Origin of the sequence: Nonomuraea maheshkhaliensis (genome assembly GCF_039529435.1) — a bacterium.
GTDB classification, from domain to species: domain Bacteria; phylum Actinomycetota; class Actinomycetes; order Streptosporangiales; family Streptosporangiaceae; genus Nonomuraea; species Nonomuraea maheshkhaliensis.
In genome coordinates this window covers 43181-97936 of record NZ_BAAAMU010000014.1, presented here as the reverse complement: position 1 = coordinate 97936, position 54756 = coordinate 43181, and the positions used below count along the sequence as shown (strand labels likewise).

The 54756-nt window shown below is 71.3% G+C and carries 56 protein-coding genes and 2 pseudogenes; 34 read left to right on the top strand and 24 right to left on the bottom strand.

Going from position 1 to position 54756, the window contains the following annotated elements; genetic code table 11:
- The first annotated feature begins 159 nt into the window (after positions 1-159).
- Both ABFX54_RS12455 and ABFX54_RS12450 read left to right on the top strand, forming a co-directional pair.
- A complete protein-coding gene (locus tag ABFX54_RS12455; RefSeq protein ID WP_346104309.1) occupies positions 160-750 on the top strand; it encodes a cysteine hydrolase family protein in 591 nt (196 codons plus the stop codon).
- A complete protein-coding gene (locus ABFX54_RS12450) occupies positions 750-1487 on the top strand; it encodes an SDR family NAD(P)-dependent oxidoreductase (RefSeq protein ID WP_346104372.1) in 738 nt (245 codons plus the stop codon). The genes ABFX54_RS12455 and ABFX54_RS12450 overlap by 1 nt, the downstream gene beginning before the upstream one ends.
- Before the next feature lie 12 nt (positions 1488-1499).
- Here the strand turns inward: ABFX54_RS12450 and ABFX54_RS12445 are convergent, their stop codons facing one another.
- Entirely contained in the window at positions 1500-2657 is a 1158-nt protein-coding gene (locus ABFX54_RS12445) for a serine hydrolase domain-containing protein (protein ID WP_346104307.1), read from the bottom strand.
- 29 nt (positions 2658-2686) lie between these two features.
- Here ABFX54_RS12445 and ABFX54_RS12440 point away from each other — a divergent pair, with 29 nt between their 5' ends.
- Together ABFX54_RS12440 and ABFX54_RS12435 are read left to right on the top strand one after the other, a co-directional pair.
- Positions 2687-3595, top strand: a complete 909-nt coding sequence (locus ABFX54_RS12440; RefSeq protein ID WP_346104305.1) for a cyclase family protein — start codon at positions 2687-2689, stop codon at positions 3593-3595.
- A gap of 50 nt (positions 3596-3645) precedes the next feature.
- Complete coding sequence (locus tag ABFX54_RS12435; protein WP_346104303.1) at positions 3646-4239, top strand: TetR/AcrR family transcriptional regulator; 594 nt, start codon at positions 3646-3648, stop codon at positions 4237-4239.
- A gap of 30 nt (positions 4240-4269) precedes the next feature.
- Here the strand turns inward: ABFX54_RS12435 and ABFX54_RS12430 are convergent, their stop codons facing one another.
- The 8 genes and pseudogenes from ABFX54_RS12430 to ABFX54_RS12395 all read right to left on the bottom strand — a co-directional run bounded on the left by ABFX54_RS12430 (position 4270) and on the right by ABFX54_RS12395 (position 14684).
- Positions 4270-5772, bottom strand: a complete 1503-nt coding sequence (locus tag ABFX54_RS12430; protein ID WP_346104301.1) for an AMP-binding protein — start codon at positions 5770-5772, stop codon at positions 4270-4272.
- Positions 5769-6830 carry an LLM class flavin-dependent oxidoreductase gene (locus tag ABFX54_RS12425; RefSeq protein ID WP_346104299.1) on the bottom strand — a complete coding sequence of 354 codons (1062 nt, stop codon included), beginning with the start codon at positions 6828-6830 and terminating at the stop codon, positions 5769-5771. The genes ABFX54_RS12430 and ABFX54_RS12425 overlap by 4 nt, the downstream gene beginning before the upstream one ends.
- 172 nt (positions 6831-7002) lie before the next feature.
- On the bottom strand, positions 7003-7536 hold the full coding sequence (gene cpt / locus ABFX54_RS12420; RefSeq protein ID WP_346104297.1) for a chloramphenicol phosphotransferase CPT: 534 nt from the start codon (positions 7534-7536) through the stop codon (positions 7003-7005).
- 59 nt (positions 7537-7595) lie between these two features.
- Positions 7596-8618, bottom strand: coding sequence for a trypsin-like serine peptidase (locus tag ABFX54_RS12415; protein ID WP_346104296.1), 1023 nt, complete (start codon positions 8616-8618; stop codon positions 7596-7598).
- A gap of 156 nt (positions 8619-8774) precedes the next feature.
- The gene (locus ABFX54_RS12410; RefSeq protein ID WP_346104295.1) at positions 8775-9908 is read right to left on the bottom strand and encodes a M20 family metallopeptidase; all 1134 of its coding nucleotides are present in this window, start codon (positions 9906-9908) and stop codon (positions 8775-8777) included.
- Between the two features lie 25 nt (positions 9909-9933).
- Positions 9934-11501: pseudogene (locus tag ABFX54_RS12405) on the bottom strand (AbgT family transporter).
- 55 nt (positions 11502-11556) lie between these two features.
- Entirely contained in the window at positions 11557-13038 is a 1482-nt protein-coding gene (locus ABFX54_RS12400; RefSeq protein ID WP_346104293.1) for an ATP-binding protein, read from the bottom strand.
- Entirely contained in the window at positions 13035-14684 is a 1650-nt protein-coding gene (locus ABFX54_RS12395; protein WP_346104291.1) for an NAD(P)/FAD-dependent oxidoreductase, read from the bottom strand. Before ABFX54_RS12395 ends, ABFX54_RS12400 begins: the two co-directional genes overlap by 4 nt.
- A gap of 87 nt (positions 14685-14771) precedes the next feature.
- Here ABFX54_RS12395 and ABFX54_RS12390 point away from each other — a divergent pair, with 87 nt between their 5' ends.
- Positions 14772-15341, top strand: coding sequence for a TetR/AcrR family transcriptional regulator (locus ABFX54_RS12390; RefSeq protein WP_346104290.1), 570 nt, complete (start codon positions 14772-14774; stop codon positions 15339-15341).
- A gap of 6 nt (positions 15342-15347) precedes the next feature.
- Here ABFX54_RS12390 and ABFX54_RS12385 read toward each other — a convergent pair whose 3' ends face one another.
- Positions 15348-16109, bottom strand: coding sequence for an SDR family NAD(P)-dependent oxidoreductase (locus ABFX54_RS12385; RefSeq protein ID WP_346104288.1), 762 nt, complete (start codon positions 16107-16109; stop codon positions 15348-15350).
- A gap of 107 nt (positions 16110-16216) precedes the next feature.
- On the opposite strand from ABFX54_RS12385, the gene ABFX54_RS12380 reads away from it, so the two are divergent.
- The gene (locus tag ABFX54_RS12380) at positions 16217-16891 is read left to right on the top strand and encodes a ThuA domain-containing protein (protein WP_346104287.1); all 675 of its coding nucleotides are present in this window, start codon (positions 16217-16219) and stop codon (positions 16889-16891) included.
- On the opposite strand, the gene ABFX54_RS12375 is transcribed toward ABFX54_RS12380, so the two are convergent.
- Entirely contained in the window at positions 16881-17303 is a 423-nt protein-coding gene (locus ABFX54_RS12375) for a TIGR03668 family PPOX class F420-dependent oxidoreductase (protein WP_346104285.1), read from the bottom strand. The two genes, ABFX54_RS12380 and ABFX54_RS12375, sit on opposite strands and share 11 nt — an antisense overlap.
- An 85-nt stretch (positions 17304-17388) precedes the next feature.
- On the opposite strand from ABFX54_RS12375, the gene ABFX54_RS12370 reads away from it, so the two are divergent.
- Positions 17389-18276 (top strand): hypothetical protein, encoded by an 888-nt coding sequence (locus ABFX54_RS12370; protein WP_346104283.1) that lies wholly within the window; start codon positions 17389-17391, stop codon positions 18274-18276.
- 15 nt (positions 18277-18291) lie between these two features.
- On the opposite strand, the gene ABFX54_RS12365 is transcribed toward ABFX54_RS12370, so the two are convergent.
- Both ABFX54_RS12365 and ABFX54_RS12360 read right to left on the bottom strand, forming a co-directional pair.
- A complete protein-coding gene (locus tag ABFX54_RS12365) occupies positions 18292-18912 on the bottom strand; it encodes a MerR family transcriptional regulator (protein ID WP_346104281.1) in 621 nt (206 codons plus the stop codon).
- A 15-nt stretch (positions 18913-18927) separates the two neighbouring features.
- Positions 18928-19776: a LysR family transcriptional regulator gene (locus ABFX54_RS12360; RefSeq protein WP_346104279.1), complete on the bottom strand. Its 849-nt coding sequence runs from the start codon at positions 19774-19776 to the stop codon at positions 18928-18930.
- Positions 19777-20096: 320 nt separating this feature from the next.
- Between ABFX54_RS12360 and ABFX54_RS12355 the strand changes: the two genes are divergently transcribed.
- The 3 genes from ABFX54_RS12355 to ABFX54_RS12345 are packed head-to-tail and all read left to right on the top strand — an operon-like array spanning position 20097 to position 22723.
- A complete protein-coding gene (locus tag ABFX54_RS12355; RefSeq protein WP_346104277.1) occupies positions 20097-21167 on the top strand; it encodes a thiolase C-terminal domain-containing protein in 1071 nt (356 codons plus the stop codon).
- 42 nt (positions 21168-21209) lie between these two features.
- Positions 21210-21785, top strand: a complete 576-nt coding sequence (locus ABFX54_RS12350) for an RNA polymerase sigma factor (RefSeq protein WP_428834523.1) — start codon at positions 21210-21212, stop codon at positions 21783-21785.
- On the top strand, positions 21782-22723 hold the full coding sequence (locus tag ABFX54_RS12345; RefSeq protein ID WP_346104273.1) for a hypothetical protein: 942 nt from the start codon (positions 21782-21784) through the stop codon (positions 22721-22723). Before ABFX54_RS12350 ends, ABFX54_RS12345 begins: the two co-directional genes overlap by 4 nt.
- 16 nt (positions 22724-22739) lie before the next feature.
- Here ABFX54_RS12345 and ABFX54_RS12340 read toward each other — a convergent pair whose 3' ends face one another.
- Positions 22740-23834 carry an N-acetylglucosamine kinase gene (locus ABFX54_RS12340; protein WP_346104271.1) on the bottom strand — a complete coding sequence of 365 codons (1095 nt, stop codon included), beginning with the start codon at positions 23832-23834 and terminating at the stop codon, positions 22740-22742.
- Positions 23835-23894: 60 nt separating this feature from the next.
- Here ABFX54_RS12340 and ABFX54_RS12335 point away from each other — a divergent pair, with 60 nt between their 5' ends.
- From ABFX54_RS12335 to ABFX54_RS12310, 6 genes are all read left to right on the top strand, one after another.
- Positions 23895-24764, top strand: a complete 870-nt coding sequence (locus ABFX54_RS12335; protein WP_346104270.1) for a MurR/RpiR family transcriptional regulator — start codon at positions 23895-23897, stop codon at positions 24762-24764.
- Positions 24761-25507 carry a sugar isomerase domain-containing protein gene (locus tag ABFX54_RS12330; protein WP_346104268.1) on the top strand — a complete coding sequence of 249 codons (747 nt, stop codon included), beginning with the start codon at positions 24761-24763 and terminating at the stop codon, positions 25505-25507. The genes ABFX54_RS12335 and ABFX54_RS12330 overlap by 4 nt, the downstream gene beginning before the upstream one ends.
- Before the next feature lie 189 nt (positions 25508-25696).
- On the top strand, positions 25697-27058 hold the full coding sequence (locus tag ABFX54_RS12325) for a cellulose binding domain-containing protein (RefSeq protein WP_346104266.1): 1362 nt from the start codon (positions 25697-25699) through the stop codon (positions 27056-27058).
- Positions 27059-27140: 82 nt separating this feature from the next.
- Positions 27141-28394, top strand: coding sequence for an extracellular solute-binding protein (locus ABFX54_RS12320; protein WP_346104264.1), 1254 nt, complete (start codon positions 27141-27143; stop codon positions 28392-28394).
- Entirely contained in the window at positions 28395-29279 is an 885-nt protein-coding gene (locus tag ABFX54_RS12315) for a carbohydrate ABC transporter permease (protein WP_346104262.1), read from the top strand.
- The gene (locus tag ABFX54_RS12310; RefSeq protein WP_346104260.1) at positions 29276-30094 is read left to right on the top strand and encodes a carbohydrate ABC transporter permease; all 819 of its coding nucleotides are present in this window, start codon (positions 29276-29278) and stop codon (positions 30092-30094) included. Before ABFX54_RS12315 ends, ABFX54_RS12310 begins: the two co-directional genes overlap by 4 nt.
- Positions 30095-30107: 13 nt before the next feature.
- Here the strand turns inward: ABFX54_RS12310 and ABFX54_RS12305 are convergent, their stop codons facing one another.
- Together ABFX54_RS12305 and ABFX54_RS12300 are read right to left on the bottom strand one after the other, a co-directional pair.
- Positions 30108-30620 carry a GntR family transcriptional regulator gene (locus tag ABFX54_RS12305; RefSeq protein WP_346104258.1) on the bottom strand — a complete coding sequence of 171 codons (513 nt, stop codon included), beginning with the start codon at positions 30618-30620 and terminating at the stop codon, positions 30108-30110.
- A 41-nt stretch (positions 30621-30661) separates the two neighbouring features.
- On the bottom strand, positions 30662-31138 hold the full coding sequence (locus tag ABFX54_RS12300; RefSeq protein WP_346104256.1) for a GntR family transcriptional regulator: 477 nt from the start codon (positions 31136-31138) through the stop codon (positions 30662-30664).
- Positions 31139-31308: 170 nt separating this feature from the next.
- On the opposite strand from ABFX54_RS12300, the gene ABFX54_RS12295 reads away from it, so the two are divergent.
- The 3 genes and pseudogenes from ABFX54_RS12295 to ABFX54_RS12285 all read left to right on the top strand — a co-directional run bounded on the left by ABFX54_RS12295 (position 31309) and on the right by ABFX54_RS12285 (position 32394).
- A complete protein-coding gene (locus tag ABFX54_RS12295; protein WP_428834522.1) occupies positions 31309-31563 on the top strand; it encodes an ArsR/SmtB family transcription factor in 255 nt (84 codons plus the stop codon).
- A 149-nt stretch (positions 31564-31712) separates the two neighbouring features.
- A pseudogene (locus tag ABFX54_RS12290) lies at positions 31713-31976 on the top strand (arsenic resistance protein); the annotation flags it as partial.
- On the top strand, positions 31969-32394 hold the full coding sequence (locus ABFX54_RS12285; protein WP_346104254.1) for an arsenate reductase ArsC: 426 nt from the start codon (positions 31969-31971) through the stop codon (positions 32392-32394). The pseudogene ABFX54_RS12290 and the gene ABFX54_RS12285, both read left to right, overlap by 8 nt.
- Positions 32395-32429: 35 nt before the next feature.
- Here ABFX54_RS12285 and ABFX54_RS12280 read toward each other — a convergent pair whose 3' ends face one another.
- Complete coding sequence (locus ABFX54_RS12280) at positions 32430-33422, bottom strand: N-acetylglucosamine kinase (RefSeq protein ID WP_346104253.1); 993 nt, start codon at positions 33420-33422, stop codon at positions 32430-32432.
- 79 nt (positions 33423-33501) lie between these two features.
- Between ABFX54_RS12280 and ABFX54_RS12275 the strand changes: the two genes are divergently transcribed.
- From ABFX54_RS12275 to ABFX54_RS12240, 8 genes are all read left to right on the top strand, one after another.
- Positions 33502-34374, top strand: a complete 873-nt coding sequence (locus ABFX54_RS12275; protein ID WP_346104251.1) for a MurR/RpiR family transcriptional regulator — start codon at positions 33502-33504, stop codon at positions 34372-34374.
- On the top strand, positions 34371-35105 hold the full coding sequence (locus tag ABFX54_RS12270; RefSeq protein WP_346104249.1) for a sugar isomerase domain-containing protein: 735 nt from the start codon (positions 34371-34373) through the stop codon (positions 35103-35105). Before ABFX54_RS12275 ends, ABFX54_RS12270 begins: the two co-directional genes overlap by 4 nt.
- 17 nt (positions 35106-35122) lie before the next feature.
- Entirely contained in the window at positions 35123-36535 is a 1413-nt protein-coding gene (ngcE, locus tag ABFX54_RS12265; protein WP_346104247.1) for an N-acetylglucosamine/diacetylchitobiose ABC transporter substrate-binding protein, read from the top strand.
- Complete coding sequence (locus ABFX54_RS12260) at positions 36535-37446, top strand: carbohydrate ABC transporter permease (protein WP_346104245.1); 912 nt, start codon at positions 36535-36537, stop codon at positions 37444-37446. The genes ngcE and ABFX54_RS12260 overlap by 1 nt, the downstream gene beginning before the upstream one ends.
- Entirely contained in the window at positions 37446-38363 is a 918-nt protein-coding gene (locus tag ABFX54_RS12255; RefSeq protein WP_346104243.1) for a carbohydrate ABC transporter permease, read from the top strand. Before ABFX54_RS12260 ends, ABFX54_RS12255 begins: the two co-directional genes overlap by 1 nt.
- A 37-nt stretch (positions 38364-38400) precedes the next feature.
- Positions 38401-39255 carry a phosphotransferase family protein gene (locus ABFX54_RS12250; protein ID WP_346104241.1) on the top strand — a complete coding sequence of 285 codons (855 nt, stop codon included), beginning with the start codon at positions 38401-38403 and terminating at the stop codon, positions 39253-39255.
- A gap of 61 nt (positions 39256-39316) precedes the next feature.
- A complete protein-coding gene (locus ABFX54_RS12245) occupies positions 39317-39871 on the top strand; it encodes a GNAT family N-acetyltransferase (RefSeq protein ID WP_346104239.1) in 555 nt (184 codons plus the stop codon).
- Between the two features lie 307 nt (positions 39872-40178).
- Positions 40179-41048 (top strand): alpha/beta fold hydrolase, encoded by an 870-nt coding sequence (locus ABFX54_RS12240; protein ID WP_346104237.1) that lies wholly within the window; start codon positions 40179-40181, stop codon positions 41046-41048.
- A gap of 162 nt (positions 41049-41210) precedes the next feature.
- Here the strand turns inward: ABFX54_RS12240 and metE are convergent, their stop codons facing one another.
- Positions 41211-43397 carry a 5-methyltetrahydropteroyltriglutamate--homocysteine S-methyltransferase gene (metE, locus tag ABFX54_RS12235; RefSeq protein WP_346104235.1) on the bottom strand — a complete coding sequence of 729 codons (2187 nt, stop codon included), beginning with the start codon at positions 43395-43397 and terminating at the stop codon, positions 41211-41213.
- A gap of 84 nt (positions 43398-43481) precedes the next feature.
- Here metE and ABFX54_RS12230 point away from each other — a divergent pair, with 84 nt between their 5' ends.
- The 3 genes from ABFX54_RS12230 to ABFX54_RS12220 are packed head-to-tail and all read left to right on the top strand — an operon-like array spanning position 43482 to position 45700.
- The gene (locus ABFX54_RS12230) at positions 43482-44318 is read left to right on the top strand and encodes a LysR family transcriptional regulator (RefSeq protein WP_346104369.1); all 837 of its coding nucleotides are present in this window, start codon (positions 43482-43484) and stop codon (positions 44316-44318) included.
- Between the two features lie 48 nt (positions 44319-44366).
- Complete coding sequence (locus tag ABFX54_RS12225) at positions 44367-44855, top strand: hypothetical protein (RefSeq protein ID WP_346104233.1); 489 nt, start codon at positions 44367-44369, stop codon at positions 44853-44855.
- Complete coding sequence (locus ABFX54_RS12220; protein ID WP_346104231.1) at positions 44837-45700, top strand: alpha/beta fold hydrolase; 864 nt, start codon at positions 44837-44839, stop codon at positions 45698-45700. Before ABFX54_RS12225 ends, ABFX54_RS12220 begins: the two co-directional genes overlap by 19 nt.
- A gap of 121 nt (positions 45701-45821) precedes the next feature.
- Here ABFX54_RS12220 and ABFX54_RS12215 read toward each other — a convergent pair whose 3' ends face one another.
- Positions 45822-46502: a DNA alkylation repair protein gene (locus ABFX54_RS12215; RefSeq protein WP_346104229.1), complete on the bottom strand. Its 681-nt coding sequence runs from the start codon at positions 46500-46502 to the stop codon at positions 45822-45824.
- Positions 46499-47167 carry a TetR/AcrR family transcriptional regulator gene (locus ABFX54_RS12210; RefSeq protein WP_346104227.1) on the bottom strand — a complete coding sequence of 223 codons (669 nt, stop codon included), beginning with the start codon at positions 47165-47167 and terminating at the stop codon, positions 46499-46501. The genes ABFX54_RS12215 and ABFX54_RS12210 overlap by 4 nt, the downstream gene beginning before the upstream one ends.
- 97 nt (positions 47168-47264) lie before the next feature.
- On the opposite strand from ABFX54_RS12210, the gene ABFX54_RS12205 reads away from it, so the two are divergent.
- From ABFX54_RS12205 to ABFX54_RS12195, 3 genes are all read left to right on the top strand, one after another.
- The gene (locus tag ABFX54_RS12205; protein ID WP_346104225.1) at positions 47265-48440 is read left to right on the top strand and encodes an acetyl-CoA C-acetyltransferase; all 1176 of its coding nucleotides are present in this window, start codon (positions 47265-47267) and stop codon (positions 48438-48440) included.
- Positions 48441-48583: 143 nt separating this feature from the next.
- Positions 48584-50062 carry a glycoside hydrolase family 3 protein gene (locus ABFX54_RS12200; RefSeq protein ID WP_346104223.1) on the top strand — a complete coding sequence of 493 codons (1479 nt, stop codon included), beginning with the start codon at positions 48584-48586 and terminating at the stop codon, positions 50060-50062.
- Between the two features lie 4 nt (positions 50063-50066).
- Positions 50067-50738, top strand: a complete 672-nt coding sequence (locus tag ABFX54_RS12195) for a pentapeptide repeat-containing protein (RefSeq protein WP_346104221.1) — start codon at positions 50067-50069, stop codon at positions 50736-50738.
- A gap of 32 nt (positions 50739-50770) precedes the next feature.
- Here ABFX54_RS12195 and ABFX54_RS12190 read toward each other — a convergent pair whose 3' ends face one another.
- From ABFX54_RS12190 to ABFX54_RS12175, 4 genes are read right to left on the bottom strand one after another with little or no spacing between them, the layout of a single operon-like run.
- Positions 50771-51832: an NAD(P)H-dependent flavin oxidoreductase gene (locus ABFX54_RS12190; RefSeq protein ID WP_346104219.1), complete on the bottom strand. Its 1062-nt coding sequence runs from the start codon at positions 51830-51832 to the stop codon at positions 50771-50773.
- Positions 51829-52551: a CoA-transferase subunit beta gene (locus ABFX54_RS12185; protein ID WP_346104217.1), complete on the bottom strand. Its 723-nt coding sequence runs from the start codon at positions 52549-52551 to the stop codon at positions 51829-51831. The genes ABFX54_RS12190 and ABFX54_RS12185 overlap by 4 nt, the downstream gene beginning before the upstream one ends.
- A complete protein-coding gene (locus ABFX54_RS12180; protein WP_346104367.1) occupies positions 52538-53311 on the bottom strand; it encodes a CoA transferase subunit A in 774 nt (257 codons plus the stop codon). Before ABFX54_RS12180 ends, ABFX54_RS12185 begins: the two co-directional genes overlap by 14 nt.
- A 56-nt stretch (positions 53312-53367) precedes the next feature.
- A complete protein-coding gene (locus ABFX54_RS12175; protein WP_346104215.1) occupies positions 53368-54096 on the bottom strand; it encodes an enoyl-CoA hydratase family protein in 729 nt (242 codons plus the stop codon).
- Between the two features lie 40 nt (positions 54097-54136).
- Here ABFX54_RS12175 and ABFX54_RS12170 point away from each other — a divergent pair.
- On the top strand, positions 54137-54756 hold a 620-nt coding region (locus tag ABFX54_RS12170), incomplete at its 3' end, for an SDR family NAD(P)-dependent oxidoreductase (RefSeq protein WP_346104213.1).

The following is a 54756-nucleotide window of genomic DNA, read 5'->3' as shown; positions in this document are numbered from 1 at the left end:
TACCCCCATAGGCAGCCGTCATCGATTCGACGGTCTCACCCGGGGTGTGGGTTGTCACGACCGGAGATATTTCGCCCCGTGTGGATGAGAGATGACGCTGAGTGCCGGTGTTATGCTACCCAAGCAAGCGCTCGGCTAACAATCAGGTGGAGGTCGCCGGTGGGGCGCGTGGCGGTGCTGGTGATGGAGATGCAACGAGGCGTCGTCGGCGATCTGACGAAATTTCCTGATCTGGTGGAGGCGTGCGCGCGCCGCGACGTGATCGCCAACGCGGCCCTCGTCCTCCGGGCGGCCAGGCGGGCCGAGATCCCGGTGATCCACTGCACGGCCGCCTTCCGGCCCGACCGGGCCGGCTCCCACAGCGACAACTGCCCGTTCATCGTCGCCCTCCTGAAGGACCCCGAGCACATGCTGGAGGGCACGGGCGCCGTCGAGGTCCTGCCCGAGCTGCGGGAAGGCGGCGACCTGGAGAGCCGCCGTCACCACGGCTTCTCCCCGTTCACCGGCACCTCGCTCGACATGACGCTGCGCTCGCTCGGCGTCTCGTCCGTGGTCGCGCTCGGCGTCTCGCTCAACCTGGGCATCCCCGGGCTGGCACTGGAGGCGGTCAACCTGGGCTACCGGGTCACGGTGGTCACCGACGCGGTCGCGGGCATCCCCGACGACTACGCGCGGGCCGTGCTGAAGCACACGGTCAGCCTGCTCGCCACCCGCGCCACCGCCGCCGGCCTGGTCGAGGCGTGGCGATGATGGACGGGATGCGCCTGGACGGGCGCACGGCGGTGGTGACCGGGGCGGCGGGCGCGATCGGCGCGGCCATCGCCGCCGACCTGGCCGCGCTCGGGGCGAAGGTCGTCGTGGCGGACGTCGACCTGCCCGGCGCGGCGAAGGTCGCGGCCACCCTCCCTGACGCCGAGGCGTTGCCCGTGGACCTGGCGTCGCCGGTGGTCGTGGCGGAGTTCGCGGGCGCGGTGGGGCGGGCGGACATCCTGGTGCACAACGCCGGGGTGTCGATCGTGCAGCCGTTCGTCGAGAGCGATCCCGCGGGCTGGGACCTCATGTGGCAGGTCAACCTGCGCGGTCCGATGCTGCTGACCAAACTGCTGCTGCCCGGCATGCTGGAGCGGGGATGGGGGCGGCTGGTGTTCATCTCCTCCGACGGGGCCAGGGCCGGCTCGGGCGGAGAGGGCGCGTACGCGGCGACCAAGGCCGGGCTCTTCGGCCTGGCCAAGACGCTGGCCCGCGAGGCCGCCAGGGCGCACGTCACCGCCAACGTGGTCTGCCCGGGCCCGACCGACACCCCCATGCTGCGCCGGGTGTCGGAGGCCGAGCCCGGGCTGGTCGACAAGATCGCCCGGGGCATCCCGCTGCGCCGCCTCGGCGCTCCCGCCGACGTGGCGGGCCTGGTCGCCTACCTCTGTACGGAACGCGCCGCGTACATCACCGGGCAGACCCTGTCGGTGAGCGGCGGCGTGACCATGCACTGAACGGCCATGCGCTCACAACGAGTCGTAGACCGCCTGCACCAGGCGCAGGCCGCGCAGGTTGCCGGAGATCGCGTCGGCCATCCTGTTCATCACGTACCCGATGGCCAGGCCGCGCCCCGGATCGCCCAGGCCGATCGAGCCGCCCATCCCCGAATGCCCGAACGCGGTCGGCGAGGGCATCAGGAACGTGAGCGACGGCCGCATGAAGCCGAGCCCGAACGAGGTGTCGAGCAGCAGCACCCGGTCGGGCCCGTTCACCCGTGGCCGCATGGCCTCGGCCAGCGTCTCCTGGCGCAGCAGGTCGCCGGAGAGCAGCGCGCGGTAGAACCCGGCCAGCCCTCTGGCGGTGGTCACGACTCCGGCGGCGGGCCAGCCGGCGCGCAGGATCACCGGGTTGTTCGCGCCGCCCTTGAGCAGGTGCATGCCGGGGTTGCCGAGGGCCCGGTTCATCAGGCTGTGCGGGTCGAGCGCCGCCCGCGCCATCCGCTCCAGCACGTCGTCAGCCCGCCCGCCGGCCGGGGTCTCCGTGACCTCGGGGCGGGCGCGTTCGCCGGCCTTGAGCCGCGCCGTGCGGGCGATCACCGCGGCCGGCGCGCCCACCCACAGCTCCAGCTCCAGCGGGCCGGCGATCTCGGCGGCCACCAGCTCGCCCACCGACTTGCCGGTCACCCGCCTGATCACCTCGCCCACCAGGAACCCGTAGGTCAGCCCGTGATACCCGTGCGCCGTCCCCGGCTCCCACAGGGGCTCCTGGCCGGCCAGCCGGGCCGCGATGGCCGGCTGGTCCTCGAACTCCTCCACCGGCACCTGCTCCGCGATGGCCGGCAGCCCGGCCTGGTGGCTGAGCAGGTGCTCGACGGTGACCGTCTCCTTGCCGCAGGCCGCGAACTCCGGCCAGTGCACCGCGACCGGCGCCTCGACGTCCACCAGCCCCCGCTCCACCAGCCGCAACAGGACGGCGGCGGTGATCGCCTTGGTGCAGGAGTAGGCGAAGGCGGGGGTGTCGCGCTCCCAGGCCCGGCCGGTGTGCCGGTCGGCCACGCCGTCCCACAGGTCCACGACAGGTTCGCCGTCCAGGTAGACGGCGAAGGCCGCACCCAGCTCCTCGCCGTCGGCGAAGTTCCGCTCGAAGACCTCGCGTACGCGGGAGAACCGAGGATCGCAGTGCATCAGACCTCCGCCAGGAAGGAAGTGCTCACTTGGCTGCCGAGCCTAACAACTGGGGACGATTCGGCCCAGACGATCAGCGGGGCACCCTCAACCTCCTCACCCCCGCCGTCGTCCTCGACGCCCTGCGCAGCGCCACCACCGGCGAGGTGCTGAGCCTGGCCATGCCGATCAGGGGCGCCACCTCCTCGCCGGCCCCGCAGACCGTCCCGCACCTGCCGGGCCGCCCCCTGCCGCAGCACTTCATGTCCGTGGACGGCGGCGACTACGCGGCCGGGGCCCGGCCGATCGGGGCGGGCCTGCGGGTGGCCGACGACGCCCTGGTCGTCACCGGGCACGGCACGACGACCCACATGGACGCGCTGTGCCACATGTGGTCGGGCGACGAGCTCTACAACGGCCACCCGGCGGCCAGGGTCCGCTCCTACGGCGCCACCCGGTGCGGCATCGAGCACGTGGGCGGGGTGGTGGCCAGGGGAGTGCTGTACGACCTGCCCGGCAGGCTCGGCCTCGACCATCTGCCGGCGGACTACCGCGTCGAGGCGGGCCTGCTGGAGGAGATCGCCACGCCGGAGCCGGGGGACGTGGTGGTCGTCCGTACCGGATGGCCGGTGGTGTGGCAGCGCTCGCGCGAGGAGTACTGGTCGGGCCAGCCGGGCCTGTCGGCCGAGGCGGGCCGCTGGCTGGCGGCGCACGACGTGGCGGCGGTCGCCTCCGACAACGCCGCGATCGGCGGGCTGAACGCGCGCGGCATGGCCGACGAGCCGATCGAGGACGACCTGCACCTGATCCTGCTGCACCGGCACGGCATCCACCTGATCGAGATGCTCTGGCTGGAGGAGCTGGCGGCGGCGGGGCGCGGCACGTTCGTGTTCGTGGCGGCGCCGCTGCGGATCGAGGGCGGCACGGGCAGCCCGCTCACCCCGCTGGCCATCCTCTGAGCGCCCGCGGAAGTGGACGTGCGGGGCCTCGCCGCCGGAGAATGTGGATCATGAGCGACCGACCGGGCCTGCGCGAACGCAAGAAGGCCAAGACCAGGGCGTTGATCCAGAAGGAGGCGCTGCGGCTCTTCCGCGAGCAGGGATACTCCGCCACGACGGTCGAGCAGATCGCGGACGCGGCGGAGGTGGCGCCCAGCACCGTCTTCCGCTATTTCGCGACAAAAGAGGACCTGGTGATGGTCGACCAGTTCCCGCCGCTCATGGAAGCGCTCGACGCGGTGCCGCCGGACGCCGGTCCCGTCGCGGCCGTACGGATGGCGATGGCGGCGGTGATCGAGGCGCAGACGCCTGAGGAGCGCGCCGACAGCCTGGAGCGGGAGCGGCTGATGTTCTCCGTGCCCGAGCTGTGGGCGTCGAGCATGGAGAACGTCACCGGCGTGATCACCACGCTGCGCGAGCGGCTGGCGGCCCGCGAAGGGCGCGAACCGGACGATCCCGAGCTGCGCAACGTGACCGGAGCGATCATCGGGGTGATGCTCGCCCTCTGGTTCGAGTGGGTGAAGGACCCGGAGACGGACGCGCCCGCCCAGCTCGACCAGGCGCTGCGGCACCTGGAGGCGGGGCTGCCGCTGCCCCGGGGCTGATCCTCGGGGCAGCCGCTGCTCCAGGGCTGATCAGGCGCTGCCCGGGTAGCCGCCGCCGTCGTGGGCCGCGTCCAGGGCGTCGTAGTCGGGGGTGAAACCGCGCTTGGGGATGCTGTCCACGAACACCACGTGCTTGGGCTTCTTGTACGACGCCAGCAGCGTCCGTACGTGCTCGGTCAGATCGTCGGCGGTAACCTCGCCGGCCTCGGGGCGCAGGGCGACGACGGCCTTGACCGCCTGCTGCCAGTCGGGGTCGGGGACGCCGATGACGGCGGCGTCCGCGACGGCCGGGTGCGTCTTGAGCGCCCGTTCCACCTCGGCCGGGTAGACGTTCTCGGCGCCCGACTTGATCATGCGTAGCTTGGGGCCGATGAAGGTGAGGGTGCCGTCGGGTTCGCGGCGGCCGAGGTCGCCGGTGTGATGCCAGCCGTACGCCGTTTTTTCCGCATTTAAGTCGGGGCGGGCGAAATATCCGGAAAAGAGGGTCTTGCCGCGGGCGCAGATCTCCCCGACCTCCCCCGCCGGAGCCTCCGTGCCGTCCGGAGCCAGCAATCGCACCTGCACCAGCGGCGACGGCCGCCCCGCGAACCCGGCCCCGCCCTCCGCCAGCCCGAGGAACGTGAGCATCCCGCCCACCTCGGTCTGCCCGTACCCGCCCATCTTGGAGCGGCACCACGGCGAGTCGTCCACGGTGATCATGTCGTCCCACTCGGCGGAGTGGGAGACGAAGCGCAGCGAGGACAGGTCGTACTTGCCGCCCGCGTTCGCCTTGGCCACCGCGTCGATCATCGGCCCGAACAGGAACGCCTGCGTCACCCGCTCGGCGTCGATCAGCCGGCAGACCTCCTCGGCGTCGAAGGCGGGGGTGAAGATGTTCGTGCCGCCGATCTGGAACGTGGCCAGGCAGAACATCATGGTGCCGACGTGGAAGAGCGGGCCGTCGCTGAGGAAGGTGAAGCCGGGCTCCATCTGCCGGACGACGAGCAGGGACGTGGCGTGCGCGACGAGCGCGGCGCTGCTCAGCAGGGCGGCGCTGGGCCGCCCGGCGAAGGCCGCGGTGTAGAGAGCGAGGACGGGTTCGGCGTCGTCCACCTGGGCGAACTCGCGCACCGGCGCCTCCGCCACGGCCCGCTCGTACTCCGCGCCCGCCTGGAGCCACGTCCCCGCGCCGGCGGCGCGCAGGGACGTGGTGGCCTCCGACGGCTCGTAGACGACCACGGACGGGGTCAGGTCGTCGAGCACGAAACGCAGCTCGTCCGGCGACTGCCGCCAGTTGGCCGGGCAGAACACGGCGCCCAGCCGCGAGCAGGCCAGCAGCAGCTCCAGCACGGCGTGCGAGTTCTGCCCCAGCCACAACACCCGCTCGCCGGTGGCGACGCCGGATCCGGCCAGCGCCGCCGCCAGCCGGCTTACTCTCAGGTCCAGCTCGGCGTAGGTGTGGCGGAGCTCGCCGTCCACGGTGGCGGTCACACCGGGGCGGCTGCGGGCGTGGTCGGCGAGTACGTCGGACAGCGACAGGCTGTGGATCATCATCGGTCTCCAAAGGCCGGCATGACTTCGGTCGCGAAGAAGCGCATGACCCGCTTCATGTCCTCCAGCGGCATCGGCCTGGTGCTGCCGAAGTCGCACAGCAGGTTGCCGAACCCGGCGTCCCTGAGCAGCGAGATCTGCTCGATCACCCGTGCCGGGTCGCCGATCACCTCCAACTGCTCCCACCGGAACTCGGTCGAGACCGAGCCGCCCTTGAGGTAGCGGTCCTGGTAGTACTCGAAGCCCTGCGCCGCGCGGCCGGTCTTCGGGTCGATGGGGGCGCTGCGCTCGTTGAAGATGCGTGAGCGGTCGAACGACGCCTCGAACCGCTCCTGGTCGGCGCGGGCCTGCTCGAGGGTGGGGGCGACGTACACGCTGCGGGCCACCACGAGGTCGGCCCGCTCCGGGTGCCCCGCCCGCGCGGCCGTCTCCCGCCAGGTCTCGGCCGCCTTGACGACCTTCCTGAACGGCGCCGCCGGGTCGGCCAGGATGGGCAGGCCGCGCTCGGCGTACATGGTGACGGTCTCGGGCGAGACGGCCGCGACGTGCAGCGGCGGATGCGGGCCCTGCACCGGCCTGGGCACCAGCGACACCTCGGTCCCGGTCTTGTAGAACTTGCCCTCGTGCTGGTACGAGTCCTGCGTCCAGAGCCCGACGATCACCTCCAGCGCCTCGTTGAACCGGTCGCGCGCCTCGGCCAGGTCGATGCCGAACCCTTCGAACTCGAAGCTCTGGTACCCCCGCCCGATCCCCAGGTCCAGCCGCCCCCCGGACAGCACGTCCACCAGCGCCGCCTCTTCCGCGACGTGGACGGGATCGTGCAGCGGCAGCACCACGATGCCGGTGCCGAGCCGCAGGTCGGTGGTGCGGGCGGCGGCGTGGGCGAGCATGGTGAACAGGTTGGGGACGACGCCGTAGTCACGGAAGTGGTGCTCGGCCAGCCGTACCCCGTCGAACCCCAGCTCCTCGGCCAGCTCGATGAGCTCCAGGTGGTAGTCGTAGACGTCCTTGAAGCTCTGTCCGTCGAAGCGGTGGAAGAGGTGGAAGGTCGAGAACTTCATGCGGCGGCCTCTCGCTAAACCAAGCGCTCGCTTGGGAGCGTACCACGCGAGAGGTCCGGCGGCATGGGCCCGGCGCGCGACGCGGACCCCTTACCGGGTCCGGGCGGCGATGGCTCTTACCGGGTGGCTCCTTCCGGGTGGCTCCTTCCGGGTGGCTCCTTCCGGGTGGCTCCTACCGTGCGCGGGCGGCGATGGCCCGTGCGCACTCCATGGCCTCGGTGCGGGTGGTGTCCACCTCCAGGTCGTAGTGCACGTCCTCGTGCACCACCTCCGCCTGCAGCGCGGCCATCCCGCGGACCCGGTCGCCGCGGGCGACCTCGCGGCCCTCCGCCACCGCGACGTCGCACCGGACGCCGACCCACAGCACCTCCAGCCCGCTGAGGACCTTCTCCCACCGCCGCTGCGAGGACGGCCCGCCGAGGAAGACGTCGTCGATGACGATCCGCGCGCCCGCGCGGGCCATCGCGGCGACGCCCTCCCGCCAGGCCGCCTCCAGCCGCATGAACTCGGACCCGACGCTCACCTCGCCGTCAGGGCCGAACTCGATGCCCGCCGCCGAGCCCTCCATGGACGCCGGCATCGACTCGACGAAGGAGTCGACGCCGACGGCCAGCCACGGCTCAGGCAGGATCGCCTGGAGGCAGCGGGTGATGCCCGACTTGCCGGAACTGGAGCCGCCGTTGAGCACGATCACCTGAACAGTCACCGCACCACCCTAGAAGCCGGGCCCGTGCCGCAGGCAACCCCTTTTCGCTGGTGAGGGTGCTATCGGGTGATGATGCCGGTCCAGTTCAGGGTGGCGATCTTCCAGACCTGCCCAGCCTCGCTGCCGAAATACGGTGACACCCCTGCGTCGTACCGGCCGTCGCCGTCGGTGTCGGAGACGCTGATCGTCACGCCGCTCAGGACGCCGAGACCGGTGTCCGCCGCATAGCGGTTCAGCCACGCCGACCCGATCGACCCCGCACCGGTGAACGGTGACTCCACGCCGATCGGCTGGTCCATGCGCGGGACGCCCACCGACGCCGCGAACGTCGCCCCCGCCGACCGTTCGAGCGTCGCCCCCGAGTACGGACGGCTGCCGTCGGGATGGGCCCCGGCGGGGAAGCCGAGCACGTCGACCGCCGGCCCGACCGGCTGGTTGTAGGCGAAGCCCTGCCCGCCGACGACGTCCACCAGCCGGCCGACGTTGGTGAACGTGCCGGGCGCGGGGGAGACGACGCCCTGGTAGACGTTGACGAAGGCGTAGTCACGGTCGTAGTCGCGCACGTCGTCGAAGGGGTAGGGGGCGGTGCCCATCTTGCCCACGTACAGACCGAAAGGCGCCGTTCCGGCGGCGACCTGGCCGGGGGCGAACACCCACTTGCCGAGCGCACCCATCGGCGCCTCGACGTCGAACACGCAGTGCCCCGCGGTCGCGACGACGTTGCGATACTGCCCCTGCACGGCCGTGCCGGTGCACCAGTGGGGCTCGTTGTCGCTGCCGATGAAGAACACCTTGCCCGAAGGCGTGGGCAGCGTCCCGTCGGGAGCCGCGGCCCCGCCCGGGGCCACCGGGGCGACGACCCCCGGCTTCCCGTCGGGGACGATCTCCGTCGCCGAGCGCTCCGCGGTCATCTCCGTGTGCACGGTGTACGGGGTGGCGGCCCGCAGGTTGGCGCCGTCGTCGGCCAGCCAGAACGCCGCGACCTCCCGCGCCGTCTCGGAGGTGTCGGCCAGTCTCACCGTCGCCACTTCCACGGCCGCCTGCGCCGGCAGCGTGATGAGACTGCTACTCAGTGCGACCATGCCTAACGCGATCAGTGCACGCCTCAAAGTCGGATCTCCCGTCGGTTTCATGGGACGCGTCCGCGCCCCGGGGCCTCGGATCGGGCCCCGGCGGAACGGCAAGATCGTAACCCGGGCGTGCTCCATGATCCAGAGTTTTTGGATCACATGTTCGACTCATGCCAGGGCCGAGAGCAGCCCCATGGTGAGTGCCGTACGTTCAGGGATGTGCTCCACCAGCACGTGCTCGTGCCGCGCGTGTGCCCCGTCACCCACCGCGCCCATGCCGTCGAGCACCGGACGTCCGAGCGCCGAGACGAAGTTCCCGTCGCTGGCCCCGCCGACCGCGACCTCGTCCACCAGCCAGCCGAACCCGGCCGCCACCTCCTGGGCCTCCTTGAACAGCCGCTGCGAGGCGGGGTTGGGGGTCATCGGCGGGCGGTTCCACTCGCCGGTGGCCGAGATGGTGACGCGGGGGTCGGAGGCCCGCAGGTCGGCGAAGAGGTCGTCGATGCGGCCCATCTCCGCCGGATCGGTCACCCGGACGTCCACGCCGCACGTCGCCCGCCCGGCCGCGACGTTGCGGCCGGTGCCGCCGCCGATCAGGCCGACGTTGACGGTGGTGCCGCGCTCACGGGAGCCGGCGCCGGCCAGGGTGGTGACGATCTCGGCCAGGGCGTGGATCGCGCTCGCCCCCGCGTACGGGTCGAGCCCGGCGTGCGCCTCGATCCCGGTCACGCTCACGTTGAACAGCCCCACGCCCTTGCGCGCCGTCTTGAAAGCGCCGTCCATGGACGCCTCGAACACCAGCGTGGCCAGGGCGTCCTCGCTGGCCGCCTCGATGTGCTCGCGCGAGGACGGGCTGCCGACCTCCTCGTCGCCGTTGAACAGGAACCGCACGCTCGGATGCGGCAGCCCCAGCTCGCGCAGGCCGCGCAGCGCCCAGACGGACTGCACGAGCCCGGTCTTCATGTCGAACACGCCAGGCCCGGTCGCCTTGCCGTCCACGACCGCGAACGGCCAGCCGCTCAGCGTGCCGGTCGGCCAGACGGTGTCGTAGTGGCTGAGCATGAGCACCGTCCCCGGGGCGGTGCCCTGGTAGGTCAGCTCCAGGATGTCGCCGTGCTGGCCGCCCTCGTGCAGGATCTCGTCGTCTGGGGTGCCGAGGTGACCGACCGCCCTGGCGCGGATCTCCCGCAGCCCCTTGACCAGCATCGCCTTGTCGTAGCTGTGGGTCTCCAGCTCGACCACGGCCCTGAGGTCGTCGAGCATGGCCGGCAGGGCCTGCCGGGTCCAGTCGGTGATCAGCACGAGATTCCTTTCACGGGGGGACGGGTCAGGAGGGGACGGGCACTCCAGGGCCGAGCGGGACGCCGAACCACCAGAACACGAAGAACAGCAGCGTCCAGACGACGAGCAGGGTGAACGCCAGCGGGATCGTCATCGAGGCCAGCGTGCCGATCCCGGCCGAGCGGCGGTAACGCTGCAGGAAGCCGAGCGCCATCACGAAGTACGGGCTCATCGGCGTGATCGCGTTGGTGCACGAGTCGGCGATGCGGTAGAGGGCCTGGGTGTACTCGGGCGGGATGTCGAGCAGCATCAGCATCGGCACGAACACCGGCCCGACCAGCGCCCACTGGGCCGAGCCGCTGGTCACCACCAGGTTGATCAGGGTGACCACGAGCAGGATGCCGAGGAAGACGACCGGCCCGCTCACCCCGGCCGCACGCAGCAGGCCGGCCCCGTTGACGGCGATGATCTCGCCGATGCCGGTCCACTTGAAGTAGGCGAGGAACTGCGAGATCGCGAAGAACAGCACCAGGATGGGCGCCATCTCGCGCAGCCGTGGGCCATGAAGCCCGGGATGTCCCTGCTGCCGGTGACGGTGCCCGCGGCCCTGCCGTAGGCCCAGCCGACGGCCAGGAAGGCCAGGCCGAGGAAGACGGCGATCGAGGTGAGCAGCGGCGACTGCACGATGCTGCCGCCCTCGCCGCGCAGCGGTGAGCCGGCCGGCAGGACGGCCGCCACGGTCGCGGCCAAGAACAGCACGAGCGTGATCAGCGCGTTGCGCAGCCCTTTGCGTTCCCTGGGGCTGAGCGTCAGCGAGCCGAGGTCGTCCTCCTCCGCGTCGGGATCGACCGGCAGCGACTCGACCCGGCGGGCCAGGATCCGCTCGGTCACCACCGTGATGGCCCCGGCCAGCAGCAGCGACGAGGCGATGGAGAAGTAGTAGTTGGCCAGCGGCGTCACCAGGTAGGCCGGGTCGACGGTGTGGGCGGCGGCCGTGGTCAGCCCCGACAGGATCGCGTCCACCGGCGTGACGAGCGGGCTCGCGTCATAACCCGCCGAGATCGACACGAACGCCACCACGACGCCCAGGATCGGGCTGCGGCCCACGGCGCGGAAGGCGAGCGCGCCGAGCGGGATGAGCACCACGTACGCGGCGTCGGTGGCCACGTGGGCGATCATCCCGGTGAAGGCCAGCGCGAACGTCACCCACTTCGGCGACACCTTCGCCACCCCGCCGCGCAGCACCGCCGCCAGCAGCCCCGACCGCTCGGCCACCGCGACGCCGAGCATGACGACGAGGATCGTGCCGAGCGGCGGGAACGAGGTGTAGTTCTCGATCGCGTCGCCGACCATCATCCGCACGCCCTCGGCGGACAGCAGGTTGCGAGCCGCGACGGTCTTGCCCGACGCCGGGTTGACGGCCGAGACCCCGGCCGCCGCCAGCCCCCAGCTCGCCAGGGCCAGCAGCGCGCTCAGGATGACGAAGAGCCAGAACGGGTGGGGCAACCGGTTGCCCAGGCGTTCGATGCCGCCGAGCACCTTGAGGAGCGAGCTCAGGCCACGTGAACCCGCGACCGCCTCCGACGTGCCCACCGGCCCGCCTCCTTCCCGCATTTCGGTCACCCATTACATGCGGTCAGTAAGCGTTCTGACAAGTCGGAGTCGAGAATCAGTCAGTGTTGGCGGCCTCCCGCAGCGGCAGTCGTACCTCGAACCAGGTGTCACCCGGCACCGAGCGGACCTTGATCTCACCACCGTGCCGACCGGCCACGATGCGGTAGGAGATGTCGAGGCCGAGCCCCGTGCCCTCGCCCACGGTCTTGGTGGTGAAGAACGGCTCGAAGATCCGGTCCTTGATCGCCTCCTCGACGCCGTGACCGGTGTCGCCGATCTCGACGATCGCCTCGTCCTCGTCGTGGGCGGTGCGGATGGTGAGCGTGCCCTCCTCGCCCATCGCGTCGAGCGCGTTGTGGATGAGGTTGGTCCAGACCTGGTTGAGCTCGCCCGCGTAGCAGGGGATCTCGGGCAGCGTGCGGTCGTAGTCGGTGACCACGCTGATGCCGGGCGGGATCTTGCCGCGGAAGATCGCGACGGTGCTGTCGAGCAGCTCGTGCACGTCCACCTGCTGGAACGGCGCCCGGTCCATCTGGGAGTACTGCTTGGCCGAGCGGATGAGCGTGGTGATGCGCTCGGTCGCCTCGGTCACCTCGTTGAGCATCTGCGAGATCTCGATGGCCTCGGCCAGCCAGTGCAGCGCCGACGGGGTGTGCTCCTCGCCCACCTTGGCGCGGATCTTCTGCAGATAGGCGTTGCTGAAGCCGGCGGTGACGAGCGCGGGGGTCAGCTCCCACGCGTCCTCGACGCCCAGCTCCTCCAGCGCCTCGCCGAGCTCGTCCTCGGCGTCGGAGATCTCCATCGGCGAGCGCTGCGGCTGGTTGCCCAGGTTGCTCGTGCACGCCTCCTGCGCCTCGATCAGCGCGCGCAGCTTGTCAGGCGCGATGCCGGCCTCGGCCAGCCCGGCCAGCTGCATGCGCGAGTTCTTGATCAGCGTACGCAGCTCGCTCACCGCGCGCACGGCCGCCGCGGCCGGGTTGTTCAGCTCGTGCGTGAGCCCGGCCGTGATCGTGCCGAGCGCGGTCAGCCGCTGCCGCCGGTCGATGATCTCGCGCTGCATCCGCCCGCCGGACATCAGCCCGTCGAGCAGGTGCATCGCCATGGGGAACCACTCGGCCACGATGTAGGCGAACTTCTTGGCCGGCAGCATGAAGATGCGTGACGGCGCGGTGGCGCGCAGCGTGTGCTGGTAGGTCTGCGGCGCCCGGTCGCCCAGGTAGGCCGCGGTGGCGCCGCCGTAGACGCCGGGCTGGGAGGTGCGCGGCATCGCGACGGTCCCGGCGCTGACCGTCGCGCTGATCATCTGGATCTCTCCGTCCAGCAGCACCGCGAAGCACTCGGCCGGCTCGCCCTGCCGCAGGACGTCCTCGTCCTGGCCGTAGGTCTGCACCCGGCCGCTGATCGCGAGCTTGGTGAGCTGGTCGTCGGTGAGCCGCTCGAACAGGAAGAGCTTGCGCAGCTCGTCGATGTCGATGTTGGGCACGGTGTTGGACCCGGGGCCGGTCTCGGCGCCACAGGCGTACTCGGTCTCGCTCACTGCTTCTCCAAATAACGGTGCACGAGCGCGACGGCCATCGCGCCTTCTCCGACGGCGGAGGCCACCCGCTTGATCGACTCGGCGCGCACGTCGCCGGCGGCCAGCACTCCGGGCACGTTGGTCTCCAGGTAGTACGGCTCACGACGCAGCGGCCAGTTGCGCGGCCGCCGCCCTCCCTGCACCAGGTCGGGGCCCGTCAGCACGAAGCCGCGCGCGTCGCGCTCGACCGTCTCGCCCAGCCAGGACGTGTACGGCTCGGCCCCGATGAAGACGAACAGCCACTGCGCGTCCACCGTGCGCTCCTCGCCCCTGGTGGACAGCGTCAGCCGCTCCAGGTGGCCGCCACCGGCGCCGCCGACGACCTGGGTCTCGCAGTGCACCTCGATGTTGGGGATCGCGGCGATCTGCTCGATGAGGTAGTGGGACATGGACTTCTCCAATCCATCACTCCTCACCAACAAATGAACCTTGCTCGCGAATCCCGACAGGTAGACCGCGGCCTGGCCGGCCGAGTTGGCCGCCCCCACGATGAACACCTCGGTGTCCTTACATGCGGGCGCCTCGGTCAGCGCGGCGCCGTAGAAGACGCCCCTGCCGACGAACTCGTCGAGCCCGGGCGCCTCCAGCCGCCGATAGGTCACGCCGGTCGCCAGGATCACCGCGTGCGCCGCGATCTCGCCGCCGTCCTTGAACCCGACCACGCGCGCCTGCCCGCGCGGCTCCAGGCTGACCACCTTGCGCGCGGTCAGCAGCTCGGCCCCGAACTTCTGCGCCTGCCTGCGGGCCCGGTCGGCCAGCTGCTGGCCGGAGACGCCGTCGGGGAAGCCCAGGTAGTTCTCGATCCTGGAGCTCTGGCCTGCCTGCCCGCCCGAGGAGTACGCCTCCACCAGCACGGTGTTGAGCCCCTCAGAGGCTCCGTAGACGGCGGCGCCGAGCCCGGCCGGGCCGCCGCCCACCACGATCAGGTCGTAGAAGTCGGTGGCCGGTGTCGTGGACAGCCCCACCGCCGCGGCCAGCGTGGCCTGGTCGGGCGACTCCAGCGTCTCGCCGTCGGAGGTCACCACCAGCGGCAGGTGACAGCCCTCGCCGGCCGCCTTCACCAGTTGCGCGCCGTCCGGGTCCTCGGCGAGCAGCCACTGGTACGGGACGTGGTTACGGGCCAGGAAGTCACGCACCTTGTACGACTGCGCCGACCACCGGTCGCCCACCACCCGCAGCTCGGTCCGCTCGACCCGGTCGGTGCGCAACCAGGCGTCGAGCTGGCCGTCGATCACCGGATAGAACTTCTCCTCGGGCGGGTCCCAAGGTTTGAGCAAATAATGGTCCAAATCCACCACGTTGATTGCCTGGATCGCCGCGTCGGTGTCGGCGTAGGCGGTCAGCAGCACCCGCCGCGCATACGGGTACAAATCCATGGCGGCCTCAAGGAACTGCACCCCGTTCATCTGCGGCATGCGGTAGTCGGCCAGGATCGCCGCCACCTCGTCACCCCGCAGGCGCATCTCCTTCACCGCGTCGATACCGTCTCTGGCCGTTTCCGCGCGGACGATGCGGTATTCCTGCCCGTAACGGCGTCTCAGGTCACGGGCGACCGCCCGCGAGACGCCTGGGTCGTCGTCCACCGTCACGATGACCGGCTTGTCCATCTCCCGTACGCCCTTTCCGTGGTCTCCCTCAGTTGAAGGATGTCATGTACACCGGTGTGGGTGAGCACGCGCTCATATCATGGGCGGATGGGCACACGCGACCGCATCATCGACGCCGCTGAGCAGGCGATTCACGAGTTCGGCATCGCGGGAGCCACCACCAGGCGCGTCGCCGGCCAGGCCGGCTGCTCCGAGGCGCTGCTCTACAAGCACTTCGCCAGCAAGGAGGAGCTCTTCCTTGCCGTGCTGCTGGAACGGATGCCCGCGCTCGGCCCCGCCCTGTCGCGGCTGCGGCGACGCGTGGGGGAGGGCGACGTGAGCGCCAACCTGACCGCGTTCACGGCGATGGCCCTGGAGTTCTACACCAGGGCGGCGGCCATCGCCGGGGGCGTGCTGGCCGATCCGCCGCTGCTGACCGGGTTCAGGAAGATGCTGGCCGAGGCCGGCTCGGGCCCGCACGTGCCGATCGAGGCGCTGGCCGAGATCCTGCGGGCCGAGCAGCGGGCCGGGCGGATCGACCCGGCCGTCGACGCGGGGGCCGCCGCGGCGATGCTCATGGGCGCCTGCTTCCACCGGGCCAACCTGGCGAACTTCGTGGACCTGCCCGACGACGACCGGACCTGGGCGGCCACGATCGTCGCCACGCTCGTCAGGTAACTGCGGTCAGGCGATGACGTGGGCCTCGCCGCCGTCCACCAGGAGCGAGACCCCGTTCACGAACGAGGCCCTGTCGCTGGCCAGGAACGCCACCACGTCCCCGATCTCCTCAGGCCGCCCGACGCGCCCGACCGGCACCTGCTCGCCGCGCTGACGCAGCGCGTCGCCGTCGCCGGCCAGGGCGCGCAGCCGCTCGGTCTCGATCGGTCCCGGCATCACGTTGTTGACCAGCACGCCGTCGCGGCCCACCTCGCGGGCCAGCGTGCGTACGAGGCCGGCCACGGCAGGGCGCAGCGCGTTCGACAGGGCCAGCCCGTCGAGCGCCTCGCGGGCGGCCCGGCCGGTGATCGTGACGATCCGCCCCCAGCCGCGCGAACGCATCTCCGGCAGCACGGCGTGCGCCAGCCGTACGGTGCCGAGCAGGTTGCGCTGGACGGCCACGTCCCAGCCGTCCATCCCCACCTCGTCGAAGCGCCCTGCGGGCGGCCCGCCCGCGTTGGCGACGAGGATGTCGATCGGGCCGAGCACCTCGCGCGTCTCCTCCACCACCCGCCTGGCGGCGGCCGGATCCTCCACGTCGGCCAGCACGGCGTGCACGACCTTGCCGAACTCCTGCAGCTCCACGACCGCGTCGGCGAGCTTCTCCGGGTCGCGGGCGCTGACACAGACGTCGCAGCCCTCACGCGCGAGGCTCTTGGCCGCGGCGAGTCCGAGACCCGCGCTGCCACCGGTGACGAGGGCGACCTTGCCCGAGATGCCGAGATCCATAGGGGCGACTATAGATCGTGCGCGCCGCGGATCCGGGCCAGGCACACGTGTGCCCGCTTGTCGGCTCACGGGTGGAAATGCCGCGGTAACCGTGATGAGCTTGGCAAGTGGCGAGAAATCTGATCCTGTCAGGAGGCCTGTTCCACGACTTCGCCGCCACCTCGGCCGCGCTGGCCGGCGTGCTGGCGGAGGTGGGGATCGAGTCGGAGATCACCGAGGACATCGCGGGCGCGCTGAGCGAGCCGTCCGAGGTCCAGCTCATCACGGTCAACGCGCTGCGCTGGCGGATGGACCAGGACCGCTTCGCCGGCCAGCGCGACGAGTGGCGCTTCGCCTTACCCGCGCAGGCGCGCACGACCCTGCTCGACCACCTCGACCGGGGTGGCGGGCTGCTGTGCATGCACTCGGCGTCGATCTGCTTCGACGACTGGCAGGGCTGGCCGCGCGTGCTGGGCGGCTCATGGACGTGGCCGAAGTCGCACCATCCGCCGCTGGGCTGGACGGGCGTACGCGTGCACGGCACGCATCCGGTGGTGGAGGGGCTGCGCGACTTCGACGTGGTGGACGAGGTCTACAGCGACCTCGACGTGCTGCCCGACGTCGAGCCGCTGGCCTCGGCCAACGGCCAGCCGCTGGTCTGGGCCCGGCCGGTGCGCAGGGGCCGGGTGTTCTACGACGCGCTGGGGCACGACACGAGGTCGTACGACAACGAGATCCACCGGACGATGTTGCAGCGGGCCGCGATGTGGCTGCTGAAACGGCCGGTGACGATCATGGACTAGCCGACCAGCCGCGCCACCGGCTCACCTCGACGAGGACGACGGGCCCCTCGGGGCGGCGTTCGCGGTATTGGGCGTACTTGGCCGCCAGCGCGTCGAGCGCCCGCTCCCCGCGCTCGCCGTCCGCCATGATCGAGGCCCGGCCGTCGGCGCGCACCCACCACAGGCGCGTCCAGTCGTCCTCGTAGTGGTCGGCGAGCAGGCTGACGGCGGGGTTCGCGGCGATGTCGCGCAGCCGCGCGAGGTTCGTGGTCGTCTTCGGCTTGTGGTCGACGGCCGTCACCACGTGCCCGCCCATCAGCGCGAACGTGACGGGCACCACGCGCGGGGTCCCGTCGCGAGCGATCCTGGCCAGGCGGGCCACCGGCTGCGCGCCGAACCTGGCCCGCCAGGCCGCCGCGTCCGGCTCGGTCATGATCCCACTGTACGGGTCCCGCTTCCGGCGGGACGTGTCCGGAACGTGCAAGACCGGGCGGCGGTGATCTGGGCACGATGACGGTATGAATGTGAACCTTGCCGCGATCCCCGGCTTCATGGCCGGGCACGCACGCGTCCTCGACCGCCGCCGCTACGACCTGTTCATGGGGGAGGGCGACGCGCAGGGCGTCCTCGCGGCGCTGGAGGGCTACCGCAACCCGGACGGCGGCTACGGCTGGGGCCTGGAGCCCGACCTGCGCACCCCCGAGAGCCAGCCCGGCGCCGCCCTGCACGCCTTCGAGGCGTTCGCCGAGGTCGCCCCGGTCACTTCGCCGCACGCCGCGGCGCTGTGCGACTGGCTGGAGGAGATGACGCTCCCTGACGGGGGGCTGCCGTTCGCACTGCCGGTCAGGGTGCCTGCCGCCACCGCGACCTGGTGGGCGAGCGCCGACCCCGGGACCTCCTCGCTGCAGATCACCGCCGTGTCGGCGGCGGCCGCGCACCGCGTCGCGGCTCACGACCCCGCCGTGGCCGCGCATCCGTGGCTGGAGAAGGCCACCCGCTACTGCCTCGACACGATCCAGGACCTGGAGGGCATGCCGCACGCGTACGTGCTCTCGTTCGCCCTGCACTTCCTCGACTCGGTCTACGACACCCAGCCCCGCGCGGCCGACCTGCTCAAGCGGCTCGGCGCCTTCATCCCCGACGACGGCAGGGTGCCGGTCGAGGGCGGCACCGAGCACGAGTCCCTGCGGCCGCTGGACTTCGCGCCCCTTCCGGGCCGGCCCGTCCGCGAGCTGTTCGAGCCCGACGTGATCGCGGCCGACCTGGTCCGGCTGGTGGGGGAGCAGCAGGACGACGGCGGGTGGACGGTGGACTACGCGCGCTTCTCGCCGGCCGGGTCGCTCGAATGGCGTGGGGCCGTCACGGTCGGCGCGGTGCGGATCCTGCGCGCCAACGGCCTGCTCTGAACGGACCGGGCGGCTTCAGCTGGTCAGGCGGCGGGCCGACTCCGACTCCTGGGCCATGCGGCGCAGCGCGTCGAAGGCCCGGCCGTACAGGACCGTGCCGAGCACCAGGGCCTCGACGGCGGCGTCGCGCGGGCCGTCGAACGGGATGGTCTTCATCTCCACCTCGGCGACGAGCTTGCGCGCGGCCTCGGCGTACGGGCCCAGGTCGATCGACACGCCGAGCTGGCGCATCCTGATGATCGTCTGGGCCAGCTCGCCACGGGGAGGCGCCTCGGGGTCGACATCCCAGCCCAGCTCCTCGACCAGGGCGTCCACCTGGGCGCGGGCGGCCTCCCACTCCTCGCCCGGCTCGGGCTCGACGCCGGGGCTGAGCGCGTAGTGGGCGGTGCCCAGCATCTCGTGGGTGGGCAGCGACTCGTCCTCGACGGACTCGATGACCTTCTTGATCGAGGCCACCGACAGCCGGCCGACCTCCAGCATGGCCCGGATCATGCGCAGCCTGCGCAGGTGCGTCTCGTCGTACTCGGCCCTGGTCGCGGCGGTCTGCTCGCCCTGGTGGAGCATGCCCTCGCGCAGGTAGTACTTGATCGTCGGGATGGCCACGCCGGACTTGGCACTGAGCTCGGAGATGCGCATCGATAGATAATACTGCTATCCAGATCGTGCCAGGTGCCGCGCCGCGCTCACCAGTTCCTGCACCTCGGACTGGCGGTTCCAGAGGAAGACCACCTCAAGTGGCGGAACGTCCTCTTTTATGGGGATAAAGACTAGCGTGTCGGGAATTGTGGTGCCTTCGCGTACGCACAGCGCGTAGCCGGCGCCCTCCCGCACCATGGTGATGACCAGGTCGTGGGTGGCCGCCGACGGGCCCAGGCGGGGGTGGAGGCGATGGCGGACGAATCCCTCCAGGAACCTGCGCGCTCCTGCCACCGCGTCGGACTCCGGCATGACCAGCGGCTCGGCGGCCAGGTCGGCCAGTGACACCGTCTCGTGCTTGGCCAGGTGGTGCTCCCTGTGCAGCAGCGCGTGCACGGGGAAGCGGTTGATGAGCATGCGGGCCACGCCTCTGGGCAGCGAGCCGGGCGCGTACCCGAGTCCCGCCTGAAGGGTGCCGTCGGCGATCGAGACGATCTGCTCGGCCGTTCCCATGGGAGCCACCCGAAGGCGGCCGCCGTGCACCTGTGACAGCAGGCGGGCCACCACGTCGGCCAGCCCGTCGGCCACGCCCAGGCGGGCGGTCTCGCCCTTGCTCCTGGCCGCGGCCACGGCGCGCTCGAAGGCGTCCACCGCCACGGTGGCCTGGGCCAGGAACGCCTCGCCGGCCTCGGTGAGCTGCACCCCGCTCGACGACCGGCTGAACAGCTCGACGCCGATCTCCTTCTCCAGCGCCCGCAACTGCTCCGACAGCGTCGGCTGTGCGATGTGCAGCGCGGCGGCGGCCCGGCGCAGGCTGCCCGCGCGCGCGATCGCCATGGCGTACCGGACATAGCGTAGATCCATCGCCCCACCTCGGCCTGATGATGATGGGCTATCGGTAGATCACACCTCCGTATTACAAGAGGCGGTAGGTCCCGTGAAGGTTCCAGTTACCTTCGAACAGTGATATTTCCGGGCAAAATGGTGAAACGTGCTGGTGGGACCGGGCCCGTGGCCTTTGTCGAGGTGCTCCGAGGGCGACCGAGGACGCGAGAAGCCGTGGTTGCGGCCGTCCGGAATCGCGGGATCGAAGGGATTCAATCAGTTGAACAAGCGCTTGTGCAGGGCAGTGCGGTCCGGTTAGCGTGGTGGCAGGACGCCCGTGCGGGCCCGGAGGAGGTGGCATGCAGCCGTTCGCGGGCCGGGCGGCCGTGGCCGGGATCGGGATGACACCCCTGACCAGGAACTCCGGGCGTACCGAGCTGGAGCTGGCGGCCGAGGCGGGCCGGGCGGCCTGCGCCGACGCCGGCCTCGCCCCGCGCGAGGTGGACTGCGTGCTCAGCTACCACATGAACGACTCCGCCCCCGTCGTCCAGGTCGCCAGGGCCCTCGGGATCGAGCGGCTCGGCTGGCACAACGACATCGCCGGCGGCGGCACGCAGGCGGCGTCGATCCTGGGCGACGCGGCCATGCTCATCCACGCGGGGCTGGCCAGGAACGTCCTCGTCTACCGGGCGCTCAACGGGCGTTCGGGCCGGCGCATGAACGCCGTCTCCACCGGCCCCCAGGAACGCTTCACGTACGGGCTGGCCGGGCCCATCCCTATGTTCGCCCTGGCCGCCACCCGCTACCTGCACGACACCGGGCTCACGGCCGAGCACCTGCACGCCGTCGTCGCCCAGTCCAGGGAGAACGCCGGGACCAACCCCCGCGCGCTGCGCCGCGAGCCGCTGACCCTTCCCGACTACCTGTCCAGGCCGTACGTGTGCACCCCCTTACGCACGGCGGACTGCTGCCAGGAGACCGACGGAGCCTGCGCCCTGCTGGTCAGCGGCGTGCTCGACGGCCCGCGCGTGCGGGCGGTGGTGCGCGGCGGCGGGCCGGGCTGCTCCGCGATGGACCGCGCGCCGGACGTCACCGCCGTCTTCTCCGCGTACGTGGCGCCCATGCTCTGGGAGGCGTCCGGGCTGCGGCCGTCCGACGTGGACACGGCGCTGCTCTACGACGCCTACTCGTGGCTCGTGCCCAGGCAACTGGAGGACTTCGGGCTGGCCGGGCGCGGGGAGCTGGGGGCGTACCTGCTGGAGCGCCGGCACGCCTGGGTGAACCCGCACGGCGGGCTGCTCTCGGAGGGGTACGTGCACGGGCTGAACAACGTGGCCCAGGCCGTGCGCGAGCTGCGGGCCGGGTGCGAGGTGGCGCTGGTGACGGGGTTCGGCGGCAGCTATGGAAGCGCGGCCCTCCTCACCGGTTGAGATTTCCTGGGAAATGCTGAGGTTCGGCGAGACATGTACGGGATGTTCCGATCCCGAACGCAAGGAGATCAACCATGGGGACCACCCGTGGATGACCGGAGAAGCCGGTTCGAAGCCATCTACCGACAGACGTACGAGCAGATCCTCGGCTACGCCCTGCGCCGCTGCGACTCACCCGAGGACGCGGCCGACGTGGTGGCGGAGACGTTCGCCGTCGCCTGGCGCCGCGCCGACGCGCTGCCGCCCGACGGGGAGGCAAGGCTCTGGCTGTACGGGGTGGCCAGGAACGTGCTGGCCAACCACCGGCGCGGCGTGGCCAGGCATCGCCTCAGGAGCGTGGAGCTCGACACCGACGTCGCCGACCTGTACTCCTCCTCGCCCGAGGGCAGCGTCGAACTCGGCGCCATCGCCCGCGCCTTCCGCGAGCTGCCCGAGGCCGACAGGGAGCTGATCTCCCTGGTCGCCTGGGAAGGGCTGGATCACGGGGAGATCGCCAAGGTGCTCGGCTGCTCGCGCAACGCCGTACGCATCAGGCTCTACCGGGCGCGCAAGCGCCTGTCCAAGGCCTTGACCATGGCCGGCGTGGCCGTTCCTCATCTCGTCATGGAGTCAGCATGAACCAGTTGCAGCATCTCGCCAGGGTCCGCGACGAGGACCTGGCCGGGCAGGCGTCCGGCGCGGGGGCGCGGGCGCTGCTCCCCGCCCTCACCGCCGAGGAGCCGGGATCGCGCCCGTCGGCGGTCGTGACGCGCCGTACCCACCGCGCCCGCCGTACCCGCCGCGTGCTGGCCGGCGCGCTGGCGGCCGGGGCGCTCGTCGCCGCTGCCGTCGTCGGCCCTGCCGTCCTGGGTACGGAGGGCATCGCCACCTCCTACGCCAACTCGGCCATGGACATCCGGCTGGAGGGCGACTACTACGTGGCCGTGATCAAGAACCCGCTGGCCGACTACGCCGAGTTCACCGAGGGCTTCAAGGCGGTCGGCCTGAACGTGCGGCTGCGGCCGGTGCCGTCCTCGCCCAGCCAGGTCGGCCAGGTCACCGGCGTCAGCGCAGGCCCGGGCGGGGGCGCCGGCACCGCCTCCTGGCATCCCAACGACGACCGCAGGATCGGCACCGGCACCTCCCCGGCCGGCTGCGACCTCGCGCGCAGCGGCTGCTCGATGACCGTGCTGGTCCGCCGCGACTACCGCGGAGACGGCGTGGTCAAGCTGGGCCGCCCGGCCAGACCGGGGGAGAAGTACCAGAACCTCAGACCGGCCACCGCCGAGGGCGAGATGCTCGAAGGCTTCCGCGTCGACGAGAAGACGGTCGGCGAGGTGCGCGCCGAGATCGACCGGCGCGGGCTGAAGGCGGTCTTCGAGGTCATCACGCCCGCGCCGGGCAACAACGGGTGGCGCGTCGACCCGGCCGAGCAGACGGCCGAGGTGGGCGACGACTGGATCGTCTGGGAGGCCCGGTCGGAGCGGCAGGGCGTGGTGCGGCTGCAGGTGACCAAGGAACGGCTGCCCAAGAACCCGATCTACGGCGGCCCGAAGCCGACCACCTACAACGGCTGACCTCCGGCGGCGCTCCTCAGCCGGAGGGGTGGACGAAGCGCGGGTGGCGGGCTCGCGACTCCCTCCGGCCGAGGAACGGCCGCGCGGCCAGCCAGGCCGCCGCCCCCGCCACGTCACCCGCCACGACCAGCCCCGCTCCGTCCGGCACCGCCACGGCCGGTGCGTTCGCTGGTGGCGTCGGGCCGGCGGTGGCTTCGGGCATTGCCCCGGCCGTCTCCCGGATGGCCTGTCGCACCGCCTCGCGGATCGGGCCGTCCGTGGTGAGCACGCTGCCGGCCAGGACGATGGGCCGGCCGGGTTCGTGCACCTCGGCCACGGTTCTGGCCAGCCGGGAGGCCGCTGCGGCGACGATGGAGAGGGCCAGGGGGTCGCCGTCGCTCGCCGCCCGGCTCACCAGCGGGGCCAGTTCGGCCAGCGCGAGCGGTGGGCGGGCGGACACCGCCGCCGCGAGTTGCGACACCGGATCCGCGCCCAGCCCCTCGGGCAGCAGGTGGCGGACGACCATCCCCACGAGCCCGCCGCCGAACGCCGCGCAACCCGCCGCCCCGGCGTCCGCGGTGCTGTTCGCGGTCGCCCCGGTGGCTGGAGGGCCGCTCGCCGGGGCGGCTGCCGTGTTCAGGGCGCGGATGGTGGCGCGGGCGGCGGCGCGGCCGAGCCAGAAGGCCGAGCCCTCGTCCCCGAGTTGCCAGCCGTACCCGTCGGCGGTCACGGCCGCGTGGTAGTTGGTAATTTTTGCCGCAATTGCCCCCGTGCCGGAAACAAGCACCGTTCCCGAGTCCTCCGCCGTGCCCGCCGCGAACGCGGTCACGATGTCGCCCACGGCCTCGGCGGGGGTGCCGGGCAGGAGGTCGCCGACGACCCGTTCCACCAGTTCCGCGCACGACTCCGGATGGCCCGCCAGCCCCACCACCACGGCCTCCACCTGCGACGGAGCGACCCCGGCCAGGGCGGCGCCGACGGCGGTGGTCAGGTTGGCGGCCGCCTGGTCCAGGCCCAGAGTCCCCGGGTTGGCTCCGCCCGAATGGCCGCGCGCCACCGGCGCGCCCTCTATCGTGAACAGTGCCGCGCGGGAGGACGTGCCCCCGGCGTCGACGCCCAGCACCAGTCGCATGGCAAAAATTATTGCCGACAAGCCTTGACGACGCCACCGCCTGAGCATAATTATCGGCGCGTGGAGCTCCTCAACCGGATCAGGGCCGAGCAGAACGACATGCCGGAGGCCCTGCGCAAGGTCGCCGACGCCGTTCTCGCCGCGCCCGCGGAGGCGGCCCGGCTGACCATCGTCGAGCTGGCCGAGCGGAGCGGGACGTCCACCGCCACCATCACCCGCTACTGCCGCGCCCTCGGCTTCGCGGGCTACGCCGAGCTGCGCGTGGCCCTGGCCACCGAGACCGGCCGGGTGGCGCAGCAGACCTGGGAGACCGACATCGGCCAGGAGATCCTGCCCGACGACAGCCTCGAACGCGTGCTGGGCGTCGTGTCCGGCAACGACATCCGCCTGATCCAGGAGACCCGCGACCAGCTCGACCTGGCCGTGGTCGAGAAGGCCGCGCAGGCCGTGGCCAGGGCGGGGCGGGTGCTGCTGTTCGGGGTGTCGAGCAGCGCGGCCGTGGCCAGCGAGATGGAGTACCGGCTGCAGCGCATGCGGGTGCCGACGTGGAGCAGGTCCGACGCGCACAGCGCGCTCACCGACGCGGCGCTGCTCGGCCAGGGCGACGTGGCGATCGGGATCTCCCACAGCGGCAGGACCCGCGAGGTGATCGAGGTGCTCGCGGAGGCGGGCAGCCACGGCGCGATCACCGTGGCGGTCACCTCGCAGCCGAGATCGCCGCTCGCGGAGGTGGCCGAGCTGGTGCTGACCACGGCCAGCAGGGCGACGAGTTTCCGCTCCGAGGGGTTCGCCGCGATCCACTCGCAGTTGCTGGTGCTCGACGTCGTGTACGTGTCGGTGGCTCAGCAGACGTACGAGCGGACGAAGCAGGCGTTCGACGTCACCGTCCGCGCCGTGGCGGGACACCGCCTACCAGAAGGGGATATATGACGCTAGAACCGCAAGAGTTCGTCGAGCACATCGCTCACCTCGTACGGACGATCCCGGAAGATCCGGAGATCACCCGTGCCGCCGACCTCTTCACCAAGTCGCTCACCGCGGGCGGCATCATCCAGGCGTTCGGCTCGGGCCACTCCGAGGCCGTCGCCATGGAGATCGCCGGCCGGGCCGGCGGGCTCGTCCCCACCAACCGCCTCGCCCTGCGCGACATCGTCCTGTACGGCGACGCCCCCCGTTCCGAGCTCGACCGCTACGACCTCGAACGCGACCCCTCGATCGCCCGCACCATCCTCGACCTGGCTCCCGTCCAGCCGCACGACCTGTTCGTGATCATCTCCAACTCCGGCGTGAACGGCGTCGTCGTCGAGCTCGCCGGCCTCGTCAAAGAACGCGGTCACGACCTGATCGCGATCACCTCGCGCGCCCACGGCGCGGCATCCACGTCCCGTCACCCCTCGGGGCGCAAGCTCACCGACCTGGCGGACGTCGTCCTGGACAACCACGCCCCGTACGGCGACGCCGTCCTGCCCCTGCCCGGCGGAGGCGCGACCGGAGCCGTCTCCACCATCACCTCCGCGCTGCTCGCCCAGCTGGTCGTCACCCGGACGGTACGGAACCTGCTCGAAGCCGGCGAGGTGCCGCCCGTCTACCTGTCGGCCAACGTCCCCGAGGGCGACGCGCACAACCTCGGCCTGGAGGCGCGGTACGCGGGCCGCATCCGCCGCGGCGCCTGACCTCTTCCCCCTGGCCTTCCCTGGCTCCTCCTGGCCTCCCCTGGTCACCGCCTCTCTCCGTCACCCCCCACCATCACCTCCCCCCCACCGTCACCACCTCTTCCCTTCATCTCCTCAGCACGACAACACCTCTGCTCGGCATGCACGAAATTCGGGGGCCGTACAAACCGCAAAGGGAGAACCCAGCCCATGTCCCGAAATTTCGGAAAACTTCTGCTGTCCTTAGGACTCTCCTCCATCCTGGTCGGCGCCACCCTGGTCGCCACCCCGGCCGCCGCCGCCCAGGCGGTCCGCCTGCAGTACCGCACCAGCGCGCCCGGCGCCACCACCGCCCAGGCCGAGCCCTGGCTGCGCCTGCACAACGACGGCACCACCACGATCCCGCTCAACCAGGTCAAGATCCGCTACTACCTCACGGGCGCCGAGACCTACCGGTTCGCCTGCTCCTGGGCCGTGATCGGCTGTTCCACGATCACCGGTACGTTCGTCCGCCAGCAGGGCGACGACCAGTACCTGGAGGTGGGCTTCACCTCGGGCAGCCTGGCGCCGGGCCAGAACACCAGCGACATGCAGCTGCGCTTCTACCGCTCGGACTGGCAGACGTTCACCCAGAGCGACGACTACTCCTACGGCTCCCAGACGTCCTACGCCAACTGGGACAAGGTCGCCGTCTACGTGAACGGGCAGCTCGCCTGGGGCAACCCCACGGGCGCCGACCCTGACCCGGATCCCGATCCCGACCCGACCGACCCTCCGGGCGGCGCGGGAGAGCTGTTCGACGACTTCACCTACGACAACTCGAGCGACCCGCGCCTCGCCCAGCGCGGCTGGACGGTACGGTCCAGCTCTGGTGGGCCCGGCGTGCCCGGCGCGACGTGGTCGCCGTCCGGCGTCTCGTTCCCCGGCGGCCTGCTGACGCTCGACTCCTCGACGAACGGCACCGCCGCGGGCACCGTACAGACCGAGCTGTCCACGTCGAGCCGCAAGTTCCGCGAGGGCACCTACGCCGCCCGCGTCCGTTTCAGCGACGCCCCCACCAGCGGCCCCGACGGCGAGCACGTGGTGCAGACGTTCTTCACCATCACCCCGCTGCGCTACAACCTGGACCCCGACTACGGCGAGCTCGACTTCGAGTACCTCCCGAACGGCGGCTGGGGCGAGCCCGGCAACATCCTCTACACCACCAGCTGGGAGACCTACCAGGCCGAGCCCTGGCAGGCGGTCAACACCCACACCGAGGAGCGCACGAGCTTCGCCGGCTGGCACGACCTGGTGATCCAGGTGTCGGGCGGGCGGATGAAGTATTACGTGGACGGGCGTCTCTTCGCCGACCACGGTGACATCTACTATCCCGAGACGCCGATGTGGATCATGTTCAACCAGTGGTTCATCGATCTTCAGGGAGCCTCGGGGACCCGTACGTACCGGCAGCAGGTGGACTACCTCTACCACAGCAAGAACGAGGTCGTCTCGCCCTCCGTCGTGACCAGCCGGGTCAACGCCCTGCGCGCGGCCGGCACCGCCTTCAAGGACACCGTCCCCAACCCGTGACCCGCCTCCCGGCACCGTCCCCCGCCCGCCTTCCGTGCGGGCGCGGGCACCTCCCGTCGGGCACCCCCACCGAAGGATCGCCATGAGAAACCGCATCCTGGCCCTGGCCGCCGTGTTCGCGCTGGCCGCCTGCGGAGCCGCCGAGGAGCCCGGGCAGCAGCAGGCCGCGGGCCCCGTGAAGCTGACCGTCTGGATCATGGACGGCAGCGTCACGCAGGAGCTGCTGAAGAAGTTCGAGACCGAGTACGAGGCCGCCCACCAGGGCGTCGACCTGGACGTCCAGATCCAGGCGTGGGACGGTATCGGCGAGCGCGTCACCGCCGCGCTGGCCAGCACCGACGCCCCCGACGTGATCGAGGTGGGCAACACCCAGGTCGCCCAGTACTCCGCCAGCGGTGGCGTGAGCGACCTGAGCGCCAAGGTGGCGGACCTGAAGGGCGAGGACTGGCTGCCCGGGCTGGCCCAGCCGGGCAAGATCGACGGCAAGCAGTACGGCATCCCCTGGTACGCCGCCAACCGCGTCGTGGTCTACAACAAGGACCTGTTCAAGGCGGCCGGCATCGCGGAGCCACCGAAAACCCGCGACGAATGGCTAGAAGTCACAGAAAAGCTCAATAAAGGTGGCAACCAGGGCATCTATCTGACCGGTCAGACCTGGTACGCCCTGGCCGGCTTCGTCTGGGACGAGGGCGGCGACCTGGCGATCCAGGAGGGCGGCAAGTGGAAGGGCGCGCTCGACACGCCCCAGGCGCTGGCCGGCATGGACTACTACAAGCGCCTCCAGGCCCTCGGCAAGGGCCCCAAGGACGCCGACGAGGCCAACCCGCCCCAGCACGAGGTGTTCGCGCAGGGCAAGGTCGGCCAGATCATCGCCGTGCCGGGCATCGCCGCCCGCGTCCTGGAGGTGGACGACAAGCTCAGGGACAAGATCGGCTTCTTCCCCATCCCGGGCAAGACGGCCGACAAGCCGGGCACGGTCTTCACCGGCGGCTCCGACCTGATCATCCCGGCCGCCTCCCAGCGGCAGGAGCAGGCGTACGAGGTGGTCAAGGCGCTGGCGGGGGAGCGGTTCCAGACCGAGCTGGCCAAGGCCATGAGCTTCGTGCCGAACCGTACGTCGCTGGCCGGCGTGCTCGCGGGCGACGAGGGCACCGCCGCCATGGCCGTCGGCGCCGCCAACGGCCGGGCCACCCCGAACACCCCCAACTGGGCTGCTGTCGAGGCCACCTCGGTGATCAAGCAGTACATGACCGCCGTGCTCACCGGAGGAGACCCGGCCGCGGAGGGCGAGAAGGTGTCCGAGTCGATCACTACCACGCTGAACAGCGGATCCTGAATGCCCGCCAGGAACCGCTCGCTCTGGCCCTACCTGCTCATCGCGCCCACGGTGGCGGGCGGGGCCTTCCTCCTGCTCTATCCGGTACTCAAGGCGGCGGTGATCTCGTTCCAGCACTTCCGCATGGGAGAGCTGATCAGGGGCGGGGCGGCGTTCGCCGGCCTGGAGAACTACGCGGAGCTGCTGACCGGCGCCGAGTTCTGGCAGGTGCTGCTGCGCACGGTCGTGTGGACCGCGATCAACGTGGTGCTCATCGTGGGCCTCGGCACCGGCGTCGCCCTCATGCTCCCGCGCCTGCGCCGCGGTCTGCGGCTGGCTCTGATGAGCGCGCTGGCGCTGGCCTGGGCCACGCCGATCATCGCGGCCACCACGGTCTTCCAGTGGCTGTTCCAGTCGGAGCTGGGCGTGGTCAACTGGGTGCTGGTCACGCTCGGCCTCGACCAGTTCCAGGGCTACGCCTGGTTCGCCGACGGCACGGCCACGTTCGCCGTGCTCGTCATCCTGGTCGTGTGGCAGTCGGTCCCGTTCGCCGCGCTCACCCTGTACGCCGGGCTCACCACGATCCCGGTGGAGCTGTTCGAGTCGGCCAGGATCGACGGCGGCACCGGCTGGCAGGTGTTCTGGAAGGTCACCTTCCCCATGCTCAGGCAGCTCTTCGCGTTGATCGCCGCGCTTGAGGTGATCTGGGTGGCCAAGTGTTTCCCCCAGATCTGGGTGCTCAGCCAGGGCGGCCCCGACGGCGCCACGACCACCCTGCCCGTCTACGCGTTCAAGATCGCCCGTGTCCTGCACCGCTACGACCTCGGGTCCGCGGTGGCCATGCTGACGGTGCTCATCCTCGCCGTCGCCCTGATCAGCAATCTGCGTCGGATGGTGCGCTCGTGAAGCGGTTCATGCTCAACGCGGCGGCGGTCGCCGTGCTGGTGACCACGATCTTCCCGGTCTACTGGATGTTCCTGACCGCGTTCAAGCCGACCAGGGACATCCAGTCGGACACCCCGACGTTCTGGCCCGCCAGTCCCACGCTCGACCACTTCGTCACCGCCGTGAACGCGCCGGGCTTCTGGACCTACTGGCGCAACAGCCTGTTCGTCACGGTCGGGGCGGTGCTGATCGCGCTGCTGGTGGCGCTGCTGGCGGCGTTCGCGGTGACCAGGATGTCGTGGCGGGGGAAGGGCGCGTTCGTGGTGGCGGTGTTCGCGGCGCAGATGGCGCCGTGGGAGGCGCTGCTGGTGCCGGTGTTCATCATCGCCCGCGACACCGAGCTGCTGGACTCGCTGGCCATGCTGACCGGCGTCTACTTCATGATCACGCTTCCGTTCACGATCGTGACGCTGCGCGGGTTCCTCGCCGCCATCCCGGTGGAGCTGGAGGAGGCGGCGCAGGTGGACGGCTGCAGCCGGATGACCGCGTTCCGGCGGGTGGTCTTCCCGCTGCTGGCTCCCGGGCTGATGGCGACCTCGCTGTTCGGGTTCATCACGGCGTGGAACGAGTTCGCGTTCGTCAACGTGCTGATCATCAAGGATCAGGACAAGCGCACGCTGCCGGTGTGGTTGTCGTCGTTCAGGGACGTGTTCGGCACGGACTGGGGCGCCACGATGGCCGCGGCCAGCCTGTTCGCGCTGCCCGCGCTGCTGCTCTTCCTCTTCCTGCAACGCCGGGTCGGCACCGGGATGACGGCGGGAGCGGTCAAGGGCTGATCCTGGAGCCGGGTCAGGGCCCAGTGAGAGGCGCGGGTGTCCTGGGCGCGTCCTCGGGCCATTCGGCCGGGTCCGACACGTACGTGCCGCGCCGGGGCACGGTGAAGACCCAGCGCTGCTCCCGCAGCCGGGAGACGGCCCGCCGCGCCGTGACCCCGGCGACCCCGTACTGCCGCATGAGGATCTTCTGGCTGGGGATCACCCGGTTCGGCCGCAGCTCGCCGCGTCTGATCCGGCCGGCCAGATCAGACGCGATGAGCGCGTGCAGGCCGCGCGCGGGCTTGACCCGCGGCACGCCGGCCGGCCCGACGAAGGTGCCCTCGCCGGGCACGGTGTGGACGAGCCCGCGCCTGCGCAGCTCCCTGGCCACGTTGCGCGCGGTGGTGCGCCCGATGCCGAACTCCGCCTCAAGGGCCGCCTCGCTCGGCACGGGTTCGCCGGTGCGCAGCAGGCCGCGGGCGATCCGTTCGTGGAGCATCTCGGCGACCTGGACGTACAGGGGCGTCGGGCCATCACGGTCGAGCATGCTCATAGCGTAGACGTGTCGATACGGGTAAGTAGGCGAAGTCAGTCTTCCGGCCACGACTCCTTCGGCGAGACGTAACTGCCGCGCTGCGCGACGGTGTAGATCCAGCCCTGCTCCCGCAGCAGCGCCATGGCCCGGCGGACGGTCTCGCGCGCCACCCCGTGCTGCTTCTGCAGTGCCGATTCGCCGGGTATGGGACGTCGCGGCGCTATTTCCCCGGCCTTGATCTGATCGCTGATCTTTGTCGCGATCTGCTGGTAAAGCGGGGTTTTCCGCTTCTGTCGCGGACCTCCGGTGGGCGGGCCGACGAAGGCGCCCTCCCCTTGGACGGTGTAGATGAGACCCTCTTCGCGCAAGAGGTGGACCGCCCGCCTGGCGGTGGTCCTGGCGACCCCGAACTCCTGCTGGATCTCGGCCTCGCTCGGCGCCGGGCTGCCCGCCGTGAGCGAGGAGAGCCGCTCTCGCAGGATGTCGGCGATCTGGATGTAGACGTGGGTGTCCCCTTCATAGTCGAGCACGTGAGCAACATAGGCCAAGCCGGGCGACAGCTCTCATATCGTTCGGTCTCGGTAGACAAAGCACATTGCTCATACAGACGAGAAGAGACGACCGTACATGTCGCGCTGACCGGGAGAGGCTCCCGTGGCGGTCGGGCGGAGGCGGACGAAATAGACGTACATCTATTTGGATGAACATCTATACAGACGGGCGGTGGATGGAACTGCTGGAGATCCTGGAGTGCAGCCCGCGGCTGACCCGCGAGCCGCTGGACGCCGAGCGGGCGGCCGGGGTGGCGCGCGTGTGCGACATCACCGGCGCCTTCGAGCTGTCCCGGCCGACCATCAGCCACCACCTGAAGGTGCTCAAAGAAGTCGGGCTGCTGACCTCCGAGCGGCGCGCCTCCTGGGTCTACTACCGGCTGGTGCCCGAGACGCTGGGCTAGCTGTCGGCGCTGCTGACGCTACCTGTCGGCGGGCCTGTCAGCGGGCCCGTCAGTGAGTCCGCCGGTGAGTCAGCCCGACTCGGCCTGCCCCGGTCCGCGCGCGACGTCTCGGCCGGGGACGACGCCTTCTACGTGCTGGTCTGCCTCGGCATTTCGCGCTCATGTGGGGCGGCGGCTTCCTGACCGGCAAGGCGATCGGCCTGCCGTACGACAAGACGACCACGCTCGCCTTCACCGCCGCCGGCAACAACTTCGAGCTGGCCATCGCGGTCGGTGTCTTCGGCGTCACCTCCGGCCAGGCCCTCGCGGGCGTGGCCGGCCCGCTCATCGAAGTTCCCGTCCTGGTCGCCCTGGTCTACGTCAGCCTGGCCGGCCGCCGCCTGTTCACCGCCAAGGAGCCTGCCCGTGTCTGACGGCGCCCCCGAGACCACCACCGGCAAGCCGTCGGCCCTGTTCGTCCGCGTGCACAACGCCGGACGCTCCCGGATGGCCGCCGGCTGGCTCACCCACCTGGCCGCAGGCCGCGTCGAGGTCCGTTCCGCAGGGTCGGCGCCCGCCGGCCGGATCAACCCGGTGGCGGTCGAGGCCATGCGCGAGGTGGGTATCGACATCACCGGCGAGCAGCCGAAGGCGCTCACCATCGACGCGGTCGAGACCTCCGACGCCGTGATCACCATGGGCTGCGGCGACGCCTGCCCCGTCTTCCCCGGCAGACGTTACGAGGACTGGAATCTGGACGAACGCGCCGGCAAGGGCATCGAGATGGTGCGGCAGGTCCGCGACGAGATCCGTGCCCGGGTGGAGAAGCTGATCACCGAGCTCGTCTCGTGAACGGTGATCCTCGTGCGGCGCCGGTCCACCTCCAGTTACCGAGGGGCTGGTGGCGGGGAGCCGGAAGCGGCGGTGAAGGCGGCGTGCCGGGACCTGGCGTCGGCGTCCGGCAGCAGGTCGCGGCCCGCCAGCCAGGACGCCGCCCCTGCCGCGTCACCGGCCGTCGCCACCCGCTCGCCGGCGAGCAGCTCCGACACCGCCCGCCGCACCGGCCCGTCGTTCGTCAGTACGCTGCCCGCGAACACCACCGGCCCCGACACGTGCACCCTGCGCAGGGTCGCCACCAGGTGATCGGCGGCCTCCCGCACGATCCCCTCCGCCAGCGGGTCGCCCGCCTCGGCCGCCTGGCCGACCAGCGGCGACAGGGCGGCCAGCCGCATGTGGTCGGCCTGGGCCAGCCGGACGATGCGGGCGGCGGCGGCGCGCGGCGTGGCCGGCCGCTCGTCGCCCAGGAATCGTGCCCCCACGAGACTCACCAGCTCGTGTCCCGAGCCCGGCAGCAGGGACTCCACGGGCAGACCCCGGTCGAGGGCCTCGATCACCGCCTTGGCGGCCTGGCGGCCGATCCAGAAGCCGGAGCCCGTGTCGCCCAGCAGCCAGCCCATCGCGTCGGCGACCGCGTCCAGCTCGAAGCCGGTCAGCCGGGCCGCCGCCGCGCCCGTGCCGGACAGCAGCAGCGAGCCGTCCGGCTCGGCGGAGCCGGCGGCGTACGCGATCGCCAGGTCGCCCATGCACCGCGGGCCCTCGGCGATGCCGTGACGGGCCCAGACCTTCGCCAGCTCGGGCTCCATCTCCTGGACCAGCCCCGCCACCCCGGCCAGCGACGCGACCACGCGCGCCCCGCCGCCGGGCGGCAGCGCGGACTCCAGCGCGTTCCCGATCGCCGCCACCGCCTTGTCCAGGCCGTGGGCGCTCGGATTGCCCGCCCCGGCCCGCGCGTAGCCGACCCGCGTCCCGTCGAGGGTGTGGACGGCGACCCGGCTGGAGGTGGCCCCGGCATCGACACCGACCACTAGCGATTCAGTCACGGTCCGAGTCTGGGGGTTGACGTGACCGGTAAGCAAGAATAATTTTCGCCAGAAGACCGGGTATTCGGAAGGAATATTCGTGACTTCAGGAGCGCTCGGGCGCGTCGAAACAGAACTACCCGGTTTGCCGGAGGCGTTGCGCAGGGTCGGTGAGGTGATTCTCGGCGATCCCGCCGAGGCCGCGCGGTCGACCATCATCGCGCTGGCCGAACGGGCGGGCAGCTCGCCCGCCACCGTGACCAGGTTCTGCCGGGCCTTCGGCTTCTCCGGCTACGCGGAGTTGCGCGTGGCGCTGGCGACCGAGACCGGCCGGGCCGCCCAGGCGGGCTGGGGCGCGGGTGTCGGTCACGAGATCGGCCCCGACGACCCGCTCGACGCCGCCATCGAGGTGATGGCCGCCGCCGACACCAGGCTCATCGCCGACACCGCCGCCCAGCTCGACCTCGACGTCGTCGCCCGCGTGGCCGAGGCCATCGTGGCCGCGCCGAGGGTGCTCCTCGTCGGCGTCTCCACCAGCGGGAACGTCGCCAGCATGCTCGAAGGGCGGCTGCGCCGCATCGGCATCCCCGGCTGGAGCGCGGGCGACGCCCACGTGGCCCTGTCGGAGGCGGCGCTGATGAAGACGGGCGACGTGGCCATCGGCATCAGCCACCGGGGCCGTACGCGGGAGGTCATGGAGGCGCTGGCGGAGGCGGGCAGCCACGGCGCCACCACCGTCGCCGTCACCTCGTTCGCCCGCTCCCCGCTGGCGGAGCTGGCCGACTTGGTGCTGACCACCGCCAGCAGGGAGACCACGTGGCGGCTCGGCGGGCTGGCCGCCGTGCACTCGCAGCTCTTCGTCCTGGACGCCGTGTACGTGGCGGTCGCCCAGCTCACCTACGAACGCACGAACGAGGCGTTCGAACGCACCATCAGCGCCGTGGAGAGCCACCGCGTGGAGAGAGGCCAATGACGTACGCATCCGAGGTCCTCGGCCTGGCCCAGCGGGTCGCCGAGAGCCAGTCCGAGCCGGTGAGCCGCGCGGCGGCGCTGTTCGTGACCTCGATCAGGGCGGGCGGCGTGGTCAACGCCTTCGGCTCCGGCCACTCCGAGGCCATCGCCATGGAGATCGCCGGGCGGGCCGGCGGCCTGGTGCCGAGCAACCGCCTCAGCCCCCGCGACCTGGTGTTCTACGGCGGGCAGCCGCCCAGCGTGCTCACTCCCGAGCTGGAGCGCGACCCGGCCGTCGCACACCGGATCTACGACCTGGCGCCGGTGGAGCCCGCGGACGTGTTCGTGCTGGTGTCCAGCTCGGGCGTCAACGGCACGGTCGTGGAGCTGGCCACGATCGTCAAGGAGCGGGGTCATCCGCTGATCGCGATCACCTCGGTCCAGCACAGCACCCGCATGACCTCGCGCCACCCGTCGGGCGGCAAGCTGCTCGACCTGGCCGACGTCGTGCTCGACAACGGCGCGCCGTACGGGGACGCCGTTCTCGACCTGCCCGGGGGCGGCAGCTACGGCGCGGTTTCCACGATCACCTCGGCGTTGCTCGCGCAGATGGTGGTCACCGAGGCGGTGGACCGGCTCATCGCGCTGGGCGAGACGCCTCCCATCTACCTGTCGGCCAACGTGACCGGCGGCGACGAGCACAACAAGGCCCTTGAGAGCCGCTACGCAGGGCGCATCAGACGCGGTACATGAAGATCAGGAGTACAACCATGCCTAACACCCCCCATATCTCCAGGCGCGAGCTTCTGCGCGGCGCCGCGCTCGTACCCGTGGCGGGGGCGCTGGCCGCGTGTGCCACGCCGGCGGCGCCTCCCGCGGCCTCCGGCTCGGCGGCTCCGGCGGCGACGAGCGCGGCCAACCCGTTCGGCGTCGCCGACGGCAAGCCGCTGGAGGTCTGGATCTTCGACGGCGGCTTCGGCCAGGACTACGCCAAGAACATCCACCAGCCGCTGTTCGCCTCGAAGTACCCCAAGGTCGAGATCAAGCACAACTCGACCAAGGAGATCACCAAGGTGCTGCAGCCGCGCTTCGCCGGCGGCAACCCGCCCGAGGTCATCGACAACTCGGGCGCCAACTTCATCGACTTCGGCGCGCTCTCCCAGGACTCGCAGCTGCAGGACCTCACCGCCCTGCTCGACGCGCCCTCGTGGGACGACCCGAACGTCAAGGTCAGGGACACCATCGACCCGTCCGTGATCGACATCGGCACCTACGACGGCAAGTTCAGCGTCCTCGGTTACGTCAACTACATCCACGGCATCTGGTACTCGCAGAAGGCGTTCAAGGACAACGGCTGGGAGATCCCGAAGACCTGGGACGAGTTCCTGGCGCTCTGCGAGACCATCAAGAAGTCCGGCAAGATGGCGCCGTTCACCTATGCGGGCAAGTTCCCGCAGTACCTCTACGAGCCGCTGCTCACCATGGCGGCCAAGGTCGGCGGCAACGAGGTGCTGGTCAACATCGACAACCTGGAGGACGGCGCCTGGACCTCCGAGGCGATGAAGACCGCGGCCACGGCGTGGGCGGAGGTGGGCGCCAAATACCTCATGCAGGGCACCACCGGCCTCGACCACGTGCAGACGCAGACCGCCCAGAACAAGTACAAGGTGGCCATGCTGCCCTCCGGCTCCTGGCTGGAGAACGAGCAGAAGACGACCACGCCTGAGGACTTCGCGTACGGGATGTTCCCCATCCCCGACGTGACCGGCTCCGACAAGATGCCCTACGGCACCCTGCACACCCAGCCCGGCGAGAACTTCATCGTCTCGGCCAGGAGCCCCCACCCGCAGGCCGGCATGGAGTACCTGCGCGCCATGCTGTCGAAGAAGGCGGCCGGCGACTTCAGCGCGCTCGTCCGGACGATGACCGTGGTCAAGGGCGCGACCGAGGGCCGCGACATCTCGCCCGGCGTCACCAGCGCCTCGGCCGCGGTCGCCGCCGCGGGCGCCAACACCGTCTACTACCGCTGGTTCAACTGGTACGGCCCGCTCAAGGACGAGGCCATCGCCGCCACCGGTGAGCTGATGTCCGGCGGCCTGACCCCGGACAAGTACCTGGAGCGCATCCAGAAGAAGGCCGACGAGATCAAGAACGACTCCTCGATCAAGAAATACAAGCGCTGATGTTGTTCAACAGGTATCGCCGCGGGCTGTTCATCACCTCGTTCCTGGCAGCCCCGGTGATCCTCTACCTGGTCTACGTGATCGCGCCGTACCTCCAGGCGTTCTACATCGCGCTGACCGACTGGCGCGGGGTCACGGCCACGCCGCGGTTCATCGGCCTGGAGAACTTCCAGCGGCTCTTCGGCGACAGCAAGTTCTGGCAGGCCGTCACGCACAACGGCGCCCTGCTGGTGCTGCTGCCGCTGATCACGATCGTCATCGCGCTGTTCTTCGCGTTCCTGCTGAACGTGGGCGGCCCCTCGGGCGTGAGCGGCATCCGCGGGGCGAAGTTCTACCGGGTGGTGTTCTTCTTCCCGCAGGTGCTGGCCGTGGCCGTGGTCGCGGTGCTGTTCCAGCAGGTGTTCCGGCCGGACGGCAGCGGCATGCTGAACGGCCCCCTGATGGCGCTCGGGATGGACCCCATCGGGTTCCTGTCCGATCGGGACGTGGCGTTCTGGTCGGTGCTGGCGGTCATGGTCTGGCAGGCGGTCGGCTTCTACGTCGTGCTGTTCTCGGCCGGTCTGGCCAGCATCCCGAAGGACATGTTCGAGGCCGCGCAGATCGACGGGGCCGGCCGGATGAGCCTGTTCTTCCGCATCACGCTGCCGCTGCTGTGGGACACCGTGCAGGTGGCCTGGGTCTACCTGGGCATCCTGGCCCTCGACGTGTTCGCGATCGTCTGGGTGATGACCCTGCAGCAGGGCGGCCCCGACAGCGCGACCACGGTCATGGCCGCCGAGATCTATCGCAGCGCCTTCGGCCACTTCCGCTTCGGCTACGCCTCGGCCTTGGGCGTGGTGATGTTCTTCTTCACCGTCGGCTTCGCGATCCTCTCGCTTCGCCTGTCCCGGCGCGAACGAATCGAGTACTGATGACAACGATGATCTCGTGGACGGTGGCGAACTCGCGCAAGCTCGCCCGTTCCGAGCGGCGGCGCCGGCTCGGCCCGCTGGGCGTCCTGACCCACCTGGCGCTGCTGGTCTGGACCCTGCTCGTGATGATCCCGATCCTGTGGACGTTCCTGGCCTCGGTCAAGAGCGAGGACGAGATCTTCAGCGACGCCTGGTCGCTGCCGTCCGCGCTGCGCTGGGACAACTTCGCCAGGGCCTGGGACCAGGTGCACATCGGCCAGTACATGCTCAACAGCGTCATCGTGGTGGCCTTCAGCACGTTCGGGACGATGCTCGTGGGGTCGATGGCGGCGTACGTGCTGGCCCGCTACCCCTTCAAGGGCAACCGGGCGATCTACTTCCTGTTCGTCTCCGGCCTGGCCTTCCCCGTCTACCTGGCTCTGACGCCGCTGTTCTTCGTCGTGCAGAACATGGGCAACCTGCCGGTGATCGGGCCGTTCATCGGCCTGAACACGCACGCGGGGCTGGTGCTGGTCTACATCGCGTACTCGATGCCCTTCACCGTCTTCTTCCTGTCGGCCTTCTTCCGCACGCTGCCCACGGCGGTGGGGGAGGCCGCCATGGTGGACGGCGCCTCGCACACGAGGGTCTTCTTCCAGATCATGCTGCCCATGGCCAGGCCGGGCATCATCAGCATCACGATCTTCAACATCCTGGGCCAGTGGAACCAGTACCAGCTTCCGCTGATCCTGCTCCAGGACCGGGAGAAGTGGGTGCTCACCATGGGCATCGCCGACATCTCCACCGCCGCCGGCTACGACCAGGACTGGTCGGCCATGTTCGCCGCCCTCACCCTGGCCATCCTGCCGATGCTGATCGTGTACACGGTGTTCCAGCGCCAGATCCAGTCCGGCCTGACGTCGGGTGCCCTGAAATAGCGCGCACGCCGGATATATCCGGCTTAGGGTGCGGGGTGTGACCGGCGACATTCAGGCCCTGCTGGCTCGGCACCTGCCGGGCTACCGGGTGCGTTCCGTCCGGCGGCTCGGCACCGGCCTCGACAACTACGTGTCCGAGGTCAACGACGAGCTGCTGGTACGGCGGAGCAGGGTGAGCGAACCGCGCAAGACCCGCCAGGAGGTCGCCCGCCTGGCGGCCGTCAGGGAGCTGTCCCCGCTGCCCGTCCCCGAGGTCGTCTTCGCCGACGACGAGTCCGGCGCGATCGCCTACCGCAAACTCGCCGGCACCCCGCTCAACCTCCTGGAGGGCTCCCCGAGCCTGCGGCCCAGGGAGCTGGCCAGGCCCCTGGGCGGCTTCCTCAGCGCGATCCACGGCGCCGAGCCCGCGCGGATGGAGGAGCTGGCGCCACGGGACGCCTATCCGATGCCGACGCTGCTCCAGGACGCCGAGCTCGACTACCGGGACGTGGAGCGGCACGTCCCGGTCGACCAGCGCCCGCTGGTCGAGCGCTTCCTGCGGCAGCACCCGCCGGCCGAGCCGGAGCTGACCCGCTTCTGCCACAACGACCTGGGCGCGGAGCACCTGCTGGTGGACGCGGACGGCGCCACGATCACGGGCGTCATCGACTGGACGGACGCCGCGATCACGGACCCCGCGCACGACTTCGCGCTGATCTACCGGGATCTGGGGCCGGAGATCTTCGAGCTGACGGTGTCGTGCTACGAGTTCGAGGTGACGGAGGAGGACCGGGCGCGGATCCTGTTCCACGCCAGGTGCGCGCTGATCGAGGACCTGGCGTACGGCCTGAGCATCGGCCCCCGCCACTACGCCGACGCCGCCCTGGCCCATCTGGAGAGAACGTTCGCATAGTGGTGATCACCGCCGGAAAAGCGCTCGCAGGACCGCGCCTTGATCTGCTTGGCTTTCCACCATGACTTCGTCGGCCTGGGTAGGTGAGCGCGTCCGGCTGCGCGCCAGGGAGCCGGAGGACTGGGAGGCCTTCCACGCCTTCGACGACGACTCCGACGCCGTGCGCAGCGGCTGGCGGCTCGTCCCGCCCACCTCCGTCGCACGGGCGAAGAAGGCGGCGATCGAGCACGCGGAGGAGGAACTCGACCTCGACGAGTTCACCTTGGCCATCGCCACCAAGGCGGACGACGTGCTGGTCGGATCGATCAACACCCACACGATCGACCGCGTCCACGGCACCTTCTCCTACGGCATCGCCGTCGGCACGCCGCACCAGCGCAAGGGCTACGCGAGCGAGGCCATCGTGCTGGCCCTGCGCTACATGTTCTTCGAGCGCCGCTTCCAGAAGGCGGAGGCCTGGGTCTACGGCTACAACGACGCCTCGCTCGCGCTCCACCACCGGCTGGGGTTCGTGGAGGAGGGCCGCCGGCGCAGGAGCCACTACGCCAACGGCCGCTATCACGACGAGGTGCTGTTCGGCATGACGGTCGAGGAGTACGCCGAGCGTTACGCCTGAGCGGGGACGCCGAGCGTAGACGCGTACCTGCGCCCATGACCTGACCCACTGATCGTCGCCCACGGCCACGGCGGCGACCGCAGCCGTGGCCGCCGGGCCGCTCATGGCACCCTGGGGCTACAACGGCGCGCTCGCCCTGGCCCGGTGACCTCAATCGGGATCCACCGGCGGGCGCACCGGATCTGACGTCAGAAGGCCGCCCAGCGCACCGGCAGCGGCCGGCCCGCAAGCACCCGGCCCGCAAGCACCCGGCCCGCAAGCACCCGGCCCGCAAGCACCCGGCCCGCCACGACCAAGGGATCGCACCATGACCGAGCAAACGATCACCATCGACGGGATCGACCTGTGTTACGAGGTGTTCGGCGTGCCGGCCGATGCCACCGTGTTGTTGATCGCCGGCGGGGCACAGTCGATGATCTGGTGGGAAGAGGAGTTCTGCACGAGGCTTGCCGAGGCGGGTCGCCAGGTCGTGCGTTATGACCACCGCGACACCGGCCGGTCGACCAGCTCACCGCCCGGACGACCGTCGTACACCGCCCACGATCTGACCACCGACCCACTGCGAATACTGGACGCCCTGGGGGTGGCCCGCACGCACGTGGTCGGGCTGTCGATGGGAGGCGGCATCGCCCAGCGTATCGCTCTCGAACACGCCGAACGGGTGAGCACCTTGTGCCTGGCCTCGACCAGCCCCGCCGTCCCCGCCGAGCACGATCGCAGGCTCCCACCGCCGAGACCGCAGGTGATGGCCACGTTCACCGACCCCGGACCCGAGCCCGACTGGACCGACCGGGACGCGGTGGTGGCCTATCGGGTCGAGGTGGAACGGCCGTACGCGGGAAGTCTCGGGTTCGACGAGCCGCACTGCCGGCAGCTCGCCGCTCTGGAGGTCGATCGAACCCGGGACATGGCCGCCTTGATGACCAACCATTTCATCCTGGACGACGACACCCCGACCGGCTCCCGGCTCGACCAGATCACCGCCCCCACCCTGGTCCTGCACGGCACCACCGACCCGATGTTCCCTCTTGAGCATGGCCAGGCCCTCGCCGCCGAGATCCCTGGCGCGCAGTTGGTCCCCCTCCCCGGTGCCGGGCATCAACAACCGCCACGAGAACTCTGGGACCTGGCCATCGCGGCGATCGTCGAGCACACCGAAAAGACTGAAGCCCGATAGCAGGCGGAAACGCGACTCAGCGCGACCGCCGGCCGGGGTTCGTGGAGGAGGGCCGCCGGCGCAGGAGCCACTACGCCAACGGCCGCTATCACGACGAGGTGCTGTTCGGCATGACGGTCGAGGAGTACACCGAGCGTTACGCCTGAGCGGGGACGCCGAGCCTTACGCCTGAGCGTCCAGCTCGGCCCTGATCCGCCGGGTGGCGGTCACCACGTTGGTCAGCGCCGCCTCGACCTGCTCGTACGTACGCGTCTTCAGCCCGCAGTCCGGGTTGGCCCAGACCCGCTCCGCCGGCAGCGCCGCCACGGTTCTGCTCAGCAGTTCCTCGATCTCCTCGACGCCGGGCACCCGGGGCGAGTGGATGTCGTAGACCCCCGGGCCGAGCCCGCGCCCGAACGCCGCCACCGTCCCCAGGATCCGCGCCCCCGACCTGGCCGACTCGATCGTCGTGACGTCGGCGTCCAGGCCGTCGATGGCGGCCAGGATCTGGTCGGCGTCCGAATAGCACAGGTGCGTGTGGATCTGCGTGCGGTCGCTGGCCCCCGACGTGGCCCGCCGGTAGGCAGCCACCGCCCACTCCAGGTAGTCGTCCTGCGCCGCCCGCCGCAGCGGCAGCAACTCGCGCAGCGCCGGCTCGTCCACCTGGACGATCGACAGCCCGGCCGCCTCCAGGTCGCGGACCTCCTCCCTGACGGCGTCGGCCACCTGGAACACCACGTCGCGCAGCGGCAGGTCGTCCCGGACGAAGGACCAGGCCACGATCGTGACCGGGCCGGTGAGCATGCCCTTGACCGGCCGGTCCGTGAGCGACTGGGCGTAGGTGGACCAGCGCACGGTGATCGGCCCGGGACGGCTCACGTCGCCGTACAGGATCGGCGGGCGGGTGCAGCGCGACCCGTACGACTGCACCCAGCCGTTCCTGGTGACCGCGAACCCGTCGAGGTGCTCGGCGAAGTACTGCACCATGTCGTTGCGCTCGGGCTCCCCGTGCACGAGGACGTCGAGGCCGAGCCGCTCCTGGAGCCGGATCGCGTGCTCGATCTCCGCCTCGACCCGACGCTCGTACTCCTCCTGGTTCAGCGTCCCCGCCGTCAGGGCCGCGCGGGCCGCGCGCAGCTCGCCGGTCTGCGGGAACGAGCCGATCGTGGTGATCGGCAGGGCGGGCAGCCGCAGGTGCGCCTTTTGAGCGGCGGCGCGGCCGGCGTACGGGCCGCGCCCCTCGGCCACCACCGGCGCCGGCAGCGCCACGGACAGCCCGTGCGGCCCGGCCGGCAGGGAGCCGCGGAAGTCGGCCCGCGCCAGCGCCACGACCTCGGCCACCTTCTCCTCCGCGAACGCCAGCCGCTCCTTCAGCTCAGGCGCCAGGTCCGGCTCGTCCGAGACGGAGTAGGGCACGTGCTGGAGCGAGCACGAGGTGGACACCACGACCTGCGCGGCGCGTACGGCGCCCAGGGCGGCCAGCGCGCGCTCCGGCGAGGTGCGCCACACGTCCCGCCCGGACACCACGCCCGCGACCACGGTCTTGCCGCGCAGATCGACACCGGGCATCCGGCCCCTGACCAGGTCGATCCCGATGGCCTCGACCGGTGTGGCGGCCAGCTCGGGCAGGGACTCGCCGAGGTCGCCGAAGTACGACGCCACGAACAGCGCGGGCCGCGTGCCGAGGGCACCCAGTCGTTCGTAGGCGGTCCTGACGGCGGCCAGCTCCTCCGGCGTCCTGTCGCCCACCAGCGCGGGCTCGTCGAACTGCGCCCACGCGACCCCTTCCGCCGCCAGTGCGGCCAGCAACTCCTCGTAGCAGGCCAGCACCTCGTCCAGCCGGTCCAGGGCCGAGCCGAGCAGCAGGAACGTCACCGGCCCCACCACCACGGGCCGCGTCTCGTACCCCAGCTCGCGAGCCTGCCGCACCTCGGCCAGCGGCTTGGCGGCGTCCAGCTTGAACACGGTCTCCGGCCCGATCTCGGGCACGATGTAGTGGTAGTTCGTGTCGAACCACTTCGTCATCCGCAGCGGCGCCAGCCCGTCGGTGCCCCTGGCCATCGCGAAGTAGGGGTCGGCCGCGTCGCGGTAGCGGGCCGGCACCGCGCCGAGCAGCACCGCCGTGTCCAGCATCTGGTCGTACAGCGAGAACGTGTTCGACGGCAGGCCGTCGAGGCCGAGCTCGGCCAGCCGGTGCCAGGTGCGCTCCCTGATCTCGGCGCCCACGCGGTCGAGCTCCGCCCGGGTCGCCCGCCCGTCCCAGTACGACTCCAGCGCCCGCTTCAGCTCGCGCCGCGGTCCGATCCGCGGATATCCGAGCACGGTGGACGCGGGAAATGACCCAGGAGAAGACGGGAAAAATGCGGACATGTTCTGGTGCTCCTTCGAGATCGTTCAGGTCGGTGGAATGCTGCCGACTGCCGGAACGTCATGCACCATGGATCCGTGCTGCTTATGCTTCGGGAGATCCAGTGCTTCGCGCGGGTCGCGGAACGGCTCAGCTTCTCGGCCGCCGCCGCCGACGTGGGGATGTCCCAGCCCGCCATGAGCCAGGCCATCACCCGGCTCGAACGTGCCACCGGGGTCAGGCTCTTCGAGCGGAGCGCCCGCGAGGTGCGGCTCACCGCCGCGGGCAAGGCGCTGCTGGCGTACGCGGAGCAGGTGATCGACTCGGTCCAGGCGTTCGGCGCGGAGGCCGCCCGGCTGGCGCGGCCTACCATTCATCTGGCTTATCCACCCCTCGTCGGGACGCTGGCCGCCCGGATCGTCAGGCGGCTGGCGACGCGCACCCCCGCGGTCGGGGTCGAGCTGCGCGCCGCCGGGCGCGACGAGGCCGCGCGGGCGCTGGCGGACGGCGAGGTCTCGGCGGCCATCCTGGCCACGCCGGCGCCCGCCCGGTTCGTCACGGCGGCCAGGTTCCACGTCACCGTCGACCATCTGGCCGTCCCCGCCGGGCACCGCCTGGAGTCCCTTCCGCGAGTGAGCCCGGCCGAGCTGGGCGGCCAGGTGTTGCTCACGCCGGGCAGCCGCCCGTGGCCGGGGCTGCCCGGCCGCTCCCGGCTGGTGGCCGACGACTTCGCCGCCGCCCTCGACCTGGTGGCCGCAGGGGCGGGCCTGCTGCCCATCCCGCAGCTCATGGTCAGGACGATCCGGCGGGACGACGTGCGCTTTGTGCCGCTGGAGGCGGGCGATCTGCGGATCACGTACGCGCTGGCGTGGTCGAAGGAACGGGTCACACCGGAGCTGATGGCCCTGGTCCAAGCCGTCCAGGACGCCCTGTGGACAAGGTGACTCCGACTACTTGACGCCGACGCGCAAGTACTTGCTATCTTGTGTCAAGTGACGACCACGGAAGACCACGTCGAGCTGGTGGCCGAGCTGGTGCGCCTGCTGGAGACGCGCATCCTCGACCCGCTGGAGATCCTGCTGACCTCCGACGAGCTGCTGAGCCCCGTCAGGGCGCGGCTGCGCGTGGAGGCCGAGGTGTGGGCCGCACAGTTGCTGGGCGCCGACAGGGAGCGGGCCACCGCGACCGCGGCCAGGCTCATCGGCGTGCTCTTCCCCGGCGACGGGCCCTTCGACCCGCCCGACTCGTGGTGGCGCAGCGCGCTGGGCCGGGCCGTGGCACGCACGGCCGGGCACCCCACGGCGGCGGCGGTGCCGTACGCCACGGCGGGCGCGATGCTCGGCATCACCCGCCAGGGCGTGCACGACCTGGTCAAGCGGGGCAAGCTCGACCGGCACCCCGACGGCGGCGTCACCACCTCCTCCATCCGAGACCGGCTCAACCGACCCCAGGAGAGCATCCCGTGGCACCGCAAGACCTGATCATCGATGACCGCCCCGTCAGCCTGGCCGTCCGCGACCACGGCGGAGACGGGCCTCCCGTGCTGCTGCTGCACGGTCTCGGCGGCACCCTGCTGCACTGGGACGCCCTCGCGCCCCTGCTGACGGGCACCCGCCGCGTCGTCGCGATGGACCTGCGCGGCCACGGCCGCTCGGGCGACGGCGCGTGGGACTGGGAGGCCGTCCTCGACGACGTGCAGGCCGTCGTCGACCACCTCGGCCTGGACGCGCCCCTGGTGGCCGGACACTCGCTCGGCGGCATGATCGCCATCCGCTGGGGCCTGCGCCACCCGGACGGCCCGGGGATCGTCAACCTCGACGGCCTGCGCTCGGCCGAGACCGAGCCGCGCCACTACGCCGGCCTCGCGGCGGAGGAGGTGGCCGCGCTGCTGGCGGAGCTGAAGGCCGTCTTCGACGCCCAGGCCGCGGCGATGGCCCAGCCGCTGCCCGAGGCGCACGTCGCGATGTTCCCCGAGCGGGCGCTGCGCCACACGGCCGACGGCGTCCACGCGCGCCCCGACGCCGAGCTGGCCGTGCGGGTCAGATACGACCCGCACTTCCAGGACAGCGTCCCCGCGGTTGCGGACTTGCGCTGCCCGGCCCTGTTCGTGCTGGCCACCAGGAACCTGCCGGGGCTGCCCGGCCGGACCGGCGACCTCATGCCGGCACTGCGCGCGGGCATCCGCCGCGACCTGACGGTGCTCACCGCCGACCGCCCGCACCTGCGCGTGCTCGAACTGGACGCCAGCCACAACATGCTCGATGAGCAGCCCGAGCGCATCGCCGAAGCCGTCCTGTCACTGCGCGCGCAGCCTGCGGGGGCCTGAACGCCGGGCCTGAACACGGGGCCCGAACACGGGGGCTGATCATTGGGCCCGAGCACGGGGGCTGATCATTGGGCCCGAACATTGGGCCTGACCACCGGAGGGCCGATCAGTGGGACCTGATCTAGTGGGCCGGCAGGTTCTTGAGCGCCTCGCGGCGGCTGAGCCCCGAGATGCCCTTGGCCTTCACGTAGCGGATCACCTCGCCGGGATTGGTCTTGGCGAACTCGCGTAAGGCCCAGCCGATCGCCTTGCGGGCGAAGAAGTCGTTGTCCGACAGACTCGGCTCGATGCACGCGTACAACAGAGCCGTGTCCGTACGCGACTTGAACCGGTTCTGGCACAGGATGGCCGTGCGCCGCTTCCACAGGTCGTCGTCGTGCGCCCACTCCAGCATGAGCGGCCGCATCGAGTCGGGATAGGCGGCCAGCAGCCCGCCGACGCGGTGGGTGGCCAGCTCGTCGACCAGGTCCCACCAGGCGCCGGTGACGATCATCTCCTCGTACATCGGCACGGTGTAGAGGGTCTGGAACTCCCGGTAGAGGTGATAGCCGGACAGCTCGACGGCGGCGTAGCGCTCCTCGCGGTATTCGGCCTCGCGCCACAGCGACAGCACGGCGCGCCGCCACTCGGGAGCGCTGCCCAGCCGGTGCTCGGCGAACACCTTCCGCAGCACCGCCCGCCGGGGGACCGCCTTGACGCCGAGGAAGGGCATGCTGGACTTCATGTAGGCGCGCATGGTCTCGGCCTTGGCGGGCTCGGCCGCCTCCTGCAGTGCCAGGCGCACCTCCTTGCCGAGGCTCATCCCTTTTGGGTGGTGCGCTCGCCGGTGGCGAGCCCGTCGAAGAGCACGGTGATGTAGTGCTCCGCCAGGCCGGCCGTGTTGAGCCTGCCGCCGGGGCGGAACCAGCGCACCGCCACCCAGATCGTGTCCCTGATCATCCGGTAGGTCAGCTTGGGGTCGACGTCGGCCCGGAACAGCCCGGCCGCCTGCCCCGCCTTGATCTGCGAGACCCAGATCTGCTCGACCTCGTCCTCGGCCTTGACCAGGTAGTTGAAGCGCTCGAACTGGCGCAGGTAGTTCCAGTCGTTCTGCATCACCGTGATGGCGGCGCGGTGGGGCTCCAGCGTGCCGAAGCCGATGCGCACCATCTCCGACAGCACGGTGCGCGGGTCGGCCTTGGTGTCGAGGGCCGCGCGGTAGCGGGCGATGAGGTCGTCGAGGAAGGTGGACAGCACCTCGTCGACGATCGTCTCCTTGGAGTCGAAGTGGTGGTAGAGACTTCCGGAGAGGATGCCCGCCTCGTCGGCGATCTCGCGTACGGTCGTGGCCTGGAAGCCCTTGCGCGCGAAGAGCTCCGCAGCGAGCTTGACGAGGTGGTCGCGACGCTCGGACGCCGACCCCGATGAGGTCGCGCGCTGGCGCTTGGCCGGGGCGGCGGTGGTGCCGGAGTTCTTTCGCGTGGTCACGACACCATTATGAGCCATCGGACAATCGCTTGTTCACCTTACCGGCCCAGCTCATACGGCATTCCCGCACATACCAAGCGCTTGCTACGATATCGGGATGAGTGAGGCGTACATCGTCGGCGCCGTCCGCACCCCCGTCGGGCGCAGGAGCGGCGGGCTGTCCGGAGCCCACCCCGCCGACCTCGGCGCGCACGTCCTCAGAGAGCTGATGTACCGCGCCGACGCCGACCCGTCCGCCGTCGAGGACGTGATCTTCGGCTGCGTGGACACCATCGGTCCCCAGGCCGGCGACGTCGCCCGCACCTGCTGGCTCGCGGCGGGACTGCCGGAGGAGGTGCCGGGCGTCACGATCGACCGCCAGTGCGGCTCCTCCCAGCAGGCGCTGCACTTCGCCGCCCAGGGCGTGCTGTCCGGCACGAACGACCTGGTGGTGGCCGGGGGTGTGCAGAACATGAGCATGATCCCCATCTCCTCCGCGATGCTCGCGGGCCGGCCGCTCGGGCACGAGACGCCGTTCTCCGGCTCCAAGGGCTGGGCGCAGCGGTACGGCACCCAGGAGGTCTCCCAGTTCGCCGGCGCCGAGCTGATCGCCGAGCGCTGGGGCGTCTCGCGCGAGGAGATGGAACGGTACGCGTACGAGTCGCACCGCCGGGCCCTGCACGCCATCGACGCCGGGCACTTCGGGCGCGAGATCGCCCCCTTCGAAGGCGTCGCCGTGGACGAGGGCCCGCGCAGGGACACCACCCGCGAGCGGATGGCCGCGCTCAGGCCGCTGACGGACGGCGGCCGCCTGACCGCGGCCCTGGCCTCCCAGATCTCCGACGGCGCCGCCGCCCTGCTCGTCGCCTCGCCGCGCGCGGTGCGCGAGCACGGCCTGACGCCGCGCGCCCGCGTGCACCACCTGTCGGCGCGCGGCGACGACCCGATCATGATGCTCTCCGCCCCCATCCCCGCCACCGTGCACGCGCTCGGGGTGACCGGCCTGTCCATCGGGGACTTCGACGCGATCGAGATCAACGAGGCGTTCGCCTCCGTCGTGCTGGCCTGGATGCGGGAGACCGGCGCCGACCCCGCCAAGGTCAACCCGAACGGCGGCGCCATCGCCCTCGGCCATCCGCTCGGCGCGACCGGCGCCGTGCTGGCGGTCAAGCTGCTGCACGAGCTGGAGCGGACCGGCGGCAGGTACGGCCTGCTCACCATGTGCGAGGGCGGCGGCCAGGCGAACGTCACGATCATCGAACGACTGGCCACGCCCGGCCCGGAATCCCCCTGACGGGGCGGCCTGGGAGCCAGGGGCAGGAGCCGGGCGGATCGTGAGCCGGGCTCGCTATGAGTCGGGTCTGTCATGATAGGAAACGGGCTGACGTCAGAAAATGCCTCTAGCAAATAGGAAACTTTCCTATTAGATTGCAGACCATGCCCCTGAGCGGTGACCTGCTTCGCCTCGCCGACGCCGTCCTCTTCCCCGGTTTCACCGGACACGACCCTCCCGACTGGATCCGCCGCCGGCTCGGCGCGGGGCTGGCCGGCGTGGTGCTGTTCTCGCGCAACATCGCCGGCCCCGCCCAGGTGGCCCGGCTCACGGCCGCCCTGCGCGCGGAGAACCCCGAGGTGCTCGTCGGCACCGACGAGGAGTCCGGCGAGGTCACCAGGCTGGAGGCGGACACCGGCAGCAGCCGCCCCGGCGGTTACGCGCTCGGCGTCGTGGACGACATCGAGCTCACCGAGTCGCTGGCCGCCGGCCTCGGAGCGGACCTGGCCGGAGCGGGCATCTCCCTCGACTTCGCCCCCTCCGCCGACGTCAACTCCAACCCGGACAACCCGGTCATCGGGCTGCGGGCCTTCGGCGCGGACCCGGCGCTGGTCGCCCGGCACACCAGGGCGTTCGTCCGCGGCCTGCAGTCGGCCGGGGTGCCCGCCTGCGCCAAGCACTTCCCCGGGCACGGGGACACCTCCGTGGACTCGCACCACGGGATGCCGGTCGTCGCCGGGAGCGGGATCGAGGACGCGCTGTTCCCTTTTCGCGAGGCCATCGCCGAAGGGGTCAAGGCGGTCATGACCGGCCACCTCCTCGTGCCGTCGTACGACGCCGAACTGCCCGCCACGCTCAGCCCCAAGGTGCTCACCGGGCTGCTGCGGGAGGAGCTCGGCTTCGACGGAATGATCATCACTGACGGCATCGAGATGGCCGCCGTGGCGGGCGCGTACGGGATCGGCGGCGCCTCCGCCCGAGCCCTGGCCGCCGGGGCGAACGCCATCTGCGTCGGCGGCGAGCACGCCGACGAGGCCACCGCGGCCGGGATCCGCGACGCGATCGCGGCGGCGGTGACCAGCGGGCTGCTGCCCGAGGAGCGACTGGCGGACGCCGCTCGCAGGGTCCGCGAGCTGGCCACGTGGGCCGCCTCCTCGGGCAGTCCGGCCCCCGCGAACGGCCACGTGGGCCTGACCGCGGCCCGCCGGGCGATCCGCGTCACCCGCCGCTCCACCGCGGCCGTGCTCCCGCTCGGCCCCGAGCCCTGCGTGGTGGAGCTGGCGCCGGAGATGAACCTGGCCATCGACAGGAAGACCCCCTGGGGCGTCGGCGAGCCCCTGAGCCGCCTGCGCCCCGGCACCTCCACCGTCCGCCTGACGGCGGGCCAGACCACCGGCCCCGAGCTGGAGCGGATGATCGGCCGGGCCGCCGGCCGTCCGCTGGTCGTGGTGGTCAGGGACGTGCACCGCCACCGCTGGCAGTCGGAGGCCCTGAGCCACCTGCTCAGCGCCCGCCCCGACGCCGTGGTCGTGGAGATGGGCCTGCCCGCCAGGTCCGACCTGGGGGCCGTGCACATCGCCACGTACGGCTCCGCGCGGGTCTGCGGCCAGGCCGCGGCGGAGATGCTGACCGGTAGTCTCTGAGATCGTGAACTTCGACGGCGAGGACCTCTCACACAAGGCGCTGGGCGACCGGCTTCCCCAGGGGGAGACCCACGTCTTCCGCGAGTGCGACCTGACGGAGACCGACCTGTGGGGCGCCTCGCTGGCCGGGGCGCGGTTCGAGTCGTGCGTGCTGGAGCAGACCGACTTCCGCAAGGCCGACCTCGACGGGGCGGTCTTCAAGGGCGGGGGCGGGATGGGGATCAGGTTCAGCGACGCCGACCTCATCGACGCGAGCTTCACCGACGTGGACCTGTCGTCGGCCCGGTTCGGCGGCGCGCTGCTGACCGACGTCTCCTTCACCGGCTGCCGCATGATCGGCGCCTCGCTCACCGGGTCCAGGGGCACCGGGTTCAAGGTCGCGCGCTCCAACCTGACTTTGGCCAACCTCGGCGGCTGCTCGCTGCGCGGCGAGGTGATCGAGGGCGTGCGCTTCGACGACGCCGACCTGTCCGGCTGCGACTTCACCCAGGCCACGCTGAGCGACTGCCGGCTCATCGGCGCGCGGCTGCTGCTGACCAAGTTCCAGCAGGCCGACCTGCGCGGGGCCGACCTGGGGCAGCCGGACGACGACAGGCTGCGCGCGTTCGCGGGGGCCGTGATCAACCAGACGCAGGCCAACGCCATCCTCGCCGCCCGCGGCATCACCGTCCTGTAGCCGTCCCGCCGCCCGCCTCGTCGAACGCGGCATCACCGTCCTGTGGCAGCCTCATCTCTGACGGAAGCGCTCGCGGGCAGGCGGGCCAGCGTCGCCTCCGCCTCCGCCATGACACGCTCGACCAGCTCACGGCAGGACGGCAGGTCGTCGATCACCGTGACCACCTGCCCCGAGGCCATCACCCCCAGATCCACCCTGCCCTCCACCATGGCCGCCCGCAGCAGCACCGGCGTGTTCGCCGCCTGCAGCACCTGCGCCCACGTCAGCTCGCGGCCCCGCCGCATGCGCCGCCCCTCGCGCAGCATCGATCGCCAGGACAGCCCCGACAGCCGCTTGAACCTGGCCCCGTTCACCACCGCCCTGACCAGGCGGGAACGTTCGAGCGAGGCCACGAACGGCGTGCTCAGCACCCGGTGCGGCACCCCGTCCACGTCGCGGGTCACCACGGTCTCGCGCGCCGCCAGGTAGAACCGCTTCACCTCGTCGGGCACCGGCGAGTCGGCGGTCAGCAGGAATCTGGTGCCCATGGCGATCCCGCAGGCCCCGTACGCCAGCGCCGCCACCAGCCCGCGCCCGTCGAAGAAGCCGCCCGCCGCGATCACCGGGATGTCCACCGCGTCCACGACCTGCGGCAGCAGCAGGGTGGTCGCCACCGGCCCCGTGTGCCCGCCGCCCTCGCCGCCCTGCACGATCACCGCGTCGGCGCCCCACGCCGCCACCTTCTCCGCGTGCCGGCGCGCCCCCACCGACGGGATCGTCACCACGCCGGCGTCCTTGAGCCGGGCGATCAGCTCGCGGCGCGGCGCCAGCGCGAACGACGCCACCCGCACGCCCTCCCTGATCAGCACCTCGATCCTGGCCGCCGCGTCGTCGGCGTCGGCCCGCAGGTTCACCCCGAACGGGGCGTCCGTCCGCTCCTTGACCCTCCTGATCGCCGCGGTCATCTCGGACACCGACATGGTGGCCGAGCCGATCACGCCCAGGCCGCCCGCCGCCGACGTGGCCGCGGCCAGCCGGGCCCCGGCGACGTACCCCATGCCGGTCTGCACGATCGGATGCCGGCAGCCGACCAGCGACGTCAGCGCGGTCCTCACGCCGGCACCTCCCGGTCGCGCAGGCGGCCGGGGTCGAGGCGGTCGAGCACGCGCAGCTCCTCCTCGGTCGGCTCCCGCGTACGGGGGACGTCGTCGCCGGCGCCGGCCAGCTCGAACCCGGTCGCGGCGACCACGTCGGCCACGCTCACCCCGGGATGCGTCGACACCAGCCGCATCGCCCCGCCGGGGCCGCCGAAGTCGAGCACGGCCAAATTCGTCACCACCCGGCGCAGCTCGAACGCGCCCCTGTCGGTGCCGAGCCCGCTGACCATGTCCACTTCGGGCACGAACACCCTGGTCGAGTGCCTCGGGATCCAATAGCTCGTCGGGTCGCAGCGGGTGTTCCCCGGGGCGCCGCGCACGCCGAGCAACTGCGCCTTGGGCCTGGCCCAGTCGCCGACGCAGGAGATGTTCGTGTTGCCGTGCCGGTCGATCTGGCTGGCTCCGAGCATGACGTGCCGCCGCCCGTTCAGCACCAGCCACAGGTGCTCGCGGAAGGGCAGCCACCCCTCCACCACCTGCGGCGCCTCCCCGAGCGCGGGCACGTCGCCGGTGAGCAGGCAGACGCCGTCGTGGGTGAGCAGGTCGGGTTCGAACGTGAGCCGGGCCAGCCGCGCGGCCAGCACCGTGACCGCCCCGCCGATCCCGGCCGCGAGGATCTCCCCGTCGCCCCTGAACGCCTCCGCGCAGGCCACCACGCACACGTCAGCCCTGCTCACGGAAGTCCTCCCACGGCGTCTCCACGTACCGCCGCTGCTCGGCCTCGTCGCGGCCGTAGTCGGGCTCGCACGAGGTGAACCCGGCGCCGCCCGGCGCCTCCACCACGCCCGCCACCATCGAGCGGCTGATCAGCAGCGACTGCACCGGCCCCTCCTTCAGCAGGTCCGCCGGGTCCACCAGCCGCTCGCACGAGACGTAGCAGCGCCCGGCGGCCTTGGCGTAGAGGTCGTCGAAGTACGGGTCGGGGCCCAGGTATTGGGCGTTGCCCCGCGCGTCGGCCCGGTTCACGTGCACGAGCGCCACGTCGGGCCTCAGCGCCGGCACCGCCACCAGCTCCTCCCCGTCCGCGTACGGCGAGCGCACGGTCCGCAGCTCCGGGTTGACCCGCATCACGTCCGAGCCCAACCCGGCCCGCGTCGGCAGGAACGGCAGCCGGTGCGCCCCGGCCAGCAGGCCGAACATGAACATGCCCTCGTCGTACTCGGTGAACTCGATCGCCCCCGTCTGGCGGGCTCTTCTGAAGTGCGGTTCGAGGGGGATGGAGTCGAGGGTCACGAACGGGGCCACGACCCTGCGCACCTTTCCCGCCGCGCAGAGCATGCCGACGTCGGGGCCGCCGTACGAGATGAGGGTGAGGTCGCGGACGGGGGAGCGGAGCAGGGCCTGGACGAGGGCCATGGGCTTGCGGCGCGAGCCCCAGCCGCCGATCCCGACCGCCATGCCGCTCTCCACGGACGCGGCCACCTGCTCGGCCGTCATCACCTTGCTCCCCGGGCGTGCTCCCAGACCGCCCGCCGGGTCGTTGGCCGATGCGCTCACTCGAACCGCTCCCTGTGCCGTTCGCCGATGCCCAGGAGGTTCAGCTCGAAGGTGAAGCCCTGCTCGAAGCGGTAGCTGCGGTTGACGTCCATCGGGTCGATGCCGTTGAGCGACTCCTTCGCGCGGCGGATCACGTACGGATCCTTGGCCGCGATCTGCCCCGCCACCTCCATCGCCGCCTCGCGCAGCTTGTCGCGCGGCACCACCTCCAGGACGGACCCGAAGGCGTGCAGCTCGGCGGCGGTGACGTTTCTGCACGTGTAGACCATGGCTCGGACGAGATGCTGCGGCACCAGCCTGGACAGGTGCGTGGCGGCGCCCAGCGCGCCCCTGTCCACCTCGGGCAGGCCGAAGTAGGCGTCCTCGCCGGCCACCACCACGTCCGCGTTCCCGGCCAGCCCGACGCCGCCGCCCAGGCAGTGCCCGTGCACGGCCGCGATCACCGGCACCGCGCACTCGTACACGGCGGCGAACGCCTCGTAGCAGGCCCGGTTGGCGCCGACCAGCGCCGCGTGCCCCTCGCTGTCGCGCATCTCCTTGATGTCCACTCCGGCGTTGAACCCGCGTCCCTCGGCTCGCAGCACGACCACCCGGGTCGCGGGGTCCTCGCCGGCCGCCCGCACGAGGCGGGCCAGCTTCTCCCAGTCCCGCACGGCCAGCGCGTTCACCGGTGGCAGGTCAACGACCACCTCGGCGACCGCTCCGCCCAGCAACGTGATGCCCATCTCCCCCCTTACCTAACGCTTGCTTGGTACGGTAGCACTCGTGACCGTGACTTACGACTACGCGGGCAAGCGCGTCCTGGTGACCGGTGGCACCAAGGGAATAGGCGCCGGCATCGCCGCCGCCTTCGCCTCGGCCGGCGCCGAGGTCACCGTCTGCGCCAGGACCCCACCCACCGGCCGCGACCATCAATCCTGCGCTACCGGTGCGGCCGGGCGGGGCGCCGACGCGGCCGGCGAGGACCGTGTGGGCGGGCTGGACGTCGTCGCGGCCGGGGGGTTCCGTTTCGTCCAGGCCGATGTGCGCGATCCTTCGGACGTCGAGCGGCTGATCTCGGGGTTCGACCGGCTCGACGTCGTGGTCAACAACGCGGGCGGCTCGCCCCCGGCGCCCCTGGAGGGCACGTCGCCGCGCCTGCACGCCCGCGTCATCGAGCTCAACCTGACGGCCCCGCTGCTGGTCTCGCAGTGCGCGTACCCGCTGCTCGCCGAGGCGGGCGGGGCCGTGGTGATGATCGGCAGCGCCAGCGGCGCCCGCCCCTCACCCGGCACCTCCGCGTACGGCGCCGCCAAGGCCGGCCTGCACCACCTGGCCCGCTGCCTGGCCGCCGAGTGGGCCCCCCGGGTACGGGTCAACACGGTCGTCGTGGGCCTGGCCAACAC

Bases quoted from the DNA above. Each gene is read 5' to 3' on its own strand.
- ABFX54_RS12270 (WP_346104249.1), top strand. From the start codon at position 34,371: ATGACGTACGCATCCGAGGTCCTCGGCCTGGCCCAGCGGGTCGCCGAG.
- ngcE (WP_346104247.1), top strand. From the start codon at position 35,123: ATGCCTAACACCCCCCATATCTCCAGGCGCGAGCTTCTGCGCGGCGCC.
- ABFX54_RS12315 (WP_346104262.1), top strand. From the start codon at position 28,395: ATGCCCGCCAGGAACCGCTCGCTCTGGCCCTACCTGCTCATCGCGCCC.
- ABFX54_RS12295 (WP_428834522.1), top strand. From the start codon at position 31,309: ATGAACATCTATACAGACGGGCGGTGGATGGAACTGCTGGAGATCCTG.
- ABFX54_RS12425 (WP_346104299.1), bottom strand. From the start codon at position 6,830: ATGAAGTTCTCGACCTTCCACCTCTTCCACCGCTTCGACGGACAGAGC.
- ABFX54_RS12430 (WP_346104301.1), bottom strand. From the start codon at position 5,772: ATGATGATCCACAGCCTGTCGCTGTCCGACGTACTCGCCGACCACGCC.
- ABFX54_RS12385 (WP_346104288.1), bottom strand. From the start codon at position 16,109: ATGGATCTCGGCATCTCGGGCAAGGTCGCCCTCGTCACCGGTGGCAGC.
- ABFX54_RS12360 (WP_346104279.1), bottom strand. From the start codon at position 19,776: ATGGATCTACGCTATGTCCGGTACGCCATGGCGATCGCGCGCGCGGGC.
- ABFX54_RS12350 (WP_428834523.1), top strand. From the start codon at position 21,210: ATGTTCCGATCCCGAACGCAAGGAGATCAACCATGGGGACCACCCGTG.
- ABFX54_RS12330 (WP_346104268.1), top strand. From the start codon at position 24,761: ATGACGCTAGAACCGCAAGAGTTCGTCGAGCACATCGCTCACCTCGTA.
- ABFX54_RS12340 (WP_346104271.1), bottom strand. From the start codon at position 23,834: ATGCGACTGGTGCTGGGCGTCGACGCCGGGGGCACGTCCTCCCGCGCG.
- ABFX54_RS12445 (WP_346104307.1), bottom strand. From the start codon at position 2,657: ATGCACTGCGATCCTCGGTTCTCCCGCGTACGCGAGGTCTTCGAGCGG.
- ABFX54_RS12175 (WP_346104215.1), bottom strand. From the start codon at position 54,096: ATGGGCATCACGTTGCTGGGCGGAGCGGTCGCCGAGGTGGTCGTTGAC.
- ABFX54_RS12450 (WP_346104372.1), top strand. From the start codon at position 750: ATGGACGGGATGCGCCTGGACGGGCGCACGGCGGTGGTGACCGGGGCG.
- ABFX54_RS12325 (WP_346104266.1), top strand. From the start codon at position 25,697: ATGTCCCGAAATTTCGGAAAACTTCTGCTGTCCTTAGGACTCTCCTCC.
- metE (WP_346104235.1), bottom strand. From the start codon at position 43,397: ATGTCCGCATTTTTCCCGTCTTCTCCTGGGTCATTTCCCGCGTCCACC.
- ABFX54_RS12215 (WP_346104229.1), bottom strand. From the start codon at position 46,502: ATGAGCCTCGGCAAGGAGGTGCGCCTGGCACTGCAGGAGGCGGCCGAG.
- ABFX54_RS12230 (WP_346104369.1), top strand. From the start codon at position 43,482: ATGCTTCGGGAGATCCAGTGCTTCGCGCGGGTCGCGGAACGGCTCAGC.
- ABFX54_RS12305 (WP_346104258.1), bottom strand. From the start codon at position 30,620: ATGCTCGACCGTGATGGCCCGACGCCCCTGTACGTCCAGGTCGCCGAG.
- ABFX54_RS12245 (WP_346104239.1), top strand. From the start codon at position 39,317: ATGACTTCGTCGGCCTGGGTAGGTGAGCGCGTCCGGCTGCGCGCCAGG.
- ABFX54_RS12435 (WP_346104303.1), top strand. From the start codon at position 3,646: ATGAGCGACCGACCGGGCCTGCGCGAACGCAAGAAGGCCAAGACCAGG.
- ABFX54_RS12240 (WP_346104237.1), top strand. From the start codon at position 40,179: ATGACCGAGCAAACGATCACCATCGACGGGATCGACCTGTGTTACGAG.
- ABFX54_RS12260 (WP_346104245.1), top strand. From the start codon at position 36,535: ATGTTGTTCAACAGGTATCGCCGCGGGCTGTTCATCACCTCGTTCCTG.
- ABFX54_RS12415 (WP_346104296.1), bottom strand. From the start codon at position 8,618: ATGGTCGCACTGAGTAGCAGTCTCATCACGCTGCCGGCGCAGGCGGCC.
- ABFX54_RS12320 (WP_346104264.1), top strand. From the start codon at position 27,141: ATGAGAAACCGCATCCTGGCCCTGGCCGCCGTGTTCGCGCTGGCCGCC.
- ABFX54_RS12255 (WP_346104243.1), top strand. From the start codon at position 37,446: ATGACAACGATGATCTCGTGGACGGTGGCGAACTCGCGCAAGCTCGCC.
- ABFX54_RS12200 (WP_346104223.1), top strand. From the start codon at position 48,584: ATGCCCCTGAGCGGTGACCTGCTTCGCCTCGCCGACGCCGTCCTCTTC.
- ABFX54_RS12205 (WP_346104225.1), top strand. From the start codon at position 47,265: ATGAGTGAGGCGTACATCGTCGGCGCCGTCCGCACCCCCGTCGGGCGC.
- ABFX54_RS12355 (WP_346104277.1), top strand. From the start codon at position 20,097: ATGCAGCCGTTCGCGGGCCGGGCGGCCGTGGCCGGGATCGGGATGACA.
- ABFX54_RS12345 (WP_346104273.1), top strand. From the start codon at position 21,782: ATGAACCAGTTGCAGCATCTCGCCAGGGTCCGCGACGAGGACCTGGCC.
- ABFX54_RS12365 (WP_346104281.1), bottom strand. From the start codon at position 18,912: ATGCGCATCTCCGAGCTCAGTGCCAAGTCCGGCGTGGCCATCCCGACG.
- ABFX54_RS12395 (WP_346104291.1), bottom strand. From the start codon at position 14,684: ATGGACAAGCCGGTCATCGTGACGGTGGACGACGACCCAGGCGTCTCG.
- ABFX54_RS12370 (WP_346104283.1), top strand. From the start codon at position 17,389: ATGAATGTGAACCTTGCCGCGATCCCCGGCTTCATGGCCGGGCACGCA.
- ABFX54_RS12180 (WP_346104367.1), bottom strand. From the start codon at position 53,311: ATGACGGCCGAGCAGGTGGCCGCGTCCGTGGAGAGCGGCATGGCGGTC.
- ABFX54_RS12390 (WP_346104290.1), top strand. From the start codon at position 14,772: ATGGGCACACGCGACCGCATCATCGACGCCGCTGAGCAGGCGATTCAC.
- ABFX54_RS12375 (WP_346104285.1), bottom strand. From the start codon at position 17,303: ATGACCGAGCCGGACGCGGCGGCCTGGCGGGCCAGGTTCGGCGCGCAG.